The sequence below is a fragment of the Modestobacter altitudinis genome (assembly GCF_005930475.1).
GTDB lineage: Bacteria > Actinomycetota > Actinomycetes > Mycobacteriales > Geodermatophilaceae > Modestobacter > Modestobacter altitudinis.
Genome location: NZ_SJEW01000013.1, coordinates 1 through 55,681, shown reverse-complemented (window position 1 = coordinate 55,681; position 55,681 = coordinate 1). Strand labels below are relative to the sequence as shown.

The 55,681-nt window shown below is 75.2% G+C and carries 58 protein-coding genes (1 of these 58 cut by a window edge); 28 read left to right on the top strand and 30 right to left on the bottom strand.

Annotated elements, in window-relative coordinates; genetic code table 11:
* Positions 1–1,527, top strand: partial view of a diguanylate cyclase domain-containing protein gene (locus tag FHL79_RS07340; protein ID WP_138757958.1) — the 3' portion only. It extends 726 nt beyond the left edge of the window; only the last 1,527 of its 2,253 coding nucleotides appear in the window; its start codon lies off the left edge, out of view; the stop codon is at positions 1,525–1,527.
* A gap of 48 nt (positions 1,528–1,575) precedes the next feature.
* On the top strand, positions 1,576–2,418 hold the full coding sequence (locus FHL79_RS07335; protein WP_138757957.1) for an EamA family transporter: 843 nt from the start codon (positions 1,576–1,578) through the stop codon (positions 2,416–2,418).
* Positions 2,419–2,430: 12 nt separating this feature from the next.
* On the opposite strand, the gene FHL79_RS07330 is transcribed toward FHL79_RS07335, so the two are convergent.
* From FHL79_RS07330 to FHL79_RS07310, 5 genes are all read right to left on the bottom strand, one after another.
* Positions 2,431–3,237 (bottom strand): TrmH family RNA methyltransferase, encoded by an 807-nt coding sequence (locus FHL79_RS07330; protein ID WP_218938362.1) that lies wholly within the window; start codon positions 3,235–3,237, stop codon positions 2,431–2,433.
* A gap of 88 nt (positions 3,238–3,325) precedes the next feature.
* Positions 3,326–3,715, bottom strand: a complete 390-nt coding sequence (gene rplT / locus FHL79_RS07325; protein WP_138731740.1) for a 50S ribosomal protein L20 — start codon at positions 3,713–3,715, stop codon at positions 3,326–3,328.
* Between the two features lie 36 nt (positions 3,716–3,751).
* Positions 3,752–3,946 carry a 50S ribosomal protein L35 gene (rpmI, locus tag FHL79_RS07320; RefSeq protein ID WP_014741225.1) on the bottom strand — a complete coding sequence of 65 codons (195 nt, stop codon included), beginning with the start codon at positions 3,944–3,946 and terminating at the stop codon, positions 3,752–3,754.
* Between the two features lie 77 nt (positions 3,947–4,023).
* The gene (gene infC / locus FHL79_RS07315) at positions 4,024–4,665 is read right to left on the bottom strand and encodes a translation initiation factor IF-3 (protein ID WP_138757956.1); all 642 of its coding nucleotides are present in this window, start codon (positions 4,663–4,665) and stop codon (positions 4,024–4,026) included.
* 272 nt (positions 4,666–4,937) lie between these two features.
* Entirely contained in the window at positions 4,938–5,432 is a 495-nt protein-coding gene (locus FHL79_RS07310; RefSeq protein WP_138757955.1) for a PH domain-containing protein, read from the bottom strand.
* Between the two features lie 39 nt (positions 5,433–5,471).
* Between FHL79_RS07310 and FHL79_RS07305 the strand changes: the two genes are divergently transcribed.
* The 3 genes from FHL79_RS07305 (at position 5,472) to FHL79_RS07295 (ending at position 8,634) form a co-directional block, all read left to right on the top strand.
* The gene (locus FHL79_RS07305; RefSeq protein WP_138757954.1) at positions 5,472–6,107 is read left to right on the top strand and encodes a uridine kinase family protein; all 636 of its coding nucleotides are present in this window, start codon (positions 5,472–5,474) and stop codon (positions 6,105–6,107) included.
* 3 nt (positions 6,108–6,110) lie between these two features.
* Entirely contained in the window at positions 6,111–7,385 is a 1,275-nt protein-coding gene (locus FHL79_RS07300; RefSeq protein WP_246080474.1) for a YeeE/YedE family protein, read from the top strand.
* A gap of 67 nt (positions 7,386–7,452) precedes the next feature.
* Positions 7,453–8,634 (top strand): uroporphyrinogen-III synthase, encoded by a 1,182-nt coding sequence (locus FHL79_RS07295; RefSeq protein ID WP_138757953.1) that lies wholly within the window; start codon positions 7,453–7,455, stop codon positions 8,632–8,634.
* Here the strand turns inward: FHL79_RS07295 and rraA are convergent.
* On the bottom strand, positions 8,631–9,110 hold the full coding sequence (gene rraA, locus FHL79_RS07290; RefSeq protein ID WP_138757952.1) for a ribonuclease E activity regulator RraA: 480 nt from the start codon (positions 9,108–9,110) through the stop codon (positions 8,631–8,633). The two genes, FHL79_RS07295 and rraA, sit on opposite strands and share 4 nt — an antisense overlap.
* Positions 9,111–9,229: 119 nt before the next feature.
* On the opposite strand from rraA, the gene FHL79_RS07285 reads away from it, so the two are divergent.
* Complete coding sequence (locus FHL79_RS07285) at positions 9,230–9,553, top strand: DUF6221 family protein (protein ID WP_138757951.1); 324 nt, start codon at positions 9,230–9,232, stop codon at positions 9,551–9,553.
* Here FHL79_RS07285 and FHL79_RS07280 read toward each other — a convergent pair.
* Positions 9,550–10,932, bottom strand: a complete 1,383-nt coding sequence (locus tag FHL79_RS07280) for a nitrate/nitrite transporter (RefSeq protein WP_138757950.1) — start codon at positions 10,930–10,932, stop codon at positions 9,550–9,552. The two genes, FHL79_RS07285 and FHL79_RS07280, sit on opposite strands and share 4 nt — an antisense overlap.
* Before the next feature lie 145 nt (positions 10,933–11,077).
* Between FHL79_RS07280 and FHL79_RS07275 the strand changes: the two genes are divergently transcribed.
* On the top strand, positions 11,078–11,863 hold the full coding sequence (locus FHL79_RS07275; protein WP_138757949.1) for a hypothetical protein: 786 nt from the start codon (positions 11,078–11,080) through the stop codon (positions 11,861–11,863).
* Between the two features lie 28 nt (positions 11,864–11,891).
* Positions 11,892–13,715: a hypothetical protein gene (locus tag FHL79_RS07270; protein ID WP_138757948.1), complete on the top strand. Its 1,824-nt coding sequence runs from the start codon at positions 11,892–11,894 to the stop codon at positions 13,713–13,715.
* Between the two features lie 19 nt (positions 13,716–13,734).
* Here the strand turns inward: FHL79_RS07270 and FHL79_RS07265 are convergent, their stop codons facing one another.
* Positions 13,735–14,529, bottom strand: coding sequence for an AraC family transcriptional regulator (locus tag FHL79_RS07265; RefSeq protein ID WP_138757947.1), 795 nt, complete (start codon positions 14,527–14,529; stop codon positions 13,735–13,737).
* A 48-nt stretch (positions 14,530–14,577) separates the two neighbouring features.
* On the opposite strand from FHL79_RS07265, the gene FHL79_RS07260 reads away from it, so the two are divergent.
* Positions 14,578–15,009: a DUF2000 domain-containing protein gene (locus tag FHL79_RS07260; protein ID WP_138757946.1), complete on the top strand. Its 432-nt coding sequence runs from the start codon at positions 14,578–14,580 to the stop codon at positions 15,007–15,009.
* A 78-nt stretch (positions 15,010–15,087) separates the two neighbouring features.
* Positions 15,088–16,062 carry a methyltransferase gene (locus tag FHL79_RS07255; RefSeq protein WP_138757945.1) on the top strand — a complete coding sequence of 325 codons (975 nt, stop codon included), beginning with the start codon at positions 15,088–15,090 and terminating at the stop codon, positions 16,060–16,062.
* Here the strand turns inward: FHL79_RS07255 and FHL79_RS07250 are convergent.
* The 7 genes from FHL79_RS07250 to arfB all read right to left on the bottom strand — a co-directional run bounded on the left by FHL79_RS07250 (position 16,059) and on the right by arfB (position 23,552).
* Positions 16,059–16,463, bottom strand: coding sequence for a Rieske (2Fe-2S) protein (locus tag FHL79_RS07250; protein ID WP_138757944.1), 405 nt, complete (start codon positions 16,461–16,463; stop codon positions 16,059–16,061). The genes FHL79_RS07255 and FHL79_RS07250 overlap by 4 nt on opposite strands.
* Positions 16,460–18,967: a nitrite reductase large subunit NirB gene (nirB, locus tag FHL79_RS07245; protein ID WP_246080472.1), complete on the bottom strand. Its 2,508-nt coding sequence runs from the start codon at positions 18,965–18,967 to the stop codon at positions 16,460–16,462. The genes FHL79_RS07250 and nirB overlap by 4 nt, the downstream gene beginning before the upstream one ends.
* A 29-nt stretch (positions 18,968–18,996) precedes the next feature.
* Positions 18,997–21,588, bottom strand: a complete 2,592-nt coding sequence (locus FHL79_RS07240) for a molybdopterin oxidoreductase family protein (RefSeq protein WP_246080470.1) — start codon at positions 21,586–21,588, stop codon at positions 18,997–18,999.
* Between the two features lie 173 nt (positions 21,589–21,761).
* Entirely contained in the window at positions 21,762–22,088 is a 327-nt protein-coding gene (locus FHL79_RS07235; protein WP_138757943.1) for an MmcQ/YjbR family DNA-binding protein, read from the bottom strand.
* Between the two features lie 157 nt (positions 22,089–22,245).
* Positions 22,246–22,623 carry a VOC family protein gene (locus tag FHL79_RS07230; RefSeq protein ID WP_138757942.1) on the bottom strand — a complete coding sequence of 126 codons (378 nt, stop codon included), beginning with the start codon at positions 22,621–22,623 and terminating at the stop codon, positions 22,246–22,248.
* 9 nt (positions 22,624–22,632) lie between these two features.
* Positions 22,633–23,106, bottom strand: a complete 474-nt coding sequence (locus tag FHL79_RS07225) for a hypothetical protein (protein WP_138757941.1) — start codon at positions 23,104–23,106, stop codon at positions 22,633–22,635.
* 8 nt (positions 23,107–23,114) lie between these two features.
* A complete protein-coding gene (gene arfB / locus FHL79_RS07220) occupies positions 23,115–23,552 on the bottom strand; it encodes an alternative ribosome rescue aminoacyl-tRNA hydrolase ArfB (protein ID WP_138757940.1) in 438 nt (145 codons plus the stop codon).
* A 70-nt stretch (positions 23,553–23,622) separates the two neighbouring features.
* Here arfB and FHL79_RS07215 point away from each other — a divergent pair, with 70 nt between their 5' ends.
* On the top strand, positions 23,623–24,117 hold the full coding sequence (locus tag FHL79_RS07215; RefSeq protein ID WP_138757939.1) for a SixA phosphatase family protein: 495 nt from the start codon (positions 23,623–23,625) through the stop codon (positions 24,115–24,117).
* Positions 24,118–24,134: 17 nt separating this feature from the next.
* On the opposite strand, the gene FHL79_RS07210 is transcribed toward FHL79_RS07215, so the two are convergent.
* Entirely contained in the window at positions 24,135–24,548 is a 414-nt protein-coding gene (locus FHL79_RS07210; RefSeq protein ID WP_138757938.1) for a VOC family protein, read from the bottom strand.
* A 188-nt stretch (positions 24,549–24,736) separates the two neighbouring features.
* On the opposite strand from FHL79_RS07210, the gene FHL79_RS07205 reads away from it, so the two are divergent.
* Together FHL79_RS07205 and mmuM are read left to right on the top strand one after the other, a co-directional pair.
* Positions 24,737–25,480, top strand: coding sequence for a hypothetical protein (locus FHL79_RS07205; protein WP_138757937.1), 744 nt, complete (start codon positions 24,737–24,739; stop codon positions 25,478–25,480).
* 14 nt (positions 25,481–25,494) lie between these two features.
* Positions 25,495–26,388, top strand: a complete 894-nt coding sequence (gene mmuM, locus FHL79_RS07200; RefSeq protein WP_138757936.1) for a homocysteine S-methyltransferase — start codon at positions 25,495–25,497, stop codon at positions 26,386–26,388.
* A gap of 7 nt (positions 26,389–26,395) precedes the next feature.
* On the opposite strand, the gene yidD is transcribed toward mmuM, so the two are convergent.
* The 3 genes from yidD to FHL79_RS25030 form a co-directional block, all read right to left on the bottom strand.
* Positions 26,396–26,881: a membrane protein insertion efficiency factor YidD gene (yidD, locus tag FHL79_RS25730; protein WP_246080468.1), complete on the bottom strand. Its 486-nt coding sequence runs from the start codon at positions 26,879–26,881 to the stop codon at positions 26,396–26,398.
* Positions 26,881–27,738 (bottom strand): SDR family oxidoreductase, encoded by an 858-nt coding sequence (locus tag FHL79_RS07190; RefSeq protein ID WP_138757935.1) that lies wholly within the window; start codon positions 27,736–27,738, stop codon positions 26,881–26,883. The genes yidD and FHL79_RS07190 overlap by 1 nt, the downstream gene beginning before the upstream one ends.
* Positions 27,739–27,967: 229 nt before the next feature.
* On the bottom strand, positions 27,968–28,117 hold the full coding sequence (locus FHL79_RS25030; RefSeq protein WP_171058066.1) for a hypothetical protein: 150 nt from the start codon (positions 28,115–28,117) through the stop codon (positions 27,968–27,970).
* A gap of 156 nt (positions 28,118–28,273) precedes the next feature.
* Between FHL79_RS25030 and FHL79_RS07185 the strand changes: the two genes are divergently transcribed.
* The gene (locus FHL79_RS07185) at positions 28,274–30,880 is read left to right on the top strand and encodes a DEAD/DEAH box helicase (RefSeq protein ID WP_246080466.1); all 2,607 of its coding nucleotides are present in this window, start codon (positions 28,274–28,276) and stop codon (positions 30,878–30,880) included.
* On the opposite strand, the gene FHL79_RS07180 is transcribed toward FHL79_RS07185, so the two are convergent.
* On the bottom strand, positions 30,877–31,173 hold the full coding sequence (locus FHL79_RS07180) for a hypothetical protein (protein ID WP_138757934.1): 297 nt from the start codon (positions 31,171–31,173) through the stop codon (positions 30,877–30,879). The two genes, FHL79_RS07185 and FHL79_RS07180, sit on opposite strands and share 4 nt — an antisense overlap.
* Positions 31,174–31,252: 79 nt before the next feature.
* On the opposite strand from FHL79_RS07180, the gene FHL79_RS07175 reads away from it, so the two are divergent.
* From FHL79_RS07175 to FHL79_RS07150, 6 genes are all read left to right on the top strand, one after another.
* On the top strand, positions 31,253–32,038 hold the full coding sequence (locus FHL79_RS07175; protein WP_138757933.1) for a sulfite exporter TauE/SafE family protein: 786 nt from the start codon (positions 31,253–31,255) through the stop codon (positions 32,036–32,038).
* The gene (locus FHL79_RS07170; protein WP_138757932.1) at positions 32,035–32,796 is read left to right on the top strand and encodes a sulfite exporter TauE/SafE family protein; all 762 of its coding nucleotides are present in this window, start codon (positions 32,035–32,037) and stop codon (positions 32,794–32,796) included. The genes FHL79_RS07175 and FHL79_RS07170 overlap by 4 nt, the downstream gene beginning before the upstream one ends.
* A gap of 78 nt (positions 32,797–32,874) precedes the next feature.
* A complete protein-coding gene (locus FHL79_RS07165; RefSeq protein ID WP_138757931.1) occupies positions 32,875–33,615 on the top strand; it encodes a hypothetical protein in 741 nt (246 codons plus the stop codon).
* 86 nt (positions 33,616–33,701) lie between these two features.
* Positions 33,702–34,067, top strand: a complete 366-nt coding sequence (locus FHL79_RS07160) for an ArsR/SmtB family transcription factor (protein WP_218938361.1) — start codon at positions 33,702–33,704, stop codon at positions 34,065–34,067.
* Entirely contained in the window at positions 34,064–34,546 is a 483-nt protein-coding gene (locus FHL79_RS07155) for an SRPBCC family protein (RefSeq protein WP_138757929.1), read from the top strand. The genes FHL79_RS07160 and FHL79_RS07155 overlap by 4 nt, the downstream gene beginning before the upstream one ends.
* Before the next feature lie 24 nt (positions 34,547–34,570).
* Entirely contained in the window at positions 34,571–34,960 is a 390-nt protein-coding gene (locus FHL79_RS07150) for a DoxX family protein (RefSeq protein WP_138757928.1), read from the top strand.
* On the opposite strand, the gene FHL79_RS07145 is transcribed toward FHL79_RS07150, so the two are convergent.
* The 4 genes from FHL79_RS07145 to FHL79_RS07130 form a co-directional block, all read right to left on the bottom strand.
* Positions 34,932–35,591, bottom strand: a complete 660-nt coding sequence (locus tag FHL79_RS07145; RefSeq protein WP_138757927.1) for a hypothetical protein — start codon at positions 35,589–35,591, stop codon at positions 34,932–34,934. The genes FHL79_RS07150 and FHL79_RS07145 overlap by 29 nt on opposite strands.
* Before the next feature lie 131 nt (positions 35,592–35,722).
* Positions 35,723–37,402: an alpha-amylase family protein gene (locus FHL79_RS07140; protein ID WP_138757926.1), complete on the bottom strand. Its 1,680-nt coding sequence runs from the start codon at positions 37,400–37,402 to the stop codon at positions 35,723–35,725.
* Complete coding sequence (locus tag FHL79_RS07135; RefSeq protein WP_138757925.1) at positions 37,399–38,448, bottom strand: TIGR03885 family FMN-dependent LLM class oxidoreductase; 1,050 nt, start codon at positions 38,446–38,448, stop codon at positions 37,399–37,401. The genes FHL79_RS07140 and FHL79_RS07135 overlap by 4 nt, the downstream gene beginning before the upstream one ends.
* A 57-nt stretch (positions 38,449–38,505) precedes the next feature.
* Positions 38,506–39,303 carry a helix-turn-helix domain-containing protein gene (locus tag FHL79_RS07130; RefSeq protein WP_138757924.1) on the bottom strand — a complete coding sequence of 266 codons (798 nt, stop codon included), beginning with the start codon at positions 39,301–39,303 and terminating at the stop codon, positions 38,506–38,508.
* 133 nt (positions 39,304–39,436) lie between these two features.
* Here FHL79_RS07130 and FHL79_RS07125 point away from each other — a divergent pair, with 133 nt between their 5' ends.
* Entirely contained in the window at positions 39,437–39,802 is a 366-nt protein-coding gene (locus FHL79_RS07125) for a nuclear transport factor 2 family protein (RefSeq protein WP_138757923.1), read from the top strand.
* A 43-nt stretch (positions 39,803–39,845) separates the two neighbouring features.
* Here FHL79_RS07125 and FHL79_RS07120 read toward each other — a convergent pair whose 3' ends face one another.
* Both FHL79_RS07120 and FHL79_RS07115 read right to left on the bottom strand, forming a co-directional pair.
* Positions 39,846–40,052: a hypothetical protein gene (locus FHL79_RS07120; RefSeq protein WP_138757922.1), complete on the bottom strand. Its 207-nt coding sequence runs from the start codon at positions 40,050–40,052 to the stop codon at positions 39,846–39,848.
* 152 nt (positions 40,053–40,204) lie between these two features.
* Positions 40,205–41,704: an HNH endonuclease signature motif containing protein gene (locus tag FHL79_RS07115; RefSeq protein WP_138757921.1), complete on the bottom strand. Its 1,500-nt coding sequence runs from the start codon at positions 41,702–41,704 to the stop codon at positions 40,205–40,207.
* A 109-nt stretch (positions 41,705–41,813) separates the two neighbouring features.
* Here FHL79_RS07115 and FHL79_RS07110 point away from each other — a divergent pair, with 109 nt between their 5' ends.
* Together FHL79_RS07110 and FHL79_RS07105 are read left to right on the top strand one after the other, a co-directional pair.
* A complete protein-coding gene (locus tag FHL79_RS07110) occupies positions 41,814–42,098 on the top strand; it encodes a dihydrofolate reductase family protein (RefSeq protein ID WP_179966083.1) in 285 nt (94 codons plus the stop codon).
* Positions 42,099–42,126: 28 nt separating this feature from the next.
* On the top strand, positions 42,127–42,960 hold the full coding sequence (locus FHL79_RS07105; RefSeq protein WP_138757920.1) for a VOC family protein: 834 nt from the start codon (positions 42,127–42,129) through the stop codon (positions 42,958–42,960).
* A gap of 69 nt (positions 42,961–43,029) precedes the next feature.
* On the opposite strand, the gene FHL79_RS07100 is transcribed toward FHL79_RS07105, so the two are convergent.
* On the bottom strand, positions 43,030–44,139 hold the full coding sequence (locus FHL79_RS07100; protein WP_246080464.1) for an epoxide hydrolase family protein: 1,110 nt from the start codon (positions 44,137–44,139) through the stop codon (positions 43,030–43,032).
* 64 nt (positions 44,140–44,203) lie between these two features.
* Positions 44,204–46,300: an elongation factor G-like protein EF-G2 gene (locus FHL79_RS07095; RefSeq protein ID WP_138757918.1), complete on the bottom strand. Its 2,097-nt coding sequence runs from the start codon at positions 46,298–46,300 to the stop codon at positions 44,204–44,206.
* 87 nt (positions 46,301–46,387) lie between these two features.
* Here FHL79_RS07095 and hrpB point away from each other — a divergent pair, with 87 nt between their 5' ends.
* The 4 genes from hrpB to malQ are packed head-to-tail and all read left to right on the top strand — an operon-like array spanning position 46,388 to position 52,681.
* Complete coding sequence (gene hrpB / locus FHL79_RS07090) at positions 46,388–48,868, top strand: ATP-dependent helicase HrpB (protein ID WP_138757917.1); 2,481 nt, start codon at positions 46,388–46,390, stop codon at positions 48,866–48,868.
* 40 nt (positions 48,869–48,908) lie between these two features.
* Positions 48,909–49,508, top strand: a complete 600-nt coding sequence (locus tag FHL79_RS07085; RefSeq protein ID WP_138757916.1) for a TetR/AcrR family transcriptional regulator — start codon at positions 48,909–48,911, stop codon at positions 49,506–49,508.
* Positions 49,505–50,722 carry an MFS transporter gene (locus FHL79_RS07080; RefSeq protein ID WP_138757915.1) on the top strand — a complete coding sequence of 406 codons (1,218 nt, stop codon included), beginning with the start codon at positions 49,505–49,507 and terminating at the stop codon, positions 50,720–50,722. Before FHL79_RS07085 ends, FHL79_RS07080 begins: the two co-directional genes overlap by 4 nt.
* Before the next feature lie 57 nt (positions 50,723–50,779).
* Positions 50,780–52,681 (top strand): 4-alpha-glucanotransferase, encoded by a 1,902-nt coding sequence (gene malQ, locus FHL79_RS07075; RefSeq protein WP_138757914.1) that lies wholly within the window; start codon positions 50,780–50,782, stop codon positions 52,679–52,681.
* A gap of 18 nt (positions 52,682–52,699) precedes the next feature.
* On the opposite strand, the gene FHL79_RS07070 is transcribed toward malQ, so the two are convergent.
* Entirely contained in the window at positions 52,700–53,524 is an 825-nt protein-coding gene (locus tag FHL79_RS07070) for an alpha/beta fold hydrolase (RefSeq protein ID WP_138757913.1), read from the bottom strand.
* Positions 53,525–53,552: 28 nt separating this feature from the next.
* Positions 53,553–54,380: an alpha/beta hydrolase gene (locus FHL79_RS07065; protein ID WP_138757912.1), complete on the bottom strand. Its 828-nt coding sequence runs from the start codon at positions 54,378–54,380 to the stop codon at positions 53,553–53,555.
* 231 nt (positions 54,381–54,611) lie between these two features.
* Here FHL79_RS07065 and FHL79_RS07060 point away from each other — a divergent pair, with 231 nt between their 5' ends.
* The gene (locus FHL79_RS07060; RefSeq protein ID WP_138757911.1) at positions 54,612–55,640 is read left to right on the top strand and encodes a helix-turn-helix domain-containing protein; all 1,029 of its coding nucleotides are present in this window, start codon (positions 54,612–54,614) and stop codon (positions 55,638–55,640) included.
* The last annotated feature ends 41 nt before the right edge of the window (positions 55,641–55,681 follow it).

The window sequence follows — 55,681 nt, the reverse complement described above, 5'->3', positions numbered from 1 at the left end:
CCCGGCCGGCCCGTCGGCCGGCTCCTGCTGCCGTCGGCGGGCACCCCCGCCGTCGACCCGGCGGACTCGCCGTTCAGCTGCCTGCCGGCGGGCACCCAGCTGCGGACCGCTCCCAAAGCGCTGCTCATCGAGCTCAGCAAGCACCTGGAGCGCCAGGCGATGCGGCTGGGTGAGACCTGCGTCGTCGCCGCGACCTTCCAGGAGGCCCGGCACTTCACCCCGGCGACCGCGCTGCGCTACCGCGACCTGGTGGCGCGCACCGGCTTCGTCTGCGCCCTCGGCGAGGACCTGCCGGTCGAGCCGCTGCCCGGCGTGCGTGGCGCCGCACTCGCCCCGGACGACCCGGTGCGCGGTGAGTGGGACGTCGTCGTGCTCAGCCCGCACTTCAGCGCCGCACTGCTCGCCCGGGACCTCGGCGACGGCGGCCCGGACCTGCAGCGCCGGTACGAGTACGCGCTGACCTACGAGCGGCGCACCGTCGAGCGGGCCGGCGTCTCGCTGGTCGCCCGGGTGGCCGCCCAGCCGGTGCCGCCGGAGCCGGTCGAGGAGCTCGCCGAGGACCCCGTCGCGGTCGTCCGCCGCAGCGGGGTCGCCGACGGCGCGACGCTGCAGGAGCTGGTGCTGCAGCGTGCGCTGGCCGCCACGACCAGCGGGGTCGCGATCGCCGACATGACCGCGCCGGACCAGCCGCTGGTCTACGTCAACGCCGCGTTCGAGCAGCTCGCCGGACTCCCCACCGGCAGGGCGCTGGGCCGCAACTGCCGTTTCCTGCAGGGCCCGGACACCGACCCCGGGGTGGTCGCCCGGATGCGCCAGGCCATCCGCGAGGGCACCGAGTTCCGCGCGACCCTGCTCAACCACCGCGGCCTGGACCGCGAGCCGTGGTGGAACGAGATCCACCTGGCGCCGGTGCACGACAGCTCCGGCCTGGTGGTCCAGTACATCGGCGTGCAGACCGACGTGACCGCGCGGGTGACCGCCGAGCGCGAGCTGCTGCAGGAGCGCGACCGCACCCGCCGGCACCTGGCCCAGATCGAGGAGCTGGCCTACACCGACCCGCTGACCGCACTGCCCAACCGCCGCCGGTTCGAGGAGCGGATGGAGTCCGCGCTCTGGCAGGCCCGGCTCGACGGCACGGCAGTCGCCCTGCTGTTCCTGGACCTGGACGGGTTCAAGGCGGTCAACGACGCCCTGGGCCACGCCGCCGGCGACGAGCTGCTGCAGGTGGTCGCCGACCGGCTGCGCGGCCGGCTGCGCCGCGGCGACCTGCTGGCCCGGCTCGGCGGGGACGAGTTCCTGGTCGGTCTGGTCGGGCTGGACCCGGCGACCGCACCCGGGGAGGCCGCGCGGGTCGCCGAGCAGCTCCAGTCCGTGCTGACCGAGCCGGTGCGGCTCGGGGCGGAGACCGTGCAGGTCCAGGCGAGCGTCGGGGTCAGCGTGCACCCCGACGACGGCGCCGAGTTCGGCCGGCTGCTGCACCGCGCCGACGCCCGGATGTACGCCAGCAAGCACCCGGTGGTGAGCTGAGGGAGGACTCTGCTGCCCCCTGCAGCGGGGCTGGACCCGGGAGGGCGCGTGGCGGTGTTCCTGGCGCTGGCGTCGGCCGTGGTCTACGGCGCCTCGGACTTCCTCGGCGGGCTGTCCAGCCGGCGGGCGTCGGTGTTCGGCGTCGTCGTGCTGTCCCAGGCCGTCGGCCTGCTCGCGCTGCTGGTCCTGCTCCCCTGGCTGGGTGGTCCGGTGCAGCCGGCCGACCTGGCCTGGGGCGCGACCGCGGGCCTGGCCGGCGCGGCCGGGCTGGTCGTCTTCTTCCGCGCCCTGGCCTCCGGCGTGATGAGCGTCGTCGCACCGGTGACCGCGGTGACCGCCGCCGCCGTCCCGGTCCTCGCCGGGCTGCTGAGCGGTGACAGCGTCACCGCCTGGGCCGCCCTTGGCATCGCCCTCGCACTGGTCGCCGTGGTGCTGGTCTCGGCCGAGGGGGGCCTGTCGGCGCTGCGGACGGCCCGGCCGGCCAGCCTCGTCCCCGCCCTCGTCGCGGGCACCGCCTTCGGGGTCTTCTTCGTCCTCCTGGACCGCATCTCCGCCGACGCGGGACTGACCCCCCTGGTGGCGGCGCGGGTGGCGTCGGCGGCCCTGGTTGCCGTGCTGGCCCTCGTCGGCAGGCGGTCGCTGCGGGTCGCGAGGCCGGCCGTGCCGCTGGTGGCGCTGTCGGGGGTCGGGGACATGACCGCGAACGCGCTGTTCCTGCTCGCCACCCAGCAGGGCGGGGCCCTGGCGATCACCGGGGTGCTGGCCTCGCTCTACCCGGTCAGCACCGTCGTCCTGGCCCAGCTGGTGCTGCGGGAGCGGCTGGGCGGCGCGCAGGTGGCCGGGCTCGTGACGGCCGTGGCGGCCGTCGTCCTCATCACGCTCCCGGGCTGAGCGGTCCGGCGCTCAGCGCTGGGCGAGCTGGGTGACGTAGAGGCAGATGGACGCGGCGACGGAGAGGTTGAGGCTCTCCGCCCGGCCCCGCATCGGGATGCGCACCCGGGCGTGGGCGGCGGCCGCCAGCCCGGCGTCCAGACCCCGGGCCTCGTTGCCGAACAGCCAGAGCACCGGGGCGGCGAGCAGGCCGTCGTCGGCGGCCTCGTCGAGCCCGACCTCACCCCCGCCGTCGGCGGCCAGCACCATCGTGCCGGCGGCCTGGACCTGCGGCACGAGCTCGGCCAGCGACGCACCGCGGACGACGTCGACGTGGAAGAGGCTGCCGGCGCTGCTGCGCACGACCTTGCCGTTGTACGGGTCGGCGGAGCCGGTGCCGAACACGACCGCACCCGCACCGCAGGCGTCGGCGCTGCGCAGCACGGTGCCCGCGTTGCCCGGGTCGGCGAGCTCGGCGAGCGCGACCGCGAGCCGGGGCGGGTCGGTGACCAGCGTGCCGGGATCGACGTCGCGCAGCGCGCAGACGGCGACCAGGCCCTGCGGGGTGACCGTCTCCGACAGCGACGCCGCGGCGCGCTCGGTGACCAGGTGCACCGGCACCCGGGTGCCGGCCAGCAGCTCGGTGTGGGCGACCGCTGCGGCCTCGGTGACGAACAGCTCGAGGACGGCGTCCGGGTCGGTCTCCGCCTCCGCGAGCGCCTCGCTGACCGCCTGCCGCCCCTCGGCGAGGAAGGCCCCGGCGTCGTCCCGGCCGCTGCGGCGGGTGAGCTTGCGGGCCACGGCGACCCGCGCCGAGCGCTCGGTCATGACGTCGGGCACGGGGTTCCCCTCGGAGGTGGACGGACAGACGACGACGCCGTCGCGGGGAGCCAGGCTCCCCGCGACGGCGTCGTCGGGACGGTGCTGCTTACGCTGCTGCGGCGCCGGTCGCCTCGGGGTTCGCGGCGAGCGCGGCCCGGGCGGACCCCACCAGCGTGGCGAAGGCGGCGGGCTCGTTGACGGCGAGCTCGGCCAGGACCTTGCGGTCCAGCTCGATGCCGGCGAGCTTGAGGCCCTGCATGAACCGGTTGTAGGTCATGTCGTTCTGCCGCGCCGCGGCGTTGATCCGGGTGATCCACAGCTTGCGGAAGTCACCCTTGCGGACCTTGCGGTCGCGGTAGTTGTAGGTCGCGGAGTGGAGGATCTGCTCCTTGGCCTTGCGGTACAGCCGCGAGCGCTGGCCGCGGTAGCCGCTGGCCGCCTCGAGGGTGGTGCGACGCTTCTTCTGGGCGTTGACCGCCCGCTTCACGCGTGCCACGTGAGAGCTCCGTTCTGCTCGTAGAGGTGGGGGCGGTCAGAGACCGAGGAGCTTCTTCATCCGGCCGGTGTCGGCCTTGGAGAGCTCGCCGGTGCCGCTGATCCGACGCTTCCGCGAGCCGGACTTGTACTCGAACTTGTGCTGGTTGTTCTGGTGCTCGGCCACCAGCTTGCCGGTGCCCGTGACCTTGATCCGCTTCGCGGCGCCCTTGTGGGTCTTGTTCTTCGGCATCTCTCGGTCCTGTTCGTGTCTGCCCGGCGTCGCGCAGCAGTGCTGCGCGACGCGGGTGCGTCGGGGTGGGCCGCCGGCTAGGCCGGGGGCGCCTGCTCGGCCTGCGCCGGCTCGTCGTTGGCCGCGTGCTTCTCCGCCTTGGCGGTGCGCCGGGCAGCATCGGTCGCTGCCTGGTTCCGGTGCGGAGCGATCACCATGACCATGTTCCGGCCGTCCTGCTTGGGGTTGGACTCCACCACCCCGAGGTCGGCGACGTCGCCGGCCAGCCGCTGCAGCAGCTTGTAGCCCATCTCGGGCCGGGACTGCTCGCGACCGCGGAACATCACGGTGATCTTGACCTTGTCGCCGCCCTTGAGGAAGCGCTCGACGTGGCCCTTCTTGGTCTCGTAGTCGTGCGGGTCGATCTTCAGGCGCAGCCGCATCTCCTTGATGACGGTGAGCGCCTGGTTCCGCCGCGCCTCACGGGCCTTCTGCGCGGCTTCGTACTTGAACTTCCCGTAGTCCATAAGCTTGACGACGGGCGGCCGGGCCATGGGCGCGACCTCGACCAGGTCGAGTTCGGAGTCCTGGGCCAGGCGCAGCGCCTCGCCGATCGAGACGACGCCGACCTGCTCGCCCTCCGGTCCGACCAGGCGGACCTCGGGGACGCGGATACGGTCGTTGATACGGGGCTCGGTGATGGCCTCTCCTCTGCTGCGTGGATGAGGATCCGCACCCACCCGGACCACCGACGACAAAGGCCCTGTGAGCTGGTGCTCACAGGGCCCACTCGCCGGGTGCCGCAGCGGCCCGCGAACGGGTCTCCGCGGACGCGACGACCGGACGTGCCGGTCGTCGCGAACCGGGACCTGGGTGCCTGTGCGGCGCCAGGTGGGAGCGGGCTCCTCTTGGTGGGTGACCGGGACTGGAAGGATCTCGGCCACCGTGGTTCTCGCGCCTCGATGTAGCGGGGGGAGGCGCAGCCCACCTTACAGCGCCGCACCGGCTCCCGTCATTCCCGGGGGTACAGCAGGTCCTCGCGGGGGACGACGTGCCGCGCCTGGTGGTCGGCGAGCAACGCCCGCAGGCCGCGGACGGCGGCCAGGGCGCGCTCCCCGTCGGCCGCCTGGACCGCGGAGACGGCGAGCTCGTCGTCGTTGGTGAGCAGCAGGGTCGCCCACGGCGAGTGCTCGTTGAACCGCACCGCCCGCACCGCCGACCAGGGCACCTCGTGGTTGATCACGACGTTGCGGACCCGCAGCCCGTCGGTGTCGGCGTCCACCCGGGACCTGCCGATGAGCAGCACGCCGGCGCCCATGGCCAGGCCCAGACCGACCATCGCCACCTGGTCGGCGGTGTGGAACGAGACGACGCCGGTGGTCGAGGACTTCAGCAGGACGGCGACCACGGTCATCGCCACGACCAGCCCGGCGGCGGCCAGCGCGGTGATCAGCCGCAGCCGCCGCGGGACGGCGGAGACCGGGCGGGGGGTGTTGTCGGCGGGCACGCTCCCATCCTGCACCGCCCGCGCTGGCAGAGTGCGGGCGTGCGGGCGGTGAGCGGGACGGCGACACCGGGGCGCGGCACCTTCGCGGCGCTGGCCGACCAGGTGCGGGCCGCGGCACCACGGCTGGGCTGCACCAGGCTGGTGTGCGTCGACGGGCCGGCCGGGTCGGGCAAGACCACGTTCGCGGGCAGGTTGGCCGCCGAGCTCGGCGCACCGGTCCTGCACATGGACGACGTCTACGCCGGCTGGACCCTCACCGGCGGGTTCGCGCGGCTGGCCGCCGGGGTGCTGCGGCCGCTGCGCGAGGGCCGGGCCGGCGCCGTCCACCGGTACGACTGGGACGCCGCGCGGTTCGCCGAGCTCGTGCAGGTGCCGGTCGGGCCGGCGCTGGTCGTCGAGGGGTGCGGCAGCGCGCCGCGGGACGTGGACCCGTACGCGGTGCTGCGGGTCTGGGTGGAGGCGCCCCGCGCGGTGCGGATGGCGCGCGGGATCGCCCGGGACGGCGAGGCGATGCGCCCGGAGTGGCTGCGCTGGCAGCAGCAGGAGGCCGCGCAGTTCGCCGCCCAGGACACCCGCGCGCGGGCCGACCTGCTGGTCGACGGGACCGCCGGGCCGGGTGACGAGGAGTACACCCTGCTGCCGGGAAGAGCCGCCCTGCCGCCGCCGCTTCGTTGACGCGTGGCAACGATCTCCCTCCCCCGTCCGCTGCTCCCCCGCACCGGCCGCGCGTTCCCGACCGCGGGCGCTGCCCCGGAGCCCGTCGCAGCCGGGCCGGTGCGCTGGGTGCCCCTCGGCGTCGCCACCGCCCTCGCCGCGGCGCTGACCACGTGGACCTGGTCCCGGTACGGGACCCAGCAGGGCGTCTTCACCCTCCTCGGCCTCGGACTGGGCGCCGCCCTGTTCCACTCCCGCTTCGGGTTCACCTCGGCCTGGCGGCAGCTCGTCGCCGTCGGCAACGGCGCCGGCCTGCGCGCGCACGCGCTGCTGCTCGGCACGACCGCGACGCTGTTCGCCCTGCTCCTCGGGACGGGCACCGGGCTCTTCGGCACCACCCCCACCCCGACGTCGACCGGCCTGGGCGTCGCGCTGGTCGCCGGGGCGGTGCTCTTCGGCATCGGCATGCAGCTCGGTGGCGCGTGCGCCTCGGGGACCCTCTACGTGGTCGGCTCCGGGCAGACCTCGATCCTGCTCACCCTCGGCGGCTTCATCACCGGCACGGTGCTCTACGCCTGGGCCTACCCGCTGGTCGACGACCTGCCCGCCTTCCCCGCATTCACCCTCGCCGACCACGTCGGGTGGGCCGGCTCCTGGCTGGTCACCCTCGCCCTGCTCGGCGTCGTCGTCGGGACCACCTCGGTGGTGCAGCCTCGCCGGGTGCCACCCCCGGCGGAGGAGCCGGAGACCGCCCGCGGCATCGCCCGGGTCGTCCGTGGCTCGTGGCCGAAGTGGGTGGGCGCCCTGGTCCTCGCGGTCCTCGGCGCCGCCGTGCTCCTCACCTCGGGCAGCGCCTGGGGCATCACCAGCGCCTTCACCCTGTGGGGCTCGAAGGTGCTGCAGGCGGTGGGCCTGCACCCCGAGACGTGGGGGTACTGGCAGCAGCCGGCGCTGGCCGCCCAGCTCTCCGGCCCCGTGCTGGCGGACCGCACCTCGCTGACCGACCTGGGCATCGTGCTGGGCGCGGCGCTGGCGTCGGCCGCCGGCGGCGCCTGGGCGCTGCACCGGCGGATCCCGCTCAACACCGCGTCCGCTGCCGTGGTCGGTGGCCTGCTGATGGGCATCGGTGCCCGGCTGGCCAGCGGCTGCAACATCGGCGCCTACCTGGCCGGCATCGCCTCCGGGAGCGCCTCGGGCTGGGTGTGGGGTCTGGCCGCGCTCGGCGGCACCTGGATCGGGCTGCGCGCCCGCCGGCTGTTCGGGCTCAGCGTGCCGGCTCCCCGGGACAGCTCCTGCTGACCGGGCACCGCGACCGCCCGACCTCCCGCGTCACACGGTTGGAACACCGAGGCCGCACCATGGAGGCGTGACCGACCCCGCGCTCGACCGTCCGACGGACGGCCCGGCCGGTGCAGCCCCCGCTGCCGGCGTCGCCGCTCCCCCGGCCGAGGAACTGCTGCCGCTGCGCGGCTACACCGTGGCGGTGACCGCCGCCCGGCGCAGCGAGGAACTCGGCGCGCTGCTGGACCGGCGCGGTGCCCGGGTGGTCCACGCCCCGGCGATCCGGATCGTGCCGCTGGCCGACGACGCCGACCTGGTCGCCGCCACCCGCGAGGTCCTGGCCGCCCCCGTGGACCTGGTGGTGGCCACCACGGGGGTCGGGTTCCGCGGCTGGCTGGAGGCGGCCGAGGCGTGGGACCTGCCGCTGCGTGAGCACCTGCAGCACGCCCGGGTGCTGGCCCGCGGTCCGAAGGCCCGCGGGGCGATCCGCGGCGCGGGGCTGGTCGATGCCTGGTCCCCGGCGTCGGAGAGCTCTGCGGAGGTGCTCGAGCACCTCCTCTCCGGTGCCGAGGGGCCGCTGCCGGGTCGCCGGATCGCCGTCCAGCTGCACGGCGACCCCCTGCCCGAGCTCGTCTCCGGGCTGGTCCGGGCCGGCGCGGAGGTGGTGAAGGTCCCCGTCTACCGCTGGGTGCTGCCCGAGGACACCGCCCCGCTGCGCCGGCTGGTGGCCACGATCGCCGGACGCGGGGTGGACGCGGTGACCTTCACCAGCGCGCCGGCGGCGGCGAGCCTGCTCCAGGTGGCCAGCGAGGAGGGCGTGCGGGCCGGCGTGCTCACCGCCTTCGCCGAGGCCGTCCTGCCGGTGGCGGTCGGCCCGGTGACCGCCGCCCCGCTCGAGGCGGCCGGGATCCGCACGGTCCAGCCCGAGCGGGCCCGGCTGGGCGCGCTGGCCCGCTCGGTCGTCACCGAGCTGCCCGCCCGGCACCCGGTGCTGGCCGCCGGTCGGCACACCCTGCAGGTCCGCGGGCACGCCGCCGTCCTCGACGGTCGCCTGGTGGAGCTGCCGCCGGGCCCGATGGCGGTGCTGCGGGCACTGGCCCGCCGGCCCGGCGTCGTCGTCTCCCGGCCTGACCTGCTCGCCGAGCTCTCCGGTGGCGGCGACGCACACGCGGTGGAGATGGCGGTGACCCGGCTCCGGGCGGCCCTCGGCGCGCCGGTCGTGGAGACCGTGGTCAAGCGGGGTTACCGGCTCGCGGCCGGGGTCTAGGGGGCAGCGGGCAGCAGCACGACGCCGTCCGCGTCGGCGACGAGCCACTCCCCCTCGCGGAAGCCCACCCCGGCGAACCGGCAGGTGCCGCCCTCCCGACCGCGGTCGCCGTCCCGCGCGCCTCGACGCGGGAACACCGCCAGCGCGCGGACCCCGATCGGCTGCTCCGCCATCTCCGCGACGTCCCGGACTGCGCCGTTGACCACCACCCCGGCCCAGCCCGAGGCCGCGGCGACCGCCGCCAGGGTGCCGCCGAAGAACGCGCAGCGCTGGTTGCCTCCGCCGTCGACGACGAGCACGCGCCCCTCCCCCGGCCGCTCGAGCACGGCCCGGACCAGGGCGTTGTCCTCGGTGACCGTGACGATCACGATGCGGCCGCTGAAGGCGGCGACGCCGCCGAAGGCCGACAGCACCGGGTCGCACACCTGGGCGTCGGGGCGCTCGTCGCAGAGGTCGGTGGTGGGCTGGGGTGGCATGGACCGGGCTCGCTCTCCTCGGGCGGACGGGGACGGCTGATCATGCTCGGAGACCGCCCGCTGATCGCGAGGCCGGGTCGACGGGCCCGCCGCACGGTCCGAGGGGGGATGATCCGACGATGGAACCGCCCGTCATGGACCTGGTGGGCTTCCTGCTCGCCCGCATCGCCGAGGACACGAACGCCGTCGCCGGCGTGGCCGAGGACGCCGGCGCGCAGGGCACCGCCGCGCGGGTGCGCGCGGACTGCGCGGCCAAGCGGAAGGTGGTGCTCGCCTGCCAGGCGGCCGCACCGGACTTGCGCTTCCTCGGTGCCCGGCCGCCCGGGCTGCCCGACTTCCCGCTGCCGCCCAAGGACCTGCACCAGCTGGCCGCGCTCACCCTCGCCCTGCTCGGCACCCCCTACGCCGAGCACCCGGACTTCCAGCCGGCCTGGCGCCCCTAGACGCCGGCCAGCTTGTTGCCCGGGCGCAGGTAGACGACCCAGGTGACGACGACGCAGACGGCGTAGAACGCGATGAAGGCGATGTAGGCGCCGTCGCCGCTGCCGGTGGAGAGGAACGACTGGCGGAAGGCCAGGTTCACCAGCACCCCGCCGAAGGCCCCGACCGCCCCGGCGATGCCGATGACCGCTCCGGACATCCGCAGCGCGTGCTTGTCGGCGACCGCCGAGTCCGTGCCGGTCGCGACGGCGTCCATCGCCCGGGTCCGGAACACCGCCGGGATCATCTTGTAGGTCGAGCCGTTGCCGATGCCGCTGAGCACGAACAGCAGCACGAAGCCGAGCAGGAACAGCGGCAGCGACTCGACCTGGCTGGCGACGAGCACGACGGCCGCGCCCAGCGCCATCGCGAGGAAGTTCCAGAAGGTGATCCGCGCGCCGCCGAACCGGTCGGCCAGCGACCCGCCCAGCGGTCGGATCAGCGACCCCAGCAACGGCCCGAGCCAGGTGAGCTGCGCGGCGGCCAGCGGCGTGGCGAAGTCATCGGCGAACTGGTTCTGCAGCACCTGGCCGAAGGCGAACCCGAAGCCGATGAACGAGCCGAAGGTGCCGATGTAGAGGAACGACAGGATCCAGGTGTGCCCCTCGCGGGCGGCCTCGCGCATGGCCCGGGGCTGGTTGCGGGCCGTGGTCAGGTTGTCCATCAGCAGGGCGGCGCCCACCGCGGCGACCACGATCAGCGGCAGGTACACGTAGAGCACGACCCGCGGGTGCTCGGCGCCGGCGGTGGCGAGCACGAGCAGGCCGACGAGCTGGATGACCGGCACGCCGAGGTTGCCGCCGCCGGCGTTCAGGCCGAGCGCCCAGCCCTTGAGCCGGGTCGGGTAGAAGGCGTTGATGTTGGTCATCGAGCTGGCGAAGTTGCCGCCGCCCACGCCGGCCAGGCAGGAGACGACCAGCAGCGTGCTGTACGAGACCCCGGGCTCGAGCACGACCGCCGTCGCGATGGTGGGCACCAGCAGCAGCGAGGCGCTGATGATCGTCCAGTTCCGGCCGCCGAACTTCGCGACGGCGAAGGTGTAGGGCAGCCGGACGAAGGCCCCGAGCGCCGTGGGCAGCGTGGTGAGCAGGAACTTGCCGGCCGGGTCGATGCCGAACACCGGCTCGGGCAGGAACAGCACCATCACCGACCACAGGCTCCAGATGGAGAAGCCGACGTGCTCGGAGAAGACGGAGAAGAACAGGTTCCGCCGGGCGACGGGCTTGCCCGTGGACTCCCAGAAGTCCACGTCCTCGGGGCGCCAGTCGTCGATCCACCGACCGCCGAGGCGGCCGGGGGCGCGCTGGGTGGACGTGGTGGTGGGCTCGGTGGCGGTGGCCATGCACCGACGGTGGCGGCCCGGCGTTCCCCCGCCGTTGCCGCCACGGTGAACTCGTGTTCCGTTGTCCGCACCGCGCCTGCCCCGCTGTGGTGAGGAGCCGCCGCCGCCGGGTGCGGCCCGCTGCGGTGCGCGCCATGATCGCCCCGTGAGGGACTCCGAGGAGCGCGCGCCCGGTCGGGACCTGGTCGAGACCGGGGAGCTGGTCGCCGGGTCGATGAGCCGCGCCGTCGCCGGGCTGCTGTTCGACCCCGCGTCGAGCCCGCTGCGGCTGGACGACCGGCTGGCCGGCTGCCTGCGCGACGCCGCCACCTCCGCCGCCGCGCTGCCGCTGACCTGGGAGCGCGCCCGCGCCGGCGCTGCCCTCGCCTTCGTCGCCGAGCTGTCGGTCACCCGCGCCCACCAGGGCCGCGCGGTGCGCACCGACGGCTTCTTCAGCGTCACCGCCGCTGCGCGCTCGGCCGCCGAGCGGCTGGTCGAGGACGTCGTCCAGGCGGCCCGGCAGACCACCGAGGAGCGGCGGGTGCGGCACCTGGGCTACCTGGTGGCCGAGGTCGTCGTCTCCCCCGACATCGACGTGGCGCTGGCCGCCCGGGCGCTGCAGCTGGCCGAGTCGTGCAGCTGGCGTCAGCTGGTGCTGCTGGCCGCGGTGGGCCGCCGCGACCGCTCGCCGCTGCCGATGACGCCGCTGGAGGACGACCCGCGGGCCTGGCGGGCCTGGGGTGCCCGGGAGGACGTCGCCGACCTGCAGCGCGCGGGCCTGCTGGACCCCCCGCCCGCCGCCGTCCGGCCGGGCACCCGGCCGCGGCTGCGCCCGGCCGACCTGCGGCTGACTCGCCGCGGGGTGCTCCTGCACCGGCTGCTGGCGCTGGACTTCGTCCGCGAGGACGACGTCCACGCCGCGCTCGCCGACCTGGACCTGCCGCCCGCCTGATCACCGGTCGGCCGGGGAGGAGCGCCGGATGAGCGACGAGGACGTCGACGTGGCCGTCTCCCGCGTGTTCCCGGAGCTGACGCCGGCAGCCGTCCTCCTCACCGACACCCCGGAGGAGGCCGTCCGGCTGCTGGGCGTCGCGCTGGGTCGACCCGGCGCGCTGGACTCCGGGCAGGCCGCTCTCAGCGCGCTGGCCGCCGCGGTGCACCGGTCCAGCGGGGAGCAGGTGATCGGGTCGCTGGACCCGGCACCGGCCGACGAGGACGACGCGCTGGCCGGCGCGCTGCGCGCACTGCCCGCCCCGGACCGGGCCGCGGCGGTCCTGCAGCTGCTCGGCGCCGGGCCGCAGCAGGACGCCGACGCCGCGGTCGCTGCGCTGCGGGTGGCGCTGGCCGGACGGGACGAGCAGGCCCGGGCTGCGCGCGACCTCGAGCGGTCGTTGTTCGCGGTGCCCGGCGCGACAGCGGAGCCCGCCCTCCCGGCCGCCCCGCTGCCCGAGCGGCTCGCCCGGCTGGCCGCCGGCCGGCGCCTCCCGTCGACGGCGGCGGACACGGTCGCCGGCATGGTGAGCACCGCCCGGGCGGCCCGACGTCGCCGGCGGGTGCAGCTCGTCGCCGGCGCGCTCGTCGTCCTCGCGCTGGCGGTCGTCGTCCCGCTGCTGCCGCGGGGCGCGCCGGCCCCGACGCCGACGTCCACCCCGACGTCACCGGCCGCCGTCCCGGTCCCTGAGGGGCCCTCGGTCTACGCCGGGGCGCCCCGCGGGTCGCTGGCCGGGGACGAGGCGTTCTCGGCAGGACTGCGCGAGCTCGACTGGCCCCCGGCCCGCGCCGCGGACCCCCGGCGGGTGGTCTACGCCGGAGACGTGCCCGGCGGACGGTGGGCGCTGCTCACCTCCGGTGGCACCGCGGCCCGACCGGCCGCCGCTGCGTGGTTCACCGGACCCGAGGGCGCCGCGCCGGGCGGTCTGCGGCTGACGTCGGGCTGGAGCACGCCCGACCCGACCCAGCCGGCCGCGCTCGTCGACCCCGCCACCGGGACCCTGGTGGTGCTGGCCGCCCCGGACGACCAGATCGCGGTCTCCGGGCGGCCGGAGGTCACCGGGGACGGGACCGTGCTGCGCGCCTACGGTCTGGCCTCGACCACGGCCGGCCTGGCCGAGGTGCACCTCGAACCGCTGCCGGGTGCCGTGGGCAGCGCCGTCCAGCTCCTGTGGCGGCGAGCCGGCCGCCCACCGGAGCCGCTGGCACCCGCCGTCGTCCCGACGGAGGCCGCCACCGGCACGCCCCCGCTCGGCCGGCTGCGTCCGGCTCCCGAGCCGGCGCGCGGCGACGCGGCGGTCGGCCCCCAGCTGGCGTCGGTGCTGGGCCGGCTGGGCCAGTCCGCCGGGGACGCCGCGGTCACCGTCCTCTGGGCCGGTGACCTGCCCGGCCCGCACGAGCAGCCTGCTCGGGTGACCGTCCTCGCCGTCGGGCAACCGTCCGGAGCCGCTGTCGTCACCGCTCCCTACGGCCTCGCCGGCGGCCCGACGGGCGCGGCGGGTACTTCGGTGTGCGTCACCGGGGTGCTGCCGGCCGGCGAGCCGCTGGACCAGCGGGTCGTCGCCCTGCGGTGCGACGTCACAGCCGGCTTCGCCGACCCTGCGAGCGCCCGGTCGCTGGTCGTCCTCGCCGCGCGGGACGCGGTCTCGGTGCAGCTGTTCGACGTCGCCGGGACGGTGCTGGGCGAGCAGCCGCTGACCGACGGCGTCGCCGTCGTCGGCTCCCCCGGCGACGTCGCACGAGTCCTGGTGCGCGGCGCCGGGGGCGAGGTGTCCGGGGCGGCCGTGCTGACCGACGCCGACCTGTCCGGCTGAGCCGGACCGCCGCCCGGCGTCAGCCCAGCGTGGCCGAGCGGGAGTAGGCGACCGGTGTGGTCGCCAGCATCCGGCGGAAGTGCCGGGTCAGGTGCGACTGGTCGACGAAGCCCGCCGCGGGAGCCACCTCGGCGGCGGGCATCCCGGCCAGCAGCAGCCGCCGGGCCAGGTCGACCCGACGGCCGGTCAGGTAGCGGTGCGGCGGCAGCCCGTACCGGCGGGTGAATGCGCGCACCACCGAGGTGGGGTGCACCTCGAAGAGCGCGGCGGCCTCCTCCAGCGGCAGCCCCTCGGCGACCCGGGCGTCCAGCAGCTCGCGCACCCGGTCGGCCAGCACGTCGTCCCGCACGTCCGGCGCCGCGACGGCGGTCCGGTCCAGGTGCTGCCGCAGCCGCTCCAGCACGAAGGACAGCCGGCTCTCCGCCTCGAGCAGGTCCCCGCCGCGGGCCAGGGTGCGGTGCAGCGCGGACAGCCGGTCGCGCAGCGCGCCGTCGTCGAAGGCCGGCTGGTCGACGGACCGGTCGACCCGGTCGGTGCCCAGCGTGGCCGGTTCCAGGTAGAGGACCCGCTTGCGGAAGCCGGCGGGTGAGGAGGACCGGCCGTCGTGCGGCACCCCGGGCGGCAGCAGGGTGACCACGGTGCGGGTGGCGCCGTGCGCGTGCCGGTCCAGGTCGTAGCGGACCGCGCCGTCGTCGACGAGCAGCAGCGTCCAGGCCTCGTGGGTGTGCGCGGGGTAGACGTGGTCGGTGAAGTGCGCGTGGAAGACCTCGGTCAGCCCGGGCACGTCGGGCCGCCAGGCGACCACCTCGCTCACGTCAGGAACGTACAAGACCCGCGGCGCCGGGGACCCGAGGCTGGGAGCATGGACACCCCCGCCGAGCCGCCCCGCTGGGCCACCAAGATCGCCGTGCTGCTGCGGGAGGACCTCGCGCCATGGCAGGCCCTGAACGTCACCTCGTTCCTGGTCAGCGGGATCACCGCGACCGGTCCCGAGCTGGTCGGTGAGCCGTACGAGGACGCCGACGGCACCGGGTACCTGCCGATGCTCCGCCAGCCGGTGCTGGTGATGGCCGGGTCGGCGGACCTGCTGGCCACCGCCCGCACCCGAGCCCTGGACCGTGGCCTGACCCCCGCCGTGTTCACCGCGGAGCTGTTCAGCACCCCCGGCGACGTGCAGAACCGGGCCGCGGTGCGGGCGGTCGCCGGCGCCGACCTGGACCTGGTCGGGCTCGCCGTCCACGGCCCGAAGAACGCCGTCGACAAGGTGGTGAAGGGCGCCCGCATGCACCCCTGAAGAAGGACCCCCTCGCCCCCCACCGCTCGCGAGCTCGCGGCGGGCCCCTGCGAGGGGGCCACGTGCCACGATCGGGGGGTGCCCGCATCCGCAGCTGCGCGGCTGGCCAGGCTCGCCGACGGCTACCTCGTCACCCAGCTGCTGCACGTCGCGGTCGCCCTGGGGGTGCCGGAGGCGCTGGCTGAGCGCCCGCAGGACGCCGCGGAGCTGGCCACCGCGCTGGGCGCCGACCCGGAGGCGCTGCACCGGGTGCTGCGCGGGCTCGCCTCGGAGGAGGTGCTCGACGAGCTCCCGGACGGGCGCTTCGTCCTCACCGACACCGGGCAGCTGCTCCGGCCCGACGTGCCCGGCTCGCTGCGCGGCGCGGTGACCGCCCGCGCGCAGCTGTACGCCCCGGCCGTGGCCGGCCTCGCGGACGCCGTCCGCTCCGGTGGCACGCCGTTCGAGCTCGTGCACGGCCGGCCGTTCTTCGACGACCTCGCCGCCGCACCCGAGCGGCTCGCGGCGTTCCAGGCGTCGATGGCCGACCGGTCGGCCCGCGAGGCCGGGGCGGTGGTCGCCGGCTACGACGTGTCGGCGTTCCGCTCGGTCGTCGACGTGGGCGGCGGGACCGGGACGCTGCTGCGCGCCGTCCTCGGGCGGGCACCCGACGCGGACGTCGTCCTCGTCGACCAGCCCGAGGTGGTCGCCGGCTCGGACCTCCCCGCGGTGGCAGGGGACTTCTTCACGGCCGTGCCCGGCGGCGCGGACGCCTACCTGCTCTCCCGCGTCCTGCACGACTGGGACGACGGCGACGCGGTGCGCGTGCTGCGGACCTGCCGGCAGGCCATGCGCCCGGACTCGGTGCTGCTGGTCGTGGAGGCCGTGCTGCCCGAGCGCGCCGTCGACGACCCCGCCGCGGTGCGCATGGACCTGCACATGCTCCTGCTGCTGCACGGCCGGGAACGCACCGCCGCCGAGTACGCCGACCTGCTCGCCGCGGCCGGGCTGCGGCTCACCGCCGACGTCCCGACCTCTGCCGGGGTGCACGTCCTCGAGGCCCGCCCGGGCTAGACCTCGACGACGAGGTCGCCGTCCTGCTCGCGGACCGGGTAGAGGCGCACCGGTGAGGCGCCACCGGGTGACGTGCCGTCGCTCCAGCGGAACGCGTAGAGGTGCAGCGGGCAGACCAGCACGTTCAGGTCGGTCTGCCCGTCGGCGAGCGGGCCGCCGGAGTGCGGGCAGGCGGCCTGGGTGGCGTGCAGCGAGCCGTCGCGCAGCCGGAACACCGCGACCTGGGCATCGCCGGCGATGAACGCCCGGCCCTCCCCCGGCGGCACGTCCTCCACCCGGCCGACCACGTGCGGGACGCCCGGGCCCGCCGCGGCTGGGCCGTCGCTGACCTCGGTGGCCGGCGTTCCTGTCTTCGCCGGACCGGTGGTCGGCGTCTCGACGTCGTCGTGCGTCAGGCTCATCGGACCGGCACCTTCGGCAGGTCGACCAGCGGCAGCGCGGTGCGGAACTGGCCGGGGGTGGCCGGCCGCGCGGCGTCCTGGCCCCAGGGGTCGGTGTAGGCGTCGATCGACTGCTGCATGTTCTCGTCCAGCTCGGCGACGATCCCCTCGCTGTCCTCGAGCAGTACCTGCTTGATCTTCTCCAGCCCGACCCGCGGCACGAAGTCGTACGTGCGCTCGAGCCAGTTGGCGTTCTCCCGGTAGTACTGCATGAACCGGCCGGTCAGCTGCATCACCGCCTCCGGGGAGTCCACGGTGGCCAGCAGGTCGCCCTTGCGGATGGTGGCCCCGGCGGCGCCGCCGACGTAGACCTCCCACTTCCCGTTGCCGACCGCGACGACGCCGACGTCCTTGACGTAGGCCTCGGCGCAGTTGCGCGGGCAGCCGACCACGGCGAGCTTCATCTTCGCCGGGCTCTCGATGCCCTGGAAGCGGGTCTCCAGGTCGATGCCCAGCTGAGTGGAGTCGCCGAGACCGAACCGGCAGAAGTCCGAGCCGACGCAGGTCTTCACGGTGCGGAAGCTCTTGCCGTAGGCGTAGCCCGAGGGCATGCCCAGGTCGTCCCACATCGCCGGCAGGTCCTCCTTGCGGACCCCCAGCAGGTCGATCCGCTGGCCACCGGTGATCTTGACCATCGGCACCTCGTACTTCTCCGCGACGTCGGCGATCTTCCGCAGCTGCGCGGGCGTCGTCACCCCACCCTTGATCTGCGGGACGACGGAGAAAGTGCCGTCACGCTGGATGTTGCCGTGCACGCGGTCGTTGATGAACTTCGCGTCGTTCTCCTGCACGAAGTCGCTGCCCCAGATCATCCGCAGCAGCGAGGTCAGGCCCATCTTCGACTTGGCCTCTTCCGCGCCGCCGGGGGCGAGCGCGGCGAACACGGCAGAGACGCTGAGCAGCCCCTGCTCGCGGATGGCGGCCATCAGCTCGGGCTTGGCCAGCGGGATGCCCGGCACGTACCAGTTGGCCGACTCGTCCTCGGTCACGTCGCCGTCGGCGGCCCACTCGACGATCTGCTTGACCAGGCTCTTGCACGACCCGCAGCCCTTGCCGGCCCGGGTCTTGTCCATGACCGCGCCGACGTTGCCGCACCCGCCGGCGACCGCGTCGCAGATGGCCTGCTTGGACACACCGTTGCAGTTGCACACCTGGGAGTCGCCGGGGAGCTCGGCGACACCGACCTCCTCGGCGCCGTCGGAGAGGTCGACCAGCAGCTTGATCCGCTCCTGCGGCAGCGGGGTGCCGCGGTCGAAGGCCTGGGTCAGGAAGGCGACCTTGCGGGTGTCGCCGAGCAGGGTCGCGCCGATCAGCTTGTCGTCGCGGACCACGACGCTCAGGTGCACCCCGCGCCTCGGCTCGGAGATGACCAGGAACTCGTCGCTGTCCCGCTCGGGCCGGTTGACGCCCATGGTGGCGACGTCGACCCCGGCGACCTTGAGCTTGGTCGCCGTCCGGGAGCCGTGGTACTCCGCGTCCGGGTCGGTGCCGGTGAGCAGGTCGGCGAGCACCCGGGCCTGCTCCCAGACCGGCGCGACCAGGCCGTAGACCTCGCCGCGGTGCTGCGCGCACTCCCCCACCGCGTAGACGTCGGGGTCGTCGGTGCGCAGCTGGTCGTCGACGACGACGCCGCGCTCGACCTCGATGCCGCTGAGCAGTGCGACCTCGGTGACCGGCCGGATCCCGGCGGCGATGACCAGCATGTCGGCGTCGATCGCCCGGCCGCCGGAGAGGACGACGCCGCGCACGCGGTCGGGCCCGATCACCTCGGTGGTGCGGGTGGCCAGGTGGACGACGATGCCGAGGGACTCCACCGACTGCTTGAGGATGGCGCCGCCGTCGGGGTCCAGCTGCTGGTTCATCAGGTGGGTGCCGGCATGGACGACCTCGACCTGCAGCCCGTGGCCCTGCAGCGCGCGGGCGGCCTCCAGCCCGAGCAGCCCGCCGCCGACGACGACCGCCTTCTCGTGCTCGGCGGCGGCCGCGAGCATGGCCCGGGTGTCGTCGATGGTGCGGAACCCGAAGACCCCCGGCAGCAGCTGCTCGTCGTCCGAGTACAGGCCGGTCATCGGCGGGATGAACGAACGGCTGCCGGTGGCGATGACGAGCTGGTCGTAGGGCGTCGTCGTCCCGTCCGTGGTGTGCACGACCTTGGCGTGGGTGTCGACGCGGTCCACCCGGACGCCGGCGCGCAGCTGCACGCCGTTGTCGGCGTACCAGTCGTGGCTGTTGAGGACGATGTCGTCCTCGTGCTCCTCGCCGGCCAGCACGTGGCTGAGCATGATGCGGTTGTAGTTGCCGTGCGGCTCCTCGCCGAAGACGGTGATCGCGAACTGCTCGCCACCGCCGCGCTCGAGCACCTCCTCGACCACCCGGGCGCCGGCCATCCCGTTGCCGATCACGACCAGCCGTTGCCGGGTGTCGATCCCGTCGGCCTCGTCCATCGCGAAGTGCAGGGTGCTCACGCCTTCGGGGCGCCCACCCAGGACCGCGGTCACACCTCCACCAGCCCGAGGTCGACGACGAGCTCGCCGGTGACGCCGAGTGGCGCCGCGGCGTGCAGCTCGACGACGGTGCCGCCGTCGAGGTCCTCCACCACCCGCAGGGGCACGTGGCAGTCGCCTTTGGCGCCGATCGGGAACCAGCGCATCGGCTCGCCGTCCCGGACGAGCAGCAGGTAGACCAGCTCGTCGGTGGAGTTGCCGCCGCGGAAGTACACCGCCTGCGCGGTCTTCCCCTCCGGGACCTGGTAGCGCAACGCCGGGTCGAGCGGGCCGGGCTTGCCCAGCCCCTCGCCGGTGATCGGGTAGACGCCGTGCAGGAAGCGCGGGGTGCTCTTCACGCGGGTGGTCCTCCTCCGTGTCGGGGGGTGCGGTGCAGGGGCGGACGGTCGTTCGTGGGCTCGCGGCTGTGGCTGGGTGGCCGGTTCCGGCGGTGGGATGCGTTCCTCGGGTCCGCCGACCCGGGAGACGGCGACCGCGCAGACCTTGAAGGCGGGCATTCGGCTGGTCGGGTCCAGCGCGGGGTCGGTCAGGGCGTTGGCGCTGGAGCCGCCGCCCCAGTGGAAGGGCGCGAAGACGACGTCGGGGCGGACGGCTTCGGTGACCAGCGCATGGAACCGGGCCCGGCCGCGACGGGTGGCGAGCTCCACGACGTCGTTCTGACCGACCCCGAGCGTGCGGGCCAGATCGGGATGCAGCTCCGCACGCGGGGTGGGAGCGATGAGCTGCAGGCTCCTGGTCCGGCGGGTCTGGGTGCCCGACTGGTACTGGGCGAGCACCCGGCCGGTGGTGAGCACGTAGGGGTACTCGGCGTCCGGCTGCTCGTGGGCGGCCACGTGCTCGACCCGCCAGAACTTGGCCCGGCCGTCCGGGGTGTGGAAGCGGTGGGCGAACAGCCGCGGCGTGCCTGGGTGGTCGGGGGCCGTGGCCGGTGTCGAGGGGCAGGGCCAGAACAGGCCCTGCTCCTCGTCGATCCGCCGGTAGGTGATGCCCGAGTAGTCGGCCTCGCCACCCGCGCTGGCCCGGCCGAGCTCGGTGAAGACGGTCTCGGCGTCGCCGCTGAACGTGTCCCCGACCCCGAGCCGGCGGGCGAGCTCGGCGAGCAGCTGCAGGTCGTCCCGGACGCCCTCGGGTGGATTCATCGCCCTGCGTCGGCGGATGACCCGCCCCTCGAGGTTGGTCATCGTGCCTTCCTCCTCCGCCCACATGGCGCTGGGCAGGACCACGTCGGCGAGCTCGGCGGTCTCGGAGAGGAAGAAGTCGCTGACGGCGAGGAAGTCGAGGTCGCGCAGCCGGCTGACCACGCGGCGGGCGTCGGGGGCGGAGACGGCGACGTTGGAGGCCATCACCAGCAGGGTGCGGACGCCGCCCTCGGTGCCCAGCGCGTCGAGCAGCTCGAAGGCGGACTTGCCGGGTCCCGGGAGCTCGTCGGGGTCGACGCCCCAGACGGCGGCGACGTGCGCGCGGGCGGCCGGGTCGGTGATCTTCCGGTAGCCGGGCAGCTGGTCGGCCTTCTGCCCGTGCTCGCGACCGCCCTGCCCGTTGCCCTGCCCGGTGACGGTCGCCCAGCCGCTGCCCTCGCGACCGGGCAGGCCGAGGGCGAGCGCCAGGTTGATCCAGGCCTGGGCGGTGTCGGTGCCGCTGCGGTGCTGCTCGGCACCCCGGGCGGTGAGGACGATCGACCGCTCCCCCCGCGCGAGCGCGGAGACGATCCGCCGCTGCTGCGCCACCGGGACGCCGGTGAGCCGCTCCACCCGGTCCGGCCAGTACCCGGCCACCCCGGCCCGGACGTCGGCGAAGCCGGTGGTGCGCGCGGCGACGTAGGCCTCGTCGACCAGCCCCTCGGCGAGCGCGATGTGCAGCAACCCGTTGGCCAGCGCCAGATCGGTGCCCGGCAGCGGCTGCACGTGCAGGCTGGCGTTCCGCGCGGTGTTGGTGCGCCGCGGGTCGATGACGATGTGCTCGGCACCGCGCTCCCGGCCGGCGTCGAAGTACTGCATGGCCGGCGGCATGGTGTCGGCCGGGTTGCTGCCCACCAGCACGACGACGTCGGCGGCCGCGAGGTCGGCCAGCGGGAACGGCATCCCGCGGTCGATGCCGAAGGCCCGGATCGCCGCGCCGGCGGCGGAGGACATGCAGAACCGGCCGTTGTAGTCGATCGCGCTGGTGCGCAGCGCGACCCGGGCGAACTTGCCGAACTGGTAGGCCTGCTCGTTGGTCAGCCCGCCGCCGCCGAAGCAGCCGACGGCGTCGCGGCCGTGCTCGCGCTGGGTGCGCTGGACCGCGTCGGCGACCCGGTCGAGGGCGACGTCCCAGCTGCTCTCCACCAGCGGGCTGGTGCGGTCGGCCGGGTCGGCGCGGACCAGCGGGCGGGTCAGCCGCTCGGGGTGGTCGAGCAGCTCGGGGGCGGACCAGCCCTTGGAGCACAGCCCACCGCGGTTGGTCGGGAAGTCGGCCGGCACGAGGGTGGCCGGGCGGTCGCCGGCGGTCATCGTGACGCCGCACTGCAGCGAGCAGTAGGGGCAGTGGGTCTCGGTGGTGCGCGTGCCGGTGCTCGGGTGCGGCAGGGACACGGCGGCGGACACAAGGCGAGGTTCCGGTGGCCCGGTTTCCCGGCGGCGGCGCTGACGTCAAGCTCGCGTTCCGTGCACCGCACACCCGTGGCGTCCCGACCGTGCGGTGCACCGCAGGGGGCGGCGGTGCTCGTGCTCTGCTGCCTGGTGGGCAGCAGAGCACGAGCGTCGGCGACATGGCTGCCTCAGTCCCCCCGCTGACGGCGCAGCGACGCGGGGGCCCGGTGCGACCAGGCGTCGAGCAGCAGTTCCTCGAGCAGGGCGTCCTCGACGGCGGCCAGCTGGACCCGGACGCCGGACAGCCGCTGCTCCCACCACAGCGGCTCGACACCGGGCTGGGCCGAGACCGCACGCGCCAGGTCCTCGCCGACCATCACGTTCAGGACCCCGTCGGCCGGGACCGTGGCCAGCACCTTCCCGCCGCCGACCCGGAACGACCGCCGGCCGTGGTGGTCGGCCTCGGTGACACCCGGCAGCGCGAGCGCCGCCGCGACGGCCTGGGCGGTGTCCACGTCAGGATCGCCCCACCGTCATGCGGCGGACCGTACGGCCGGCCGAGCTGCAGGTCCAGGGCACGAGGACGGCCGAGGCTGTTGCCGGCGGTCCGGCTCGGCCAGGCACGAGGGTCGCGCACCGGCGCTGACCGACCGTGGGCGGCGCAGCGCCGGCTCAGTAGACCGAGATCTCCACGAGGTTCTGGTCGGGGTCGCGGACGTAGACGCTGCGCATCGGCCCGAGGGCGCCCTCCTTGGTCACCGGCCCGACCTCGACCGGCACGCCGACGGCGGCCAGGTGCTGCTGCACCTCCTCCAGTGGGGTCTCGGTGACCAGGCAGAAGTCGCCGCTGCCGGTGCCGGGGTGGGCGGCCCTGGGTTCGAACTCGGCTCCGCGCACGTGCAGGTTGATCTTCTGGCGGCCGATGCGCAGCGCCGTCCGGCCCTCGCCGAAGGTCTCCGCGGTCAGGCCCAGCACCTGCGTGTAGAAGGCGACGGTCGCGTCGAGGTCGGCGACGGTCAGCACCAGGTGGTCGATCCGGTCGATGCGCACCCGCTCGTCCTACACCTCGGGCCGCGGTCGTGAGACGGCAGCAACGCCGGCGTCGCGCCGGCCCGACTCCGGACCGCCGCGGGCGTACCGCCACAGCCGGCGGCTCGTGAGCACGGCGACGAGGGCCAGCACGCTGATCACCGCCTGGCCGACCCGACCGGCGGTGACCCCGGCCGCCGGGTCCAGGGCGTAGTTGGCCCAGCCGTTCGCGAGGGCGTCGGTGGCCAGCACCGCCACGGTCAGGGCGACCCCGGAGCGCCGCCGGCGGGCCAGCAGGACGGCGGCGAGCGGGTCGAGCACGGTCAGGCTCACGAAGTAGGCGCGCAGCCACCCGGGCAGGTCCGGGTACGGGTCGAACCCGGAGCCGACCAGCTGGACGAGGTGCACCGCCGTCCCGTACACGAGCACGAGCACCGCGCCGCGCGCCACGGCACGGACGTCGGCCGGCGCACCGGCCCAGCAGGCCGGAGTGGCCAGCGGCACGACCGGCCTCAGTCCCAGCTGCGGCGCAGGCGCTTGGTCTCGCCGCGCTCCTTCTTGGCCTTGATGCGCCGCTCCTGCGACCCGCGGGACGGCTTGGTCTTCCGCCGGGCCGCCGGCGGGGCCGCGACCGCCGCGCGCAGGACGGCAGCCATCCGGGCGCGGGCCGCCTCCCGGTTGCGGAGCTGCTGACGGTGCTCGCTCGCGGCGATGGTCAGCACACCGTCGACCAGCCGCGGACCGAGCCGCTCCGCCAGCCGCCGGCGCTGCACGTCGGTGAGCCCGACCAGCTCCAGCGGCGACACCGACAGCTCCACCCGCGAGTCGGCGGTGTTGACGCCCTGCCCGCCGGGTCCCGAGGAACGGGAGAACCGCCACGTCAGCGCGCCGGCCGGGACGACGAGGCGGTCGCTCACCGGCAGGTCGGCGAAGGCGTCGTCCCCGGGCATGCCGACCAGTCTCGCCGATCGGCGAGCGCAGCGGAGGACGACACCGATCCGGCGGTGCCAGACTCGGCAGGTGCAGCCGCACCGACTCGTGCTCGTCCGCCACGCCCAGGCCGGCGCTGCGCCGGTGGACGCCGACCGGCCGCTGACCGCGCACGGGCTGCAGCGGGCCACGGCGATCGGCACCTGGCTCGCCGACGGTGGCATCGTCCCCGCCCGGGTCCTGGTCTCCCCCGCCCGACGGACGCTGGAGACGTGGGAGCGCGCCGGCGACGGGCGGCCGCCCGTCGTCGACGAGCGGGTCCACGACAACACCGTCGCGGCGCTGCTCGAGGCGATCCGAGACGTCCCGGCGGACGTCTCGGTGCTCGCCGTCGTCGGCCACAACCCGTCGATCCCGGAGCTCGCCGCCGTCCTGGACGACGGCACCGGCGACCCGGCGGCGCGCCGGGACGTCGCCGCCGGGTTCCCCACCGGCGCGGTCGCGGTGCTGGACCTCGACCGGCCGTTCGCCGCGCTGGCGCCCCGGACCGCCCGGCTGGACGCCTTCGCGGTACCGGGCGACTGACGGTCCAGGACCGGCGGTCAGCCAGCCGGCTGGGAGATGTTGACCATCCAGGCGATGCCGAACGGGTCGACGCACATGCCGAACTCGTCGCCCCACACCTGCTTCTCCAGCGGCATCGTGATGGCGCCGCCCTCGGACAGACCCGCGAAGCAGCCGCGCAGCTCGTCACCGTCGTCACCGCTGAGGCTGATCGACACGTTGGTGCCCACGCTGCGGTCCATGCCCGCGGGGGTGTCGGAGGCCATCAGCGTGTATCCGGCCGGCGTCTCGAGCTGCGCGTGCATGATCTTGTCGGCGTCCGGACCGTCGGCGCCGCCGGCCTCGCCGAAGGTGCTCAGCGAGAGCTCACCGCCGAACACGCCGCGGTAGAACTCCATCGCCTGCCGGGCGGTGTCGGAGAAGCTCAGGTAGGGGTTGAGTCGAGAGGTCACGTCCGTCCTCCGGAGGTCGGGTGCGGGACGGCCAACCTAGCGAGGACCGATCCTGAACGGGGCCTCCTCGTCACCGCCCGGCGTCGGCCGCTGGGCGGTGCCCCGACCGGCGGAGGTGCGGTCGCCCGGTCAGGTGAACGGGGCGTCCTCACGTCGCCGACAGCATCACCGTGTGTGACGCTCAGCCGGTGACGCAGGACGCTCCCGGCCAACTCCACCTGGTGACGGGCAACCGCGTCGACCACCTCCCGGAGGAGACCCCGCACGACGGTGCGGTGCTGGCCGACCTGCTCCGCCGCGCCGAGGCCCTGGACGACCGCGCCGCCCGCGAGCGCGCGCCCCGGGTGGCCGGTCCGCTGCTGGTCGGCGCGGCGCTGACCGTGGTCCTCGCGCTCCTCGTCCGCCAGCCGTGGCAGCTCCCCTCCCGGGGCGTGAGCGGCGTGGCCGACGTCCCGCAGTCGCTGCTGACCTTCCTGCTGCTGGCCGCCGCCGCGTGCGTCTGGGCCGCCGGCCGGTGGGTGCGACCGGCAGAGACCCTCACCTCCGGCGGCGCGGCCCACCTCTGGTGGGCGCTCGTGTCCGGCGCGGCGCTGGTGTCGGTCGCCGCGGCGCTGTCACTGGCGTCCTACGCCGGTACCGGCGACCGACCGGCCGACCTCGTGGTGCGCTGCGCCGTGCCGCTGGTGCCCGCGGTGCTCGCCGGCGTCCTGGCTGCCGGCGCCGGCCGCGCGGCACGGGTGCGCGCAGCCCTGGGCACCGGCCTGGTCACCGTGCCGCTGGGCAGCCTGGGGTGGGCGCTGCTCTCCTCGTCCGCGCGCTCGACCGCCGGGCTCGCCGACGTCCTCGGGATGACCGCCCTGGCCGCGGTCGCCCCGCTCCTGCTGGCCGTGGCCTTCGTCGCCGCCGACCGGCGGGGCCCGCAGCGCCGCTGAGGGACCATCGGGAGATGGTCACCCTCGCCGGAGCGCTCGCCGCCGGACCCGTCGTCCTGGACGGCGGGTTGTCCACCGAGCTGGAGTCCCGCGGGCACGACGTCACCTCGGCGCTGTGGTCGGCGCGGCTGCTCCGCGACGACCCGTCCGCCGTCGTCGCCGCGCACGCCGCCTTCGCCGCGGCCGGCGCCCAGGTCGCGACGACCGCGAGCTACCAGGCCACCTTCCCGGGGTTCGCCGCTGCCGGCATCGACGCCGGCGAGGCCCGCCGGCTGCTGACCCGCTCGGTGCAGCTGGCTCGGGACGGCGCCCCGGAGGGCTGGGTGGCCGGCTCGGTCGGGCCGTACGGGGCGTTCCTCGCCGACGGGTCGGAGTACAGCGGCGCGTACGTCGCCGACCTGACCGTCGCCGAGCTGAGGGCCTTCCACCGCCCCCGGCTGCACGTGCTGGCCGAGGCCGGCGTCGACGTGCTGGCCTGCGAGACGCTGCCCGCCGCCGCCGAGGTAGAGGCGTTGCTCGCCGAGCTCATCGACCTCGACGTCCCGACGTGGCTGTCGCTGACCGTCGTCGTCGACGACGACGGGGTCCTGCGCACCCGGCGGGGCGAGCGGCTGGCCGACGTCGCCGCGCTGGCCCGCGACGTCGACGCGGTGATCGCCGTCGGGGTGAACTGCACCGACCCGGCGGGGGTCCCCGCCGCCGTGGCGGTCGCCGCGTCCGCCAGCGGGAAGCCGGGGGTGGCCTACCCCAACAGCGGCGAGCGATGGGACGCCGCCGCGCGCCGCTGGACCGGGCGGCCGGGGGTGGGCGACGTCACGGGGTGGCTGGCCGCCGGCGCCCGGCTGGTCGGCGGGTGCTGCCGGGTGCTACCGGACGACGTCCGCGCGATCGCGGACGCCGTCCGGTAGCCGGGCCTCAGGCCGGGACCGGGTCCGGTCCGTGCGCCCCGCCGGGCCGGCAGCGCACCAGCCGGCGCACCGTCAGCCAGCTGCCCCTCAGCGCTCCGTGCCGCTCCAGCGCCTCGATCGCGTACGCCGAGCAGGTGGGGCTGTAGTGGCAGCACGGACGACGACGGGGACTGATCTCCCGCTGGTAGAGCCGCACGGCCGCGATCAGCCGGTCAGCGAGCTGCCCGCCCGGGCTCTCCGCCCGGACCTTGCGGACCGTCGACGGCGCGACCAGCAGCAGGTCCATGCCGCAACCGAGCGCTTGGGCCAGACAGCAGCCGGTGTTGAGGAAGAACAGGTTCCGCAGGCACGAGTCGTTGTTGCGCCGGTAGCCGTACCCGGGCCCGTAGCCGCCGTAGCCAGGCGGCCCGTACCCCGGCCCGTAGCCGCGGGGGCGACCCCAGCCGCGCCGCCGTCGTGGTCCGCCGCCGCCCCAGCCCCAGACGAAGACCATCAGAGGATCGGGTTCCCGCCGGTCACCGCAACGCGGGCCCCGGACATGTAGCTGCCCTCATCGCCGGCCAGCAGCACGTACAGCGGGGCCAGCTCGGCCGGCTGCCCGGCGCGGCCCAGGGGCACCTGCTTCCCGAAGCTCGCCACCTCCTCGGGCGGCATGGTCGAGGGGATCAGCGGCGTCCACACCGGCCCCGGGGCCACGCTGTTGGCGCGGATGCCCTTGTCGCCGTACATCTGCGCGAGGCTCGCGGTGAAGTTGGCGATCCCGGCCTTGGTGGTGGCGTAGGGCGCGAGCGTGGGCTTGGGCATGTCGGAGTTGACCGACGAGGTGTTGATGATCGACGCGCCCGGCTGCATGTGCGGGACGGCGTCCTTGCAGAGGATGAACATCGCGGTCAGGTTCGTGGCGAGGGTGTGGTCCCACTCGTCGTCGCTGATCTCGTCCAGCGTCTGGTGGGTCATCTGGAACGCGGCGTTGTTGACCAGGATGTCGATCCCGCCGAGCTCCTCGAGCGCCTTGGGGATGATCGAGTGCGCGTGTGCGCGGTCGGAGAGATCGCCGGCGACCAGCACGCACTTGCGCCCGGCCTCCTCCACGTACTTCGCGGTGTCCTCGGCGTCCTCGTGCTCGTTCAGGTAGGAGATCAGGACGTCGGCGCCCTCGCGGGCAAAGGCGATGGCCACTGCGCGGCCGATGCCGCTGTCGCCGCCGGTGATCACGGCCCGCTTGCCGGTGAGCTTGCCGGAGCCGCGGTAGCTCTCCTCGCCGTGGTCGGCCTTGGGGGTCAGCTCACCCAGCGTGCCGGGCGGGGTCTGCTGCTGCTCGGGCTGGGACTCGGGGCGCGGTGAAGACACGGTTCCTCCTGCATGTCGGGCCGCGGCACTCCCGCGCTCTGCTCACGCGGCCGCTGCGTCGGACGCACCGGCCCGGTGCCGCGTCCTCCTCCGCCTACCCGGTCCGCCCGGCGGGACACCTCCCGTTCCGGTGCCGTCCGGGCCCGGACAGCCAGCGACCCGGGAGGTGTCGAGGGAGCGCCACGCTGCACGCCTCGACACCTCCCGGGTCGCCGGGGTCGTCAGCTGTTCAGGCCGCGCGGGTACCGGCGGTCGTGCGGCTGCGGCCGGCGAGGGCCGTCACGGTGCCGGGCCGGACCCAGCGCATCTCGAGCCGGCGGTGCCCCGCCTCGTCGACCACGGGCACCCAGCGGCACTGCGGGCAGTCCTGCACGCTCATCACTCCTCCACCTCTCGTTCACCTGCTGTTTACCTTGTGTCCAGGAGGTGGCCACCTTACGCATCCTCGGACGGATCGTCACCGCATCGAGACCGCGTGTCCCTCGGAGGAGTCTCCGCCGGGAGCGGCGGCTCATCGGGCACCCTGGTGCCCACGATGACGCTCTCCCCCGCCGGCACCGACACGACCCCGGCCGACTCCCCCGCCACCGCACTGCCCTCGCCGGACGCCTCGGCGCTGATCGCCGACCCCGACGACCTGTCGGAGCTCTTCGCCCTCGGCGACGACCCGGACGCGGTCTTCGCCCGGTTCGCCGAGTGGGCCGACGACGCCGGCACCCCGCTGTACCCGGCGCAGGAGGAGGCGCTGATCGAGCTGGTCAGCGGGGCCAACGTCGTGCTCGCCACCCCGACCGGCTCGGGCAAGTCGCTGGTCGCCACCGGCGCGCAGTACGCCGCTCTGGCCGCCGACCGGGTCAGCTTCTACACCGCGCCGATCAAGGCGCTGGTCAGCGAGAAGTTCTTCGCCCTCTGCGGGGTCTTCGGCGCGGCGAACGTCGGGATGCTGACCGGCGACGCCAGCGTCAACGCCGACGCGCCGATCATCGCCTGCACCGCCGAGGTGCTGGCCAACATCGCGCTGCGCGAGGGGCCGGACGCCGACATCGGCCTGGTGGTCATGGACGAGTTCCACTTCTACGGCGACCCCGACCGCGGCTGGGCGTGGCAGGTGCCGCTCATCGAGCTGCCCAAGGCCCAGTTCCTGCTCATGTCGGCGACGCTCGGCGACGTCGCCACGCTGCGCGAGGACCTCACCCGGCGCACCGGGCGGCCCACCGCGCTGGTGGCGCACGCCGAGCGCCCGGTGCCGCTGCACCACTACTACGCGACCACGCCGATGCACGAGACGATCGACGAGCTGCTGTCCACCAGGCAGGCGCCGGTCTACGTCGTCCACTTCACCCAGGCCTCGGCGCTGGAGCGGGCGCAGGCGCTGATGAGCGTGAACGTCTCCACCAAGGAGGAGAAGCAGGCGATCGCCGACCAGATCGGCGGCTTCCGGTTCTCCTCCGCCTTCGGGACGACGCTGTCCCGGCTGGTCCGCCACGGCATCGGCGTGCACCACGCCGGGATGCTGCCCAAGTACCGGCGGCTGGTCGAGCAGCTGGCCCAGGCCGGGCTGCTCAAGGTCATCTGCGGCACCGACACCCTCGGGGTCGGCATCAACGTGCCGATCCGCACCGTCGTGTTCTCCGCGCTGAGCAAGTACGACGGCACCCGCACCCGGCTGCTCAACGCCCGCGAGTTCCACCAGATCGCCGGGCGGGCCGGGCGCGCGGGCTACGACACCGCCGGCACGGTCGTCGTGCAGGCACCCGAGCACGAGGTGGAGAACCTCAAGCAGTTCGCGAAGGTCGCCGACGACCCGAAGAAGCGCCGCAAGCTGGTCCGCCGCAAGGCGCCCGAGGGCATGGTGCCGTGGAGCGAGGCCACCCAGCAGCGGCTGATCGCCGCCGAGCCCGAGCCGCTGAGCAGCCACTTCCGGGTCTCCACCGGGATGATCCTCAACGTGCTGGCCCGGCCCGGTGACCCGGTGGCCGCGCTGCGGCACCTGCTCACCGACAACCACGAGCCCCGCAAGCGCCAGCTGCGGCACATCCGCGAGGCGATCGGCATCGCCCGGTCGCTGATCACCGCCGGGATCGTCGTCCGCCTCGACCAGCCCGAGGCCGACGGCCGGCGCTACCGGCTGACCGTCGACCTGCCGCCGGACTTCCAGCTCAACCAGCCGCTGTCCACCTTCGCGCTGGCTGCGATCGGCCTGCTCGACGCCGAGAGCGACACCTACGCACTCGACGTCGTCTCGGTCATCGAGGCCACCCTGGACGACCCGCGGCAGATCCTGGCCGCGCAGCTGAACAAGGCCAAGGGCGCGGCCGTGGCGCAGATGAAGGCCGAGGGCATCGAGTACGACGAGCGGATGGAGCTGCTCGAGGAGATCACGTACCCGAAGCCGCTGGACGAGCTGCTCCAGCACGCTTTCGAGGTCTACGTCTCGGGCAACCCGTGGGCCGCCGACGCCCAGCTGTCCCCGAAGTCCGTGGTGCGGGACATGTGGGAGCAGGCGATGACCTTCCGGGAGCTGGTGAACACCTACCAGCTGACCCGCTCCGAGGGCGCAGTGCTGCGCTACCTGTCCGACGCGTTCAAGGCGCTGCGTTCCGGGGTGCCGGCCGACGCCCGCACCGAGGAGGTCACCGACCTCGTCGAGTGGCTCGGCGAGCTGGTGCGCCAGGTCGACTCCTCGCTGCTGGACGAGTGGGAGCAGCTGACCAGCCCCGACCAGCCGCTGGACGCCCCGGTCGCCGTCCCGGCCCGGCCGCGGCCGCTCACCGGCAACGAGCGGGCGTTCACCGCGATGGTGCGCAACGCGCTGTTCCGCCGGGTGGAGCTCATCGCGCTGCGCCGCTGGTACGACCTCGGCCAGCTCGACCAGGGCTCGGGGTGGGACGCCGACCGCTGGGGCGAGGTCGTGCAGGCCTACTTCGCCGAGCACGGTGAGCTCAACACCGGCGGCGACGCCCGCGGCCCGGCGCTGCTCATCGTCGACAAGGGCGAGCCGGGGCTGTGGCGGGTGCGGCAGATCCTGGACGACCCGGCCGGCGACCACGACTGGGGTTTCGACGTCGAGGTCGACCTGGAGGCCTCCGACGACGAGGGCGTCGTGGTGATGCGCCTGGTCGACGCCGGCCGCAAGGACTAGGGCCGGGGGTTGGTCCGGGTCCAGCCGCGCTCGTCCCGCCGGGCGCCCTGGGCCGCCCGGCAGCGCCGGCACACCACCTGGACCTCCTCCGCGTGCCGCCCCGACTCCGGCTGCACGTCCGCCCACGTCACGTGCGGGAACCGGAACAGCCCGGACCGGCTCAGCGACAGCCCGCAGACCGTCTCGTTGTGCCCGGGCAGCCAGGCGTGGACCTCGCCCGCGGGGTAGCGGATGCCGTCGTCGGGGTCGACCCACCGGTCTGCGGCCGCGACCGCCGCACTGCGCGCTGACATGGGTGCCCCCTACCCCGAAGGACCCCGCGGTGTGCGGGCTCACAGCGACCCGCTGTGACACGCTCGCGTCGATGCGGGCATGACGGCGGTGGAGATGCTCGCGGTCGCCCTGGCCGGGCTGGCGGCGGGCTCGATCAACGCCGTCGTCGGCTCGGGCACCCTGGTCACCTTCCCGGTGCTGTTGGCGGTGGGCCTGCCGCCGGTCACCGCCACGGTCTCCAACTCCCTCGGCCTGGTGCCGGGCAACCTCACCGGCGCGATCGGCTACCGCCGTGAACTGGCCGGCCAGCGCCGGCTGCTGCTGCGGCTCCTCCCCGCCTCGGTCCTCGGCGCGCTCACCGGGGCGTTCCTGCTGCTGCACCTGCCCGCGTCGGCGTTCGAGGCGATCGTCCCCGGACTGGTCGCCCTCGCCGTGGTCCTGGTCGCCGTCCAGCCGCTGCTGCAACGCCGGCTGGCGGCTCGCCGCGCCCGCGCGGGCGCCCAGGAGGACCCGCACGTCGGCGGCGGCCGGCTGGCCGCCCTGGTCGCCGGCGCCTACGCGACCGGCACCTACGGCGGGTACTTCGCCGCCAGCCAGGGCGTGCTGCAGATCGGCATCTTCGGCCTGCTGCTGCGCGAGCCGCTGCAGCGGCTCAACGCGATCAAGAACGTGCTCACCCTCGGCGTCAACGCCGTGGCGGCGCTGACCTACGTCGTGGTGGCCACCGACCGCGTCGACTGGCTCGCCGCCGGCCTGGTGGCCGGCGGTTCGCTGGTCGGCGGGCACGTCGGGTCCACCTTCGGCCGGCGGCTGCCGGCACCGGTGCTGCGGACGGCGATCGTGCTGCTGGGGCTGGTCGCCATCGCCGTGCTGCTCTCCCGGTGAGCACGCTGGAGTTCGGGCTGCTGGTGCTCGCCGGCGTCGCCGCCGGGCTGGTGGGCAGCGTCGCCGGGCTGGCCTCGCTGTTCAGCTACCCCGCGCTGCTGGCCACCGGCATCCCCCCGCTGACGGCGAACGTCACCAACACCGTCGCCCTGGCGTTCTCCAGCATCGGGTCGGTCAGCGCCTCGCGTCCGGAGCTGGCCGGGCAACGCCGGCGGCTCGTGCCGCTGTGCGCCGCCGCGCTGCTGGGCGGCGTGACCGGCGCCGTGCTGCTGCTGCTCACCCCGTCGACGGCGTTCGAGAAGCTCGTCCCGTTCCTGATCGCCGGGGCGTCGGCGGCGATCCTGGTGCAGCGCCCGCCCCGCGAGCTGGCGGCGGCCGGGGCCCGGCACCCGCAGCGCGACTCCCGGTGGCTGGTCGTCGGGGCGTTCGTCGTCTCGATCTACGGCGGGTACTTCGGCGCGGCCGCCGGCGTCCTGATGCTGGCGATGCTGCTGCTGGCGACCGGCGAGGGCGTGCCGCGCAGCAACGCCGGGAAGAACGTGGTGCTCGGCGTGGCCAACTCGGTCGCGGCGCTCGGCTACGCGTTCTTCGCCGACGTCGACTGGCTGGCTGCCCTGCCGCTGGCGATCGGCTTCCTGGTCGGCGGCTCACTCGGCCCGCGCGTGGTGCGCCGGGTGCCGCAGACCCTGCTGCGCCGGCTGATCGCCGTCGCCGGGCTCGGGCTGGCCCTCCACCTCGGGCTGGACGCCTTCGGCTGATCATCTACGGTGGTGCCGACGCGCTCGGACGGGCAGTCTGGTCCGGCGCCCCGGGGCGTCCGACCGACGAGGAGTGACATGACCGCGGCAGGACAGGCGGCACAGCGGTTCGCACAGGCGCTCGACCAGCTGCCCCCGCCGGAGCTGCGCGGGCCCGAGATGCTCGCCGTCCGGCTGTCCCGTGCAGCCGTCGCGGCGCTGCCGGTCGACGGTGCCGGGCTGAGCATCCACGACATGAAGGGCCTGCGGACGCCCATCGGTGCCAGCGACCCGGTCGCCGCGCAGGCCGAGCGGCTGCAGTTCACCCACGGCGAGGGCCCGTGCCTGCGGGCGCACGACGACGGCGTGGCGATCGCCTTCGACGAGGCCGCGATCGCCCGCAACTGGCCGGACCTGCACACCGCTCTGGTGGGCGAGACGTCGTTCCACGCGGTGCTGTCGGTGCCCCTGCTCCCCCCGCTGGGCCCGCTGGTCGTGCTCGACCTCTACGTCCGGGACGCCGAGCGGCTGCCGGCCACCGACCGGGACGACATCGAGGACGTGACCATCGCGCTGACCCGGGCGATGGTCGCCGCGGCGCTGAGCGCGCCCAAGGAGGAGGGGCGTCCCGGCTGGTGGGACGGCCCGGACGCGCTGCAGCGGGCCCGGGTCTGGCAGGCCACCGGGATGGTGAACGTCGCCCTCGGGCTGGACACCGAGGACGCCCTGGCCGCACTCAAGGCCTTCGCCTTCGCCAGCGACCGGGTGGTCGACGACGTCGCCGAGGACGTGCTCGCCGGCCGCATCTCGCTGTCCGAGCTCAGCCCGTCGGAGAGCTGACCGCTACTCAACCAACGGGTTGACAAACCTCCGGACTCGCTCCTAACCTCGTCCTCAACCTGATGGTTGAGGAGAGGAGGAGGTCCGTGGCGGCAGACGCACTGTCCCGGGTGTTCTCGGCACTGGCCGACCCGACCCGGCGCGACATGGTGGCCAGGCTCGCCGTCGGCGACGCCACCGTGAACGAGCTCGCCGCCCCCTATGACGTGAGCCTGCAGGCGGTGTCCAAGCACCTGAAGGTGCTCGAGGACGCCGGCCTGGTCAGCCGCAGCCGGGAGGCCCAGCGCCGTCCGGTGCACCTGGAAGCGCAGGTCTTCGACCTGATGACGAAGTGGATCGAGCGCTACCGGCGCGAGGCCGAGGAGCGCTACCGCCGCCTGGACGACGTGCTGGCCGCGATGCCGGACGACGTCGCCCCGACTCCTGCCCGGAAGGAAGACACCCCGACATGAGCACCACCGACACCCACGAGACCCAGATCATCGCCGACCCGCGGGTCCCGCTCGTCCGGATCATCCGCGAGTTCGACGCCCCGAAGGAGAAGGTCTTCCGCGCGCACACCGACCCCGAGCTGGTCGTGCAGTGGCAGGGCCCGCGGGGCATGGAGGCCCGGATCGACCACTACGACTGCCGCACCGGTGGCTCCTACCGCTACGTGCACACCCAGGACGGCGAGGAGTACGGCTTCCACGGCTGCTTCCACGAGGTGCGCCCGGCCGAGCTGATCGTCCAGACGTTCACCTTCGAGGGCTTCCCCGACGGCGTCGCCCTCGAGCGGCTGGAGCTCGAGGACCTGCCGGGCGGGCGCAGCCGGCTCACCGCCACCTCACTGGTGGACTCCTTCGAGGGACGGGACGCCTTCCTGGCCAGCGGCATGGACACCGGCGTCCGCGAGGGCTATGAGCGCCTCGACGCCCTGTTGGCCGGCTGACCGCGGGCCGGTCGAGGAGCCGGGATGACCACCACGGACACCGGCCGCACCCGGTCCGCCCCCGCCGTCGCGCGGATCGGCCTGCTGGCGCTGCGGATCGGGCTCGCCGTCCTCTTCTCGGGGGCGGGCCTGGTCAAGCTGGGCGGCGAGCCGGCGATGGTGCAGATGTTCGCCGACATCGGCGCCGGTGACTGGCTGCGCCACCTGGTGGGTGCGTGCGAGGTGGCCGGCGCGGTGGGCCTGCTGGTCCCGCGGCTGACCTCCCCGGCGGCGCTGGGGCTGACCGGGCTGATGATCGGCGCGACCGTCACCAACGTGGCGGTGCTGGACACCAGCCTGGTGCTCACCCTCGTGCTGGCGCTGGCCGCCGGGACGGTCGCCTGGGTCAGCTCCCCTGGGTCACGTAGGCGCTGAGCAGCAGCACGAACGCACTGGCCGCGATCAGCAGGCGGGCCGGGGTGAGGCCGTTGAGCAGTCCGGCGATCACCCCGGCCCCCGACGCGCGGGCCTCGGCCGCCTGGGCGCCGCGCCGCATGATGCGCACCTCGTCGGCCAGCAGCGTGCCCCCGGCCCCGAGCAGCGACATCCCGAGGACGACGAAGACCAGGGCCAGCCGCTGGTCGAAGCTCTCCACGGCCGGGGCGAGGAACAGCACGATCACGATCCCGAGCAGCAGCCCGACGGCCGCCCCCGCGACCGGTGCCCACGGGCCCATCCGGATCATCGGGGCTCGCCTCGGCAGCCGCGGGAGCCGCGGCTGGGGACGCGCGCCGACCGGAGCCGTCGCGTGCGGCGGCGCACCCGGCTCGACCTCCGGCCCGGCTGCCGGGTCGGGGCCCGCGGCTGCGGGCGGTTCCACCGCCGGAGGCCCTTCCGGTGCCGGTGCCCCGGCCGTCACCGGCGCTGCCTCGGGGGCCGGCTGGCCCTCGGTCCGCTGACCGGGCACGACCGCGGTGGCGCCCGCGGGCGCCGCTCCGGTCTCCGCCGGGCGGGTGCCCCGCGGGTCGACCCAGCCGGGGGTCAGCACGTCCTGCTCGTCGCTCATCTGTCCGATCACCTCGCCGGGAAAGCTAGGCGGGGGCTCCGACGATCCCGGGGAGGCGGCCGGGTGTGGCGGGCGGGCTCGTAGGACACCGGCGCGGGCCTCACCGTGCGTGCCCTGCCGAGCCCGCAGCGTCAGAGCAGCCGGCGGCTGTCCTCGGCGACCACCCGCAGCCAGCGGTACCCGTAGCCCTCCAACGCCAGCTCGACCGAGCCGTCGTCGGCCAGCGCGGTGCTGCCCACGGTCAGCAGGTCCTCCAGCCGGTGGGTGCTGCCGCAGTCGGCCAGCACGAGCGGCACGGTGCGCGGCTCAGGCCCGAGGTTGTGCAGGGCCACCAGCGCCCCGTCGTCCCAGGAGCTCAGCGAGGCGAGCACCTCCGGGTGCGGCTGGCCGAGCACCTCGTAGCGGCCCCAGCCCAGCTCCGGGCTCTCCCGGTACCGCTTGATCAGCAGCTTCATGAACGACAGCAGCGAGTCCGGGTCGCGCCGCTGGTCGGCGACGTTGACGAACTCCGGTGCGAACCCGCCGTCCACCACCGGCCCGGGCAACCGGCTGGGCGCCGCCGTGGAGAAGCCGCCGTTGCGGCCGGAGGTCCACTGCATCGGCGTGCGGACGGCGAGCCGGCCCTCGGCGGCCAGGCTCTCCCCCATCCCGATCTCCTCGCCGTAGAACAGCACCGGCGTGCCGGGCAGGGAGAACATCAGGCTGTAGACCATCCGGATCCGCCGCGGGTCGCCGGCCAGCATCGAGGGCAGCCGGCGGGTGAGGCCCCGGCCGTAGACCTGCATGCTGGCCTCCGGACCGAAGGCGGCGAACACCTCGGCCCGCTCGTCCTCGCTCAGCTTGTCCAGGGTGAGCTCGTCGTGGTTGCGGACGAACATGCCCCACTGGTTGTCCGGGGAGGTCTGCGGCCGGCTGGTCAGGGCGTCGACCAGCGGGGTCACGTCGGCGCGGGCGAGGGAGAGGTACATCGCCTGCATCGCGATGAAGTCGAACTGCATGGTGAGCTCGTCGCCGTCGGTGCCGCCGAAGAACTCCGCCTGCTGGTCGTGCGGCAGGTTCACCTCACCGAGCAGCACCCCGTCGCCGGCGCGGCGGTCGACCAGCGCGCGCAGCGCCCGCAGGTACTGGTGCGGGTCGGGGAACCGGTCGGCCTCGGCCTCGTCGATGCCGGCGGTCTCCAGCAGGAACGGGACGGCGTCCACCCGGAAGCCGTCCAGGCCCAGCTGCAGCCAGAAGCCCATCACCTTGGCGATCTCGTCGCGGACCAGCGGGTTGGCGACGTTGAGGTCGGGCTGGGACCTGTAGAACTTGTGCAGGTACCACTCCCCCGTCTTCTCCTCCAGCTGCCAGATGCTGTCCTCCTGGTCGGGGAAGACGACCTGTGCCGTGGTGTCCGGCGGCGGGTCGGAGCGCCAGACGTAGAAGTCGCGGTAGGGCGAGTCCTTCGAGGCCCGCGCCGAGCGGAACCACGGGTGCTTGGCCGAGGTGTGGTTGACGACCAGGTCGACGATCACCCGCATGCCGCGGTCCTTCGCCGTCCGGATCACCTCGACCAGGTCACCGAAGGTGCCCAGCCGCGGGTCCACGCCGTAGAAGTCGGTGATGTCGTAGCCGTCGTCGCGCTCGGCGGTCGGGTAGAAGGGCATCAGCCACAGGCAGGTGACGCCGAGGTCGGCGAGGTGGTCCAGCCGCTGGGCGAGGCCGGCGAGGTCGCCGCACCCGTCTCCGTCCCAGTCCAGGTACGTCTCGACGTCCAAGCAGTAGACGACGGCGTTCTTCCACCACAGGTCCGCGGTGTCGGTGATCCTCACGGCAGCACCGCCGGCTGCGGCGTCTGCTCCGGACGGCGGGGCTGCGCCGGGCCGGGCGGGTCGATCGCGACCGCGGGGGCAGGTGCGGTGACGTCGAGCTGCGGGAGCACGTGCTCGCCGAAGGCGTCCAGGAACGCGGTCTGCTCCTGGGGCACGTGGTGCAGGTAGACCTGGTCGAAGCCGAGCTCGACGTACTCGGCGATCCAGGCGGCGTGCTGGCCCAGGTCGTTGCTGACCCGGACCGCGTCGTGCATGTCCTCGGGCCGCACGTGCGTGCTGGCCTGGTCGAAGGCACGGGTGGTGTCCAGGTCCCAGCACAGCGGCGGCGGGAACACGTTGCTGCGCCACTGGTCGTGGGCCAGCGCGAGCGCGCGGTCGGGGTCGGGGTCGTAGGACACGTGCACCTGGATGGTGAGCGTGCCCTGCCCGCCGGCGTCCCGATAGGCGGCGATGACCTCCCGCAGCGTCTCGTGCGGCTGGTTGATCGTCACCAGCCCGTCGGCCCACTCGGCGTGCCGGGCCGCGGTCCGGGCGCTGACCGCGGGGGCGATGAGGGCCGGCTGCTGCTCGGGCAGCGTCCAGATCCGCGCCCGGTCGACGGTGACCAGCCCCTCGTGGCTGACCTCCTCGCCGGCCAGCAGCGCCCGGATGACGTCGACGCACTCGCGCAGCCGGGCGTCGCGCAGCTCCTTGCGCGGCCACACGTGCCCGGTGACGTGCTCGTTCATCGCCTCACCCGAGCCCAGCGCGACCCAGAACCGGCCGGGGAACATCGCGCCGAGGGTGGCGATCGCCTGGGCGACGATCACCGGGTGGTACCGCTGGCCGGGGGCGTTGACCGCGCCGAAGGGCAGCCCGGTGGTGGCCAGTGCGGCGCCGAGCCAGGACCAGGCGAAGCCGGAGTGGCCCTGCCGCTCGTTCCAGGGCTCGAGGTGGTCGGAGCACATCGCCGCGGTGAACCCGACCTCCTCCGCGTGCTGCACGGCGCGGAGCAGGTCAGCGGGGTGCACCTGCTCGTGGGAGTTGTGGAAGCCGATCACGGTCATGGGGGCATGCCTACCGATGATCACGGTCGCCTGCAGGGCGGATGACCCGCGCAACGATCATGGCGCCTGGCTGCGGAGCAGGTCGCGGGTGTGCTCGTCGGCGGGGAAGAACGACTCGATCGCCAGCTCGGACAGCGTGACGTCCTGCGGGTCGCCGAAGCTGGTCACGGTGGTGTGCAGCGCCAGCTCGCCCCGCGAGGAGGTCAGCTGGACGGTCATCAGCAGCTCGCTACCGGGCGGGCGCGAGGCCAGCGCCTCGACGACGCCGGGGTAGCCGCGCACCTCGGCCAGCAGCCGGGTGAGCCGGCGGTCGCCGCTCAGCCGCTCGAGCCGGGTCAGCCGGTGGACCAGGTGGGCGGTCCAGCCGGCCCGGTCCCGGATCCGGGGCGCCAGCCCGCGCGGGTGCAGCCCGAGCCGGTAGACGTTCACCGGCGGGCCCAGCAGCGCCGGGTCGGCGCCCTCGAGCAGCGGTCCGACGGCCCGGTTGGTGAGCACGACGTCGCCGTACCGGTCGAAGACGACGGCCGGGTAGGGCTCGTGCCCGGCCAGCAGGTGGCCCAGCGACTCCCGGACGGCCGCGGCCTGCTCGCCGTCCAGGGCGGTCTCGGAGTAGGCCGGGGCGTACCCGGCGGCCAGCAGCAGCGCGTTGCGCTCGCGCAGCGGGACGTCCAGCTGCTCGGCGAGCGCGAGCAGCAGCCCGCTGCTGGGCCGGGCCCGGCCGGTCTCCACGAAGCTCAGGTGCCGGGCCGAGACGCCGGCGTCCAGGGCCAGGTCCAGCTGGCTGCGCCGGCGCTGCTGGCGCCAGTGCCGCAGCAGGTCACCGGCGCCTCGGGACGTCGTCCGGCTGCTGGTCACGGGGCCGACCGTAGGGCAGCCCGGGTGCCCGGCACGACTACCTGACAGGTAATCGACGCGGTGACCTGACGTGTCCAGGCTGGTCCCCGACGGCCCGGGAGGCGGGTCGGCACCACCGCGGGAAGGACACCCCATGACCGACTTCGACACCCTGGCCCAGCGCTACATCGCGGCCTGGAACGAGACCGACGCCGACGCCCGCAGCGCGGCGGTGACCGCGCTGTACGCCGAGGACGCCCGGTACACCGACCCGCTGGTCGACGCGGAGGGCCGCGAGGCGATCGCGGCGACCATCGGCGCGGTCCAGCAGCAGTTCCCCGGGTTCGTCTTCCGGCTGGCCGGTCCGGTCGACGCCCACCACGACCAGGCCCGGTTCACCTGGGAGCTCGGCCCGGCCGGCGCACCCGAGGCGCCGATCGCCGGCTTCGACGTGGCGGTGCGGGACGACGACGGCCGGCTGGCCAACGTGTTCGGCTTCCTCGACCGGGTACCGAGCTGACCACCACGGGCTGGGTGGTGCCTCCACGCCCCGGAGGCACCGCTCAGCCCGTGCGCATGTCCGCGACGGCTGCCGGCCGGGTCGCGACGTCCATGTACCGGCCGCTGCCGTCGCCGGTGACGGTCCAGCCCCGCTGCCGCGCCGCCGCGGCGTCGGCCTCGTAGGCCGCGGACAGCTGCACGTACCGGACGTCTTCCTGCGGCCAGCTCGCCGGCATCGGGACGGCGACGGCGTAGGAGTCCGCCGGCATCCCGGGGCGCCTCCGCGGCCACCTGCGCCCGCAGCTCGGCGTCGGGCAGCCGCACCGCGTTCCCGCGGGAACGCAGCTTCCGCTGCCAGCGGTGCGAGCACCGCCGGCCCGAGCAGGGGTGGGCACCAGCAGCCACGTCGTCACGGCGCTCCTCAGAACGGTGGCGGTTCGTCGGCCTCGTCGGGTGAGGGCGGGGGTTCAGGTGGTCGCAGGCCCGGTGGTCGGGAGGTGCGGGTGACCCCGGAGGGGCTGGTGACGTGCAGGGTGCCGTCGGGGTCCAGCCGGAACCGCCAGCGCGGGGCGAAGGTCTTGAGCCGGTGGTCGCTGCGGCACAGGCAGCACAGGTTGGTGCAACTGGTGGCCCCGCCGCGGGAGTGCGGGACGACGTGGTCGTGGTCGGCCCAGCCCACCCGTTGCCCGCAGTTGGGCATCCGGCAGGTGCGGTCCCGGGTGGTGACGAACGTCTTCTGCCCGGCGGTGGGGGTGTAGCGGTCGGTGTCCGGTGGGGGTCCGAGCACCGCACACCCGCACCCGACCACCCCGGTGCCGGCGCCGTCCCGAAGGATGTCGGCGTCGTCCTGGGGGTGGTCGGGGCAGCCCGTGGCAGCCAGCCGGGCGAGGTCGGCGGCGGTCGCAGTGGCCAGCAGCCGGCCGTCCTCGTCGGTGAGCGCCACGGTCAACGACCCGCCGGCCGGCGCCTGCAGGCCCAGGGCGCCGAAGCGGGTGAGCAGCTCCCGCAGCTGGCTGGCGGTGACCGCGAACCCGTTCACCACCCCGCCGGCGAGCGCACCCTGCCGGTCGAGGGTGGCGGTCACGGTCAGGTCGATCGTGATCCGGGGCAGGCCGGAGTCGGCGGGCCGCAGGATGAGCAGCCGCAGCACCTCGGCACGGATCTGCCCGATCGGCCGGTCGTCGCCGTCGGCCTTGGCCATCCAGGCGAGCTGGTCGATCATCGCGTGACAGGCCGCGGCCTGCTCCGCGGTCATGTCCCCGGCCAGCACCCCCATCCCGTTCGCCGTCGGCCAGGCGCGCACGTCGGCGGCCTGCTCGGCCTCGGCCTGCCGCTCCTCGATCGCGTCGGCGTCGAGCTCGGCCAGCAGCTCCAACGCCCGCCCCCCGAGCTTCCCCGGCGCCAGGGAGGACGCCTCGGGCAGCAGCCGGGCCTCCACCTGCCGGGTCAGCTCCGGCGCGGCGTGGGCCAGCACCTCGGCCAGCTTCCCGGCCCGCCGCTCGTCGATCTCCCCGCGCCGCAGCAACGCGAAGGTGGCGGGCAGCTTGTCCCGCCAGATGAACGCCCGCCGAGCCCGGAACGCCGCCGTCCCCCGGCCCAGGTTCAGTGCGTGCCCGACCTCGCGGGGAAAGAACTCGCTCACCCCCGGGAACTCCGGATCGGTCCGCCGCCACGCCCTGGGCGCACCCGGAGAGCCGGGGACCGGGTCGTCGTCATCGGGGCGTAGCGCGGCCAACCGCAGGATCAGCTCCGCCTCCTCCGCGACGTCCCGCGCCCGGTTCCGCTCCAGCTGCTGCAGCCGCGCGGCGACCTGCACGTCAGAGGCCCACGCAGCGGGCAACCGCGGATCGGGCTCGGCCTGCACGCTCACCCAGTCCACCAGCACACCCTCGATCGAGGACTGACCGCTGAGCCGCTGCATGCCACGACCGTAGGCGGGGGGTACGACAGTTCCGGGCCTGTCCCAGCCGATGAACCCGGCACCGCCCAGAGGTCGTGTCCTCGTCAGCTCCACGTCGAGAGGAACCCCCGTGCGCCAGGTCGTGCTGTACCAGCTGCTGTCCGTGGACAGGGTCGCGGAAGAACCCGGCGACTGGGTGTTCGACGTCGACGAGGAGGTGTTCGCGAACCTGAGCCGGGTCATCGACCGCCAGGACGACGTCCTGCTCGGCCGCGGCACCTTCGACTGCTGGGCCGGGTACTGGCCCACCTCCGACGTCGAGCCGTTCGCGAGCTTCATCAACGGCACGCCCGAGCACGTGCTGACCTCGACCCCGTTGACGCAACCGTGGGCGATGAGCACCGCCGTCGGCTAGCGTGAGCCGCCCCGTCAGCGGAGGCGACATGGCCGGGCAACGCAGCTACCCCCACGGCGTGACCTGCTGGATCGACAGCGAGCAGCCCGACCTCGAGGCGGCGGGCCGCTTCTACCGCGGGCTGTTCGGCTGGACGCTCACCGACGCCGTGCCACCGGACGCGCCGGGCTCCTACCTGATCGCGACCCTCGACGGCCAGGACGTCGCCGCGCTCGGGCCGGGCACCGGCAGCACCGCAACCTGGAACACCTACGTCGCCGTGGACGACGCCGACGCCACCGCTGCCGCCGTCGCGGCTGCGGGCGGGACGGTCCTCGCCCCTCCCGCGGACGCCGGCCCGGGCGGCCGGGCGGCCGCGTGCGCCGACCCGCAGGGAGCGGAGTTCGGGCTGTGGCAGGCCCGCCGGCGGCTCGGCGCGCAGCTCACCAACGCCCCCGGCACCTGGAACTTCAGCGACCTGCACACCCCGGACCGGGACGCGGCGATGGCGTTCTACACGTCACTGTTCGGCTGGCTCGCCGTCGACATGGCGCAGGGCGCCGGGACGATGCTGCAGGTGCCCGGGTACGGCGACCACCTCGCAGCGACCGTGGACCCCGGGATACACGAGCGGCAGGCCGCGGCGCCACCGGGCTTTGCCGACGTGATCGGCAGCCTGGTGGTGACCGCCGACGAGCCGGCGCACTGGCACGTCACCTTCACCGTCGCCGACCGGGACGACAGCGTCGCCACCGCTGGACGCCTGGGCGCGACGGTGCTCCGGTCGGCCGACGAGCTGTGGACCCGCAACGCCCTGCTGCGCGACCCGCAGGGGGCCGAGTTCACGGTCAGCCAGTTCACCCCACCGGGCGGCGACCGGTGACCCGCCGGCTGATCACCTCCGGCTGAGCGTCGTCACCTCGGGCCGGAAGCACCCCCCAGCCCGAGGTGATCACGCCCGCGGTTCCCCTGCCCGGGCGAGGGCGACCGCCTCGGCGACCCCGACGGCGTACGCGGCCGGTTGCTCCCAGGCGGCGAAGTGGCCACCCGAGGGGAGGTCGTGCCACGAGTGCACGGCGAAGACCCGCTCGGCGAACTCGCGGGGGGCGTTGACCAGGTCCCGAGGGCCCACGGTGAACACCGCCGGGGCGACGGGCCGCCCGGCGGGGACCGAGCTCTGCGCGTAGGGGGTGAACGACGTGCCGATCGCGCCGGTCACCCAGTAGGCGGTGATCCAGGTCAGCAGCTCGTCGCGGGAGAACACCGTCGTGACGTCGCCGCCGTGATCGGTCCAGGAGGTGTACTTCTCCAGGAGCCAGGCAGCGAGCCCGGCCGGGGAGTCACCGAGGCCGACGGCGAGGGTGCGCGGCTTCGTCGACTGCTCGTGCATGTACCCGCCCTCGGTCGCCTGCCAGTGCCGGCCGTGCGCGACGTACGCCGTCTCGGTCGCCGACAGGTCGTCGGGGAGCGCGTCGAGGAAGTGGTACTGGGAGACGTCGGTGAGGTGCAGGGCGGACACCGCCTCCGGGTGTGCTGCGGCCAGCGCCTCGGCGACGTCGCACCCGACGTCCCCGGCAGAGATGACGTACCGGTCGACGCCGAGCCCGGCCAGGGCGTCGGCGACCACCTCGGCGAGCTGTGCCGATGCCAGCCCACCCGTCGGCACCGGTGCGGCGAACGGGAAACCGGGCAGCGCCGGGACGACGACGTGGTGCGCGCCCAGCAACGGCAGCAGCCGCTCGAACCGCAGCACCGAGTCGGGCCAGCCGTGCAGCAGCACGACCGTCGTGGCCTGCGGGTCCGCCGACCGCTGGTGCACCAGCCGCAGCGGTCCCAGCGAGGTGTCCACGACCTCCCACGGGAGTGCCCGGACCCGGTCCTCGTGCACCCGCCAGTCGTAGCCGTCGGCCCAGTACGCGAGCAGGTCGGCCAGCGCCGCCTGGTCGACCCCGTGGTCGGGGACCAGCGTCGAGGCGGTGGGGACGGCGCGGTACCGGCGCAACCGGTCCTGCAGGTCGTCGAGGACGTCGGACGGGACGACTGCGGGCGTTCCGGTGACCACGGCAAGCATCATGACCTCGCCCGGGTGACCGGTCGAGCCCGCGATGCCGGCCGTGCAGCCGGGGTCAGGCGGGTTGCAGCTCCGCGACGACGGCGGCCGGCGCGGGCTCGTGGCCCAGCGGACGGCGGGTGAACCGGCCGGTGCCGTGGGACACCGACCGCAGCGCGCCGGCGTAGTTCAGCAGCTCCCGCTCCGGCACCTCCGCCAGCACCGTCGTGGCGTCCCGGTCGGGCTCGGCGACGCTGCCGGTCACCCGGGCGCGGCGGCCGGCGAGGTCGCTGAGCACCGGCCCGACGTGCTCGGCCGGGACCGTCACCTCGACCGCGCACCAGGGCTCCAGCACGGTGGTCCCGGCCGCCTCGGCCAGCTCCCGGAGCCCGAGCGCCCCGGCGGACTGGAACGCGGCATCGGAGGAGTCGACCGAGTGCGCCTTGCCGTCGACCAGGGTGACGGCGACGTCGACCAGCGGCCGGTTGCCGCCCACCCCGCGGGCCGCCTGCACGCGCACGCCCTTCTCCACGCTGCCGTGGTAGGCCGTCGGCACCGCTCCCCCGACCACCCGCTGGCTGAAGGTGATCCCCGACCCGGGCGGCCCGGGCTGCGCCTCCAGGACGACGACGGCGTACTGCCCGTGCCCGCCGGACTGCTTGACGTGCCGCGCGGTCACCCGGGCCGAGCCGGTCAGCGTCTCCACCATCGGCACGAGCACCGGCGGGGTCTGCAGGCTCACCCCGTAGCGGGTGCGCAGCCGGTCCAGCAGCACCTCGGCGTGCGCGTCGCCGACGGTCCACAGCAGCAGCTGCCCGGTGTCGGCCCGGCGCTCGACCCGCACCGCCGGGTCCTCGGTGGCCAGCCGGGTCAGCGCGCCGGCCAGCCGGTCCTCGTCGCTGCGGGACGCCGCCGCCACCGCGACCGGCTGCTGCGGGTCCGGCAGCGGCCACGGCGTCACCAGCAGCGGCCGGGCCGGGTCGGACAGCGTGTCACCGGTCTCGGCGCTGCCCAGCCGGGCGACCGCGCAGATGTCCCCGGCCGGGCACTCGGCCACCGGCCGCAGCGTGCTGCCCAGCACGCAGGAGATCGTGCCCACCCGTTCGTCGGCGTCGTGGTCGGGGTGGTTCTCCCCCCAGCCGTGCACCGTGCCGTGGCCGCAGACGTGCACCGCGGCATCCGGGCGCAGGGTGCCGGAGAAGACCCGGACCAGCGAGATCCGGCCGAGGTAGGGGTCGGTCGTCGTCTTCACCACCTCGGCCACCAGCGGCCCGGCGGGGTCGCAGCCCACCGCGCCGGCCGGGGCGCCGTCGGGGCGGGAGACCGCGGGGCAGGGGCGCTCCAGCGGGGACGGGAAGGCGCTCACCAGCAGGTCCAGCAGCTCGGCCACCCCCACACCGGCGAGCGGGGCGGCGCACAGCACGGGGTGGAAGGCGCCGCGGGCGACCGCCGTCTCCAGGTCGGGCACCAGGTCGGCGGCGGTGACCGGGTCGCCGGCCAGGTACCGGTCCATCAGCGACTCGTCCTCGCTCTCGGCGATCACCGCCTCGATGAGCTCGGCGCGCAGCCGGCCGGCCTCGGCGTCGCCCTGGTCCGGTTCGAGCAGCGACGTCAGCCCGCCGCCCGCAGGGTCGATGACCTGCAGCGGGTGAACGCCGAGGCCGAGCTGCTCCTGGCAGGCCCGGACGACGGCCGGGACGTCGGCCCGGGCCCGGTCGAGCTGGGTGACCACGACCGCCCGGGGCAGCCCCACCGCGGCGCACTCGTCCCACAGCTGCACCGTCGCGGCCTCGACACCGCTGACCGCGGAGACGACGAAGAGGGCGGCGTCGGCGGCGCGCAGGGCCGCCCGCAGCTCCCCGACGAAGTCCGGCGCACCGGGGGTGTCGAGCAGCGTGATGCGGTGCCCGGCGTGCTCGACCGTCGCGGCGTGCAGGCCGACCGAGTGCTGCAGCCGGACCTCGACCTCGTCGGTGTCCAGGCAGGTGGTGCCGTCCTCCACCCGGCCGGCCCGGGTGAGCGCACCCGTCGCCACCACCAGGGCCTCTGCCAGGGTCGTCTTGCCGGCCCCCGGCCGGCCGACGAGCACGACGTTGCGCACCCGTTCCGGCGCCCGGGGCGCGGGCGCCCCGGAGGCCTCCTTGCTGCTGTCCTTGCTGCCGTGTGCCGCCACGCGGACCTCCGGTGAGACGTCGTTGTCCCCGTGGGTCCAGCCTGGCCCGGCTCCGGCGCTGCGACAAGGCCTCACCAGACTGAGCTCGTGCTGCCACCGACCGGGACGCCGGGGACCGACCTCCCGGTCCGCTCGGTGCTGCCCGCGCTGGACACCGCGCTGGCGGCCGCGGGCGCCGCGGTGCTCGTCGCGCCTCCGGGCACGGGGAAGACCACCCTGGTGCCGCTCGCCCTGGCCGGCCGGGTCGCCGGCACCGTGCTCGTCGCCGAGCCCCGCCGGGTGGCGGCCCGGGCGGCGGCCCGGCGGATGGCCGCACTGCTCGGTGAGCCGGTCGGCGCGTCGGTGGGCTACAGCGTGCGCGGCGACAGCCGGCGCAGCGCCGCGACCCGGGTGGAGGTGGTGACCACCGGGCTGCTGGTCCGCCGGCTGCAGGCCGACCCCGAGCTGCCCGGCGTCGGCGCGGTCGTGCTCGACGAGTGCCACGAGCGGCAGCTGGACACCGACCTCGCGCTGGCCTTCGCCCTCGACGTCCGCGCGGCGCTGCGCCCCGAGCTGGAGCTGCTGGCCATGTCGGCGACGGCGCAGGCGGGCCGGCTGGCGGTGCTCATGGGCCGTCCCGAGCACCCTGCCCCGGTCGTGGAGGCCACCGGCGCGCTGCACGACGTCGAGCCGGTGTGGTGCCCACCGAGCCCGCCGGTCGAGCCGCCGCTGGGCACCCGCGTCGACCCGCGACTGCTCACCGCGGTCGCCGGCACCGTCCGCCGGGCGCTGGCCGAGACGACCGGCGACGTGCTGGTCTTCCTGCCCGGGGCGGCCGAGATCGGCCGGGTCGCCGGCCTGCTGGCCGGCGTGGACGCCGACGTCCGGCCGCTGCACGGCCGGCTGCCCGCCGCGGAGCAGGACGCGGCCCTGACCGCGGGCCCTCGGCGCCGCGTCGTCCTGTCGACCGACGTCGCCGAGACCAGCCTGACCGTCCCGGGCGTGCGCACGGTCGTCGACGCCGGCCTGGCCCGGGTGCCCCGGTTCGACGTCGCCCGCGGCATGGGGGCGCTGGCCACCGTGCGGGTGTCCCGGGCGGCGGCGGTGCAGCGCGCCGGCCGGGCCGGACGGGAGGCCCCGGGCCGGGTGTACCGGCTCTGGTCGGCCGCCGAGCACGACCGGCTGCCGGCCGCGGCGGAGCCCGAGATCGCCGCCGCTGACCTCACCGGCCTCGCCCTCGAGCTGGCCTGCTGGGGCGCCCCGGACGGGGCCGGCCTGGCGCTGCCCGACGACCCGCCGGCCGCCGCGTTCGCCGTCGCCCGGGAGACCCTGCACCAGCTCGGCGCGGTCGACGCCGCCGGCCGGGTCACCGCGCGCGGCCGGTCGCTCACCGCGGTGGGCGCGCACCCGCGGCTGGCCCGCGCGCTGGTCGACGGCGCCCCGCTGGTCGGCCGACGTCGGGCCGCGGAGGTGGTGGCGCTGCTGTCCGCCGACGTCCCGTCCCGCTCCGACGACCTGGTGGCCGGCTGGCGGGAGCTGCGCCGCACCCGGGACGCCCGCTGGCGCGACGAGGTGGACCGGCTCACCCGCGCGACGCCCCCGGCGCCGGGCACCGACCTGCCCGACGACGTCGCCGCCGGGCTGGTGGTCGGCCTGGCCCACCCCGAGTGGCTGGCCCGCCGTCGTCCGGGCGCGGAGCGGACCTACCTGCTGGCCGCCGGCACCGGCGCGGAGCTGGCGCCGGGCACCGCGCTGGGCGGTGCGGAGTGGCTGGCCGTCGCCGCCGCGGACCGCTCCCCGGGGCGGCGGGACGCCCGGGTGCGCACGGCGGTGGCCGTCGCCGAGGCGACCGCGCTGGAGGCCGGCGCGGCCGCGCACTCCGACGCCGCCGAGGTGGCCTGGCGGGACGGGGACGTGGCCGCCGCGCGGGTGGAGCGGCTGGGCGCGATCGTGCTCCGCGAGCGACCGCTGGCCGACCCGGACCCGGCCGCGGTGGCCGCGGCGGTCGCCGAGGGGCTGCGCGGCGAGGGGCTCGGCCTGCTCAGCTGGACGCCGGCCGCGACGGGGCTGCGGCAGCGGCTCGCCGCCGCGCACGCCGGGCTCGGTGCGCCGTGGCCAGCGGTGGACGACGAGGCCCTGCTGACCGCGTTCGCTGCGAGCCCGGCGGTCACCGCGGCCCGCAGCCGCCGGGACCTCGCCCGGGTCGACGTCGTCGGTGCACTGCGCGCGCTGCTGCCATGGCAGCTGGCCGGCCGGCTCGACGAGCTGGTGCCCGAGCGGGTCGAGGTGCCGACCGGGTCGCGGGTCCGGGTCGACTACGCCGACCCGCGGGTGCCCACGCTGTCGGTCCGGGTGCAGGAGGTGTTCGGCTGGGCCGCCGCGCCGGTGGTCGCCGGCCGGCCGCTGCGGCTGCAGCTGCTGTCCCCCGCCGGCCGGGTGGTGGCCACGACCGCCGACCTGGCCGGCTTCTGGGGGACGGGCTACCCCGCCGTCCGCAGCGAGCTCCGGGGCCGCTACCCGCGGCACCCCTGGCCGGAGGACCCGGCGACGGCAGCGCCGACCCGGCGGGCGAAGCCCCGCCGGGCATGACCGTGTACGGCTGTACACATCGATGTGTACGCTCGTACACATGACCGCGGAGGCCGATCGCCCGGTCCGCCGGCACGACCCCGACCGGCACGACCGGATCGTCGAGGCGGCGATCGACGTCATCGCCGAGCGGGGTGTCGCCGGCACGACGCACCGGCTGATCGCCGCCGCTGCGGACGTGCCGCTGGGCTCGCTGACCTACCACTTCACCGGCCTGGACGACCTGCGCACGCAGGCCTTCGCGGTGCACGCCGAGCGGATGGCGGTGCGGTACGAGGCGCACTTCGCCGCCGTGCGCACCACCGAGGACGTCGTCGACGCGGTCACCGCCCTGGTCCACGCCGACGCCGATGCCGACGACCGGGACTGGGCGGTCGCCTACGAGCTGTACCTGGCGGCGCTGCGCGACCCGTCGCTGCGCACCGTCACCGAGTCCTGGATGCGCCGCAGCCGCAGCGTGCTGGAGCGCTTCGTGGACCCGGTCACCGCCCGCGGCGTCGACGCGCTGATCGAGGGCCTGGTGATGCACAAGGTGCTCTCCACCGCCCCGGTCTCCCGGGCGCAGACCCGGGAGATCGTCGCCCGGGCGGTCCACCCTCCCCACCCTGACCGCACCGCCGACCCCGAGGACACCGCATGACGGCCACCGACGCACGCCCGGCACCGAGTGGGAGCCAGGTGCAGGCGGCGACCCGGGCCACCTACGCGGCGTTCATCGGCTCGGGCTTCGCCTTCGCCAGCTGGGCCTCGCGGATCCCGCAGGTGCGCAGCCACCTGGACCTCGGCCCCTCCGAGCTCGGCCTGGTGCTGCTGTCCATCGCCGCCGGCTCGGTCGTCGCGCTGCCGGCGTCCGGACCGCTGATCGCCCGGTTCGGCTCGCGCCGCACGGTCACCTCGATGGCCGTGCTGCTGGCGGTCGCGGTGGCGCTGGTCGCGGCCGGCTCGCAGGTCGGCGTCCTGCTGCTGGTCGGCGGGCTGTTCCTGATGGGCGTGGCCAACGGCGCCTGGGACGTCGCGATGAACGTGCAGGCCGCGGTGGTCGAGCGGCTGCTGGGCAAGGCCGTCATGTCCCGCTTCCACGCCGGCTTCAGCCTCGGCACGGTCGTCGGCGCCGGGGTGGGCGCGGCGATGGTGGCCCTGGACGTGTCCGTGCTGGCCCACCTGCTCGCCGTCGCCGTGCTGGTCGGCGTCGCGGTGCCGCTGGCCGTGCGCAGCTTCGTCCCGGACGTGCACGACGACGGCACCGGCGAGGCCGCGCAGGCTCCCCGGGACAGCGCCCTGCGGGCCTGGCGGGAGCCCCGGACCCTGCTCATCGGCGTCTTCGTGCTGGCCTTCGCCTTCGCCGAGGGCGCCGCCAACGACTGGATCAGCGTCGCGCTCATCGACGGGCACGACACCTCGGCCGTGGTCGGCACGCTCGGCTACGCGGTCTTCCTGGTGGCCATGACGGCGGTCCGCTGGGTCGGCCCCGCGCTGCTGGAGCGCTGGGGCCGGGTGCCGCTGGTGCGGGCGCTGGCGGTGCTCAGCGTCGCCGGGCTGCTGCTGTTCGTCTTCGGCGGGCACCCGGCGGTCGCCTTCGCCGGCGCCCTGCTGTGGGGGGCCGGCACCTCGCTGGGCTTCCCGGTCGGGATGAGCGCCGCGGCCGACGACCCGGCCCGCTCGGCCGGCCGGGTCAGCGTCGTCGCCTCGATCGGGTACTGCGCCTTCCTCGGCGGCCCGCCGCTGATCGGCATCCTGGGGCAGTCCGTCGGCGTGCTGCAGGCGCTGACCGTGGTCGCCGTGCTGCTGGCCGTCGCGACCGCCATCGCCGGCGCGCTGCGACCCCCGCCCGGCCTCCCCGAGAACGGGGTGTGAGGCGGTCGGCAGCCGTCCCACCCGGCGAACCGGACCCTGACCGGTGAGGATCGACCCGTGACGAGCACCGCGCCGCAGCCGAAGCCCACGACCGACGCCTGGGGCATCGACGCCAGCTGGCTCGACGCCCTCGACGAGGAGCACACCGTCGCCGAGTCGACGATCGCCCGACTGCGGGAGGTCATCGGCACGCCGCCGGAGGACCTGCTCGACCGCGTCCCGATCGTCGCCCGCCCCGGCGACGCCCTCGAGGTCGACGCCGCCGACGTCGAGTGCGAGGACGGGCAGACCCGGCACGTCGACGGTGAGCTGCCCGAGGACTTCCCGCTGGGCTACCACCGGCTGCGCACGCCCGACGGTCGTGAGCGCCGGCTGATCGTCTCCCCCGGCCGGTGCTGGCTGCCCGAGGGCTGGCGCGGCTGGGGCTGGGCGGTGCAGCTGTACGCCACCCGCGGCCAGGACAGCTGGGGCATCGGTGACCTGGGCGACCTGCGCACCGTGCGCGGGTTCGCGCAGGACCAGGGCGCCGGCTTCGTGCTGGTGAACCCGCTGCACGCGGTGGCGCCGACGGCCGGCCAGGAGGCCAGCCCCTACCTGCCGGCCACCCGCCGCTTCCGCAACCCGCTGTACCTGCGGATCGCCGACGTCCCCGGCGCCGACGCGGTCGACGTCGAGGCCGACGCCGGGCGCGCGCTCAACGACGGCGAGCTGATCGACCGGGACGCCGTCTGGGCGCTCAAGCGCCGGGTGCTGCAGCGCCTCTTCGACGCCCGGCCCGACAGCGGCGGGGACGAGCAGGCCTTCCGCGACTGGTGGTGGCACCAGGGCCAGCCGCTGATGGACTGGGCCACCTGGTGCGCGCTGGCCGACCAGCACGGCCCGGACTGGCACAGCTGGCCCCGGGAGCTGCAGGACCCGCGCGGCGCGGCCGTCCGGGACTTCGCGGCCGCCCGGGACCGGGAGGTCGCCTTCCACGCCTGGCTGCAGTGGCTGCTGGACGTCCAGCTGCGGGCGGCCACCGAGGGCATCACGGTCATCCAGGACCTGCCCATCGGCGTCGCCGGCGGCGGAGCCGACGCCTGGGCGTGGCAGGACGTGCTCGCCCAGGGCGTGAGCGTGGGCGCTCCGCCGGACGCCTTCAACAGCCAGGGCCAGGACTGGGGCTCCCCGCCGCTGGTCCCCTGGCAGCTGCAGGCGGCGGACTACGAGCCGTTCGTCCAGTCGATCCGGGCGACCATGGCCGGCGCCGGCGGGCTGCGGGTGGACCACGTGATGGGGCTGTTCCGGCTCTGGTGGGTGCCCTCGGACGGCAGCGCCGCCGACGGCGCCTACGTCCGCTACCCCTACGAGGACATGCTCGACATCGTCGCGCTGGAGAGCCACCGGGCTGAGGCGATCGTCGTCGGCGAGGACCTCGGCACCGTCGAGGCCGGCGTCCGCGAGGCGATGGCCGAGCACGGGATCCTGTCCTACAAGCTGCTCTGGTTCGAAGACGACGAGCCCGCCCGCTGGCCCGCCGAGGCGATGGCCGCGGTGACCACCCATGACCTGCCGACCATCCCCGGGCTGTGGACCGGGTCGGACCTCGCCGAGCAGCGCGAGCACGGGCTGGGCACCGACGAGGAGCTGGAGCGCGGCCGCGCCTCGCTGCTGGAGCACCTGGGGAAGGTGCCGAAGAAGGCGACACCGGCCAAGGCCGTGACGGCGGCCTACAAGCGGCTGGCCGGCGCACCGTGCACCCTGCTGTCGGCCACGCTGGACGACGCGCTGGCCGAGGAGCGCCGGCCGAACATGCCCGGTGCCACCGACCGGCCCAACTGGTGCCTCCCGCTGCCGGTGCCGACCGAGGAGCTGGCCGCGCACCCGGGCGTGCAGTCCGTCGCCGACGTGCTGGCGAACGGGCTGCAGCCGCGGAAGAAGCGGACGACGAAGGCGAAGCACGCGCCCCAGGGCGGGTGAGCCGCCCCGGGCGGGTGGTCAGCCCTGGAGGAAGGCCAGCAGGTCGGCGTTGATCGTGTCGGCCTGCGTGGTCGGCATGCCGTGCGGGAAGTCGGTGTAGGTCTTCAGCGTCCCGTTCTTCAGCAGCTCCGCCGACAGCGGCCCCGCGTCCGCGTAGGGGACGATCTGGTCGTCCTCGCTGTGCATGACCAGCACCGGCACGGTGATCTTCGCCAGGTCCTCGGTGAAGTCGGTCTGGGAGAAGGCGACGACGCCGTCGTAGTGCGCCTTGGCGCCGCCCATCATCCCCTGCCGCCACCAGTTCTGGATGACAGCCTCCGACGCCTCGACCCCCGGCCGGTTGAACCCGTAGAAGGGCCCGCTGGGCAGGTCGCGGTAGAACTGCGACCGGTTGGCGGCCAGCTGCGCCTGCAGGTCGTCGAAGACGCTCTTGGGCAGACCACCGGGGTTGGCGTCGGTCTGCACCATCAGCGGCGGCACCGCGCTGATCAGCGCGGCCTTGGCGACCCGGTCCTCCCCGTGCCGGCCGAGGTAGCGGGCGACCTCCCCGCCGCCGGTGGAGTGGCCGACGTGCACGGCGTCGTGCAGGTCGAGGTGGGCGGTCAGCGCGGCCAGGTCGTCGGCGTAGTGGTCCATGTCGTGCCCGTCGCCGACCTGGGTCGAGCGGCCGTGCCCCCGCCGGTCGTGGGCGATCACGCGGTAGCCGTGCTGCAGGAAGAACAGCAGCTGGGCGTCCCAGTCGTCGGCCGACAACGGCCAGCCGTGGCTGAAGACGATCGGCTGGCCGGTCCCCCAGTCCTTGTAGAAGATCTCGACGCCGTCGGGGGTGGTGACGAAGGGCACGGTGGTTCTCCTCTGCGGGGTGGGGTGTTCAACTCTGGGCGGTGGCCGCGGGTGCACCGACGTCGTTGCGGGACAGGAAGTCCAGGGCGGTGTGTGCGACCTCGGCCCAGCCGGAGTCCGCGCCCATCGAGTGGCCGCGGTCGGGGAAGGTCACCAGCTCGGTCTCCCCGGGGTTCCGCCGCTGGATCCGGTAGGCGCCCCGGACGGTCGCCTCGGGCACGGTGCGGTCCCGGCCTCCGGCGATCAGCAGCAGCGGACTCCGCTCGCGCCTGGTGTCGACCCGCGCCTCGCTGCGCGGTGCGAAGGTGGCGGCGCTGGCCTGGAACAGCGGGCGGGCCGGCGAGGGGATGCCGTGCGCGGCCAGCAGGTGGTCGGACTCCGCCCGCGGGACGGCGTTGGCGAAGGACCGGGAGAAGCTGTCCGGCGAGTGCGACCAGGTCCCCTTCCGCAGCCCCGGGTGGGACAGCACCGGCCAGGCGCTGCGGAGCTGGACCGGCGGCAGCACCAGGTTGCCCTTGAACTGGGCCGGGGACAGCGCGACGCACGCCCGGGACAGCCCCATGCCGTGCAGCTTCTGGGCGATCAGGCCGCCGAAGGAGTGGCCGACCACCACCGGCGGCGCAGGCAACGCGGCGATGAGGGCGGCGTGGTGCTCGGTGACGTCGTCGATGCCCACACCGGCGACCGCCTCCGGGTGGGCACGGGTCTCCTCGGCGGTGGCCGCGTCACCGGGCCAGCCGGGGGCGACCGGCTGGTAGCCGCGGGAGGCGAACAGCTCGACCCACGGCGTCCAGCTGCTGGCGTGCAGCCAGAGTCCGTGCACGAACACGACGGGCACCGGGGTCGGAGTGGTCACGGGGTCCTCCACGTGAGAGCCGCGGCCGGTCCGGCCACGGGCTGCACCCTGACGCTAGGGGCGACGACGGAACGCCGGGTGGACCCTCCGTGACGGGCTCAGGACCCTGGCTGCCGACCGCCCGGCACCGGCGACCGCGACCGGTGGGAGCCTTTACACCGCCGGTCGCGCCCCTCCAGGATCGACGTCGTCAGGGCAGCGTCGCCGTGGTCCCACCCCCTGGGAGCGCCCGTGGTCACCCTCCTCGACACCGACCAGCTCCCCCCGGCCGAGCGCCGTCCCGCCCAGGTCGTCGCCCGGCTCGAGGCCACGATGGTGTCCCGGGTCCGGTTCGCCGAACCCGGAGCGGCCTCGCACGCGCGGTTGGACGGCTGGGACCTCGGCGGGGTCCCGGTGCTGCGAGCCGCCCTGGCGGGCGACCCCGTGCTGGCCCGTTCGGCGCGGGCGGCCCGGGAGGACGTCGTGCCGACCGTCTCCTTCGCCGTCCAGGAGGTCGGCGTGGGCATGCAGGAGCAGTTCGGTGCCCAGCGCACGGTGCCGCGCGGCGGCCTGGTGCTCACCGAGCTCGCCTCCCCCTACGAGTACCGGTGGGTCGGCCCGGGGGTGTGCCGTGCCCTGCAGGTGCCGGTGAGCCGGCTCGGGCTGCCGGTCGACGACGTCCGCCGGGCCCTGCCACTCGCCCACCGCAGCCCGCTGTACGGACTGGTCCGTGCCCATCTGACCGAGGTCACCCGGGACGCCGAGCGGCTGGCCGGGGAGCCCCTGGTCCACGCGCTGGCCTCCGCCACGGTCGACCTCACCCGGGCGCTGCTCGCCTCGGCGGCCGGCCCGACGCGGTCGGTGGAGGACGTGGCCGCCGAGACGTTGCTGACCCGGGTGCGCAGCTACGTGCGCCAGCACCTCATCGACCCGGGTCTGGACGCCGAGCAGGTCGCCGCCGCGCACGCCATCTCGGTGCGCCAGCTCTACCGGGTGTGCGCTGCCGCGCACGTCAGCCTCGAGCAGTGGATCATCCACCAGCGGCTCGAGGGTGCACGGGCCGAGCTGGCCAGCCCGCGCAGCCGGGACCGGTCGATCGCGGTGATCGCCCGGCACTGGGGGTTCACCGACCCGTCCTACTTCAGCCGCCGCTTCCGGGCGACCTTCGGGCTCACCCCGCGCGACTGGCGACGGACGGGGGCCGGCGCGCTCGCACTCCCCCGGCCGCGCCCCGAGCTGGACCTCACCGCCCCGCGACCGGCCCCGCCCGCTGGGCGCTGAGCCCGACAGGTGGTCGAACAGGTGTTCGACCACGTGAGAGC

What these genes read in the sequence shown, in the direction of transcription:
- rpmI (WP_014741225.1), bottom strand. Translation starts at nt 3,946, where the DNA reads ATGCCGAAGAACAAGACCCACAAGGGCGCCGCGAAGCGGATCAAGGTC.
- rraA (WP_138757952.1), bottom strand. Translation starts at nt 9,110, where the DNA reads ATGCCACCCCAGCCCACCACCGACCTCTGCGACGAGCGCCCCGACGCC.
- FHL79_RS07285 (WP_138757951.1), top strand. Translation starts at nt 9,230, where the DNA reads ATGGAACCGCCCGTCATGGACCTGGTGGGCTTCCTGCTCGCCCGCATC.
- FHL79_RS07280 (WP_138757950.1), bottom strand. Translation starts at nt 10,932, where the DNA reads ATGGCCACCGCCACCGAGCCCACCACCACGTCCACCCAGCGCGCCCCC.
- FHL79_RS07270 (WP_138757948.1), top strand. Translation starts at nt 11,892, where the DNA reads ATGAGCGACGAGGACGTCGACGTGGCCGTCTCCCGCGTGTTCCCGGAG.
- FHL79_RS07260 (WP_138757946.1), top strand. Translation starts at nt 14,578, where the DNA reads ATGGACACCCCCGCCGAGCCGCCCCGCTGGGCCACCAAGATCGCCGTG.
- FHL79_RS07250 (WP_138757944.1), bottom strand. Translation starts at nt 16,463, where the DNA reads ATGAGCCTGACGCACGACGACGTCGAGACGCCGACCACCGGTCCGGCG.
- arfB (WP_138757940.1), bottom strand. Translation starts at nt 23,552, where the DNA reads ATGCCCGGGGACGACGCCTTCGCCGACCTGCCGGTGAGCGACCGCCTC.
- mmuM (WP_138757936.1), top strand. Translation starts at nt 25,495, where the DNA reads ATGGTCACCCTCGCCGGAGCGCTCGCCGCCGGACCCGTCGTCCTGGAC.
- yidD (WP_246080468.1), bottom strand. Translation starts at nt 26,881, where the DNA reads ATGGTCTTCGTCTGGGGCTGGGGCGGCGGCGGACCACGACGGCGGCGC.
- FHL79_RS25030 (WP_171058066.1), bottom strand. Translation starts at nt 28,117, where the DNA reads ATGAGCGTGCAGGACTGCCCGCAGTGCCGCTGGGTGCCCGTGGTCGAC.
- FHL79_RS07185 (WP_246080466.1), top strand. Translation starts at nt 28,274, where the DNA reads ATGACGCTCTCCCCCGCCGGCACCGACACGACCCCGGCCGACTCCCCC.
- FHL79_RS07180 (WP_138757934.1), bottom strand. Translation starts at nt 31,173, where the DNA reads ATGTCAGCGCGCAGTGCGGCGGTCGCGGCCGCAGACCGGTGGGTCGAC.
- FHL79_RS07175 (WP_138757933.1), top strand. Translation starts at nt 31,253, where the DNA reads ATGACGGCGGTGGAGATGCTCGCGGTCGCCCTGGCCGGGCTGGCGGCG.
- FHL79_RS07165 (WP_138757931.1), top strand. Translation starts at nt 32,875, where the DNA reads ATGACCGCGGCAGGACAGGCGGCACAGCGGTTCGCACAGGCGCTCGAC.
- FHL79_RS07155 (WP_138757929.1), top strand. Translation starts at nt 34,064, where the DNA reads ATGAGCACCACCGACACCCACGAGACCCAGATCATCGCCGACCCGCGG.
- FHL79_RS07150 (WP_138757928.1), top strand. Translation starts at nt 34,571, where the DNA reads ATGACCACCACGGACACCGGCCGCACCCGGTCCGCCCCCGCCGTCGCG.
- FHL79_RS07145 (WP_138757927.1), bottom strand. Translation starts at nt 35,591, where the DNA reads ATGAGCGACGAGCAGGACGTGCTGACCCCCGGCTGGGTCGACCCGCGG.
- FHL79_RS07135 (WP_138757925.1), bottom strand. Translation starts at nt 38,448, where the DNA reads ATGACCGTGATCGGCTTCCACAACTCCCACGAGCAGGTGCACCCCGCT.
- FHL79_RS07125 (WP_138757923.1), top strand. Translation starts at nt 39,437, where the DNA reads ATGACCGACTTCGACACCCTGGCCCAGCGCTACATCGCGGCCTGGAAC.
- FHL79_RS07120 (WP_138757922.1), bottom strand. Translation starts at nt 40,052, where the DNA reads ATGCCGGCGGACTCCTACGCCGTCGCCGTCCCGATGCCGGCGAGCTGG.
- FHL79_RS07115 (WP_138757921.1), bottom strand. Translation starts at nt 41,704, where the DNA reads ATGCAGCGGCTCAGCGGTCAGTCCTCGATCGAGGGTGTGCTGGTGGAC.
- FHL79_RS07105 (WP_138757920.1), top strand. Translation starts at nt 42,127, where the DNA reads ATGGCCGGGCAACGCAGCTACCCCCACGGCGTGACCTGCTGGATCGAC.
- FHL79_RS07085 (WP_138757916.1), top strand. Translation starts at nt 48,909, where the DNA reads ATGACCGCGGAGGCCGATCGCCCGGTCCGCCGGCACGACCCCGACCGG.
- FHL79_RS07080 (WP_138757915.1), top strand. Translation starts at nt 49,505, where the DNA reads ATGACGGCCACCGACGCACGCCCGGCACCGAGTGGGAGCCAGGTGCAG.